The organism is Caproicibacter sp., from assembly GCF_046707225.1.
Lineage (GTDB): Bacteria > Bacillota > Clostridia > Oscillospirales > Acutalibacteraceae > Caproicibacter.
Map to the genome: position 1 here is coordinate 1 of NZ_JBJKOP010000047.1, position 57,671 is coordinate 57,671.

Here is a 57,671-nt window from a genome sequence, read left to right on the forward strand (position 1 = left end):
GAGCGAATCTATACCGCCAATCCGGGCGGCCTCGCTCCCGCTATGTACCCTCAGGCCGCCAGAGGTCTGGCTGCTTAACCAACAGTTTTTGGGTGTTTAGGTTCTGCACCATTCTTGACTTTTCCAGAAATAGAAATCTCCTTAATCGACAAATGCGTTTTATTTTATGTAAATAATACTAAAATTAGGGCAATATGTTTAAAAACGATTGACAAATCCAAATTGATGAGGTAGGATGAATTTGCGTTCGAGGTAGGATAAATTTTAGCTAACAAAATGAAGAATAAAACCTGAATAAATCAGGCTTTTTTTTCAGGCTTTTTATTTACCGGTTTCGTATAACGGTTAACAAGTAAAATCACTATTATTTTATTGTTATATTGGTACATCATTACAAGTTCCTTGCCCATCGCTTGCAGGATGTTTGCTCAAACCAATATTGTTGCCAACATGCTTTTCGGTTCCATTTCAGGTTCCGGTGTTTGCCGCCGTAGCGGCTATGGGCGGCATTTTAGGACCGCTCGAAGAAAAAGAAGGTTATTCCAAGTAGTTTTTGCGGATGTAAATATCGCTTCCAGCCCGACCGGCATGGATGATTCCCCCCAACAACCGGATGATGTTTATTCAGCTGTCGTCGCCGGTTCCGTGTCAATTGCCGCCGTGTTCATGGCAGGCTATATTCCCGGTATTTTATGGGGCATTGGCTGCATGATCCTGTTTGCCTTTATGGCAAAGAAACGCGCCTATGCTAGTTATGAACGTCATTAGGCAGAATTCCGCGTTGTCATTCCGATTGACGTCGGTTACCTTGCAAAATAAAGCTTGAAAGGAAGCTGAAAAATGGATAAAATTGATGGGAAGGGTTTTGGCTTCGAAGTTGATCACATCGGCATTAACCAGGACAACGAAGAGGAGGCAAAGAAAATCGCACAGTTGCTCTGCGATCTTTTCGGATTTGAGAGTCGGAATACCCCGGGTTCCATTTTTGTTAACGAGCAATTTGAAATCATGAAAACGAAATTTCTGGGTCGATATGGGCATATTGCAATCCGTACAACCGATATTAACCGTGCGAAGGAGTATCTGGAATCCAAGGGAATCGCATTCAATGAAGAGTCTGCAAATTGCGATGAAAAAGGCAATCTGGGCGCTATTTACTTTCGGGATGAAATCGCGGGGTTTGCCTTTCATCTGTTGCAGAAAAAATAAACAGGTTCGAAATTTCGAATCGGAAAAGGAGTTACTATGGATATTCGGTATTCTGCCAATCAGCGTGATTTTAAACGCTATACCACCGAGGAGATCCGTCGGGAATTCCTGATAGAAAACCTCTATTGTGCGGATGAAGTGGTTGCTGTTTACTCCCATGTGGACAGAATGGTCACATTGGGCTGCATGCCTGTAAACGAAACGGTTTCTATTGACAAAGGCATTGATTGCTGGAAAGATTTTGGAACGCATTATTTTCTTGAACGCCGTGAAATCGGGATCTTCAATATCGGTGGCCCTGGTGAAATCACTGCGGATGAAGCCAGCTACCCTATGGAATTTGAGGATTGCCTCTATGTGACCATGGGAACCAAAAAAGTAACCTTTAAAAGCAAAGACCCTCAGAAACCTGCAAAATTCTATATGGTATCCGCACCGGCTCATAAGTCCTGTAAAACTACTTTTATCTCTATTGCGGATGCAAATAAGCGTCCGGTCGGTTCTTCTGAAACCAGCAATAAGCGGGTCATCAACCAGTTTATTCATCCTGATGTCCTTGAGACCTGTCAACTTTCCATGGGGCTTACTTGCTTGGACTCGGGGAGTGTTTGGAATACCATGCCAGCGCATACCCACGAACGCCGCATGGAGGTTTACACTTACTTCAATATTCCGAAAGGTAACGTCGTATTTCATATGATGGGTGAAGGCAAAGAAACAAGGCACATCGTAATGCAGAATGAACAGGCTGTTATCAGCCCTTCCTGGAGCATCCACGCAGGCTGCGGAACGACTAATTATCATTTTATCTGGGCCATGGGCGGAGAAAACAAGGCTTTTGACGACATGGATGAAATCCCGATTCAGGAAATGCGCTGAGGCTGCAATTCGGTTGAAAAGAAAGAAGGTATTACCATGGTTGATAACAACAGTTTTCGTTTGGATGGAAAAGTTGCCCTTATCACCGGTGCCTCTTATGGAATTGGCTTCGCCATTGCCTGCGCATATGCCAACATGGGAGCTACAATTGTTTTTAACGATATTAAGCAGGAACTGGTAGAGAAAGGCCTTGATTCCTATCAAAAGCTGGGAATTAAGGCTCACGGTTATGTGTGCGATGTTACAAATGAAGCTCAGGTTCAAGAACTGATCAAGAGAATCACGGATGAGATTGGCGTGATCGACATCTTAGTGAATAACGCCGGGATTATTAAACGAATCCCGATGCTTGACATGACTGCCGATGAGTTCCGACAGGTTGTGGATGTTGATCTGAACGCACCTTTCATTGTTTCCAAAGCGGTAATCCCAGGAATGATCAAAAAAGGTCATGGAAAGATTATTAATATATGCTCCATGATGAGTGAATTGGGCCGTGAGACGGTTTCCGCATATGCGGCTGCCAAAGGCGGCCTGAAAATGCTGACAAGAAACATCTGCTCGGAATACGGCGAACACAATATCCAGTGCAACGGCATTGGACCCGGTTATATTGCAACGCCGCAGACCGCTCCCCTGCGTGAGCGCCAGCCCGATGGCTCTCGCCATCCTTTCGATCAGTTTATCGTTGCCAAAACTCCAGCTGCAAGATGGGGCACAACCGATGACCTGATGGGACCGGCTGTATTTCTTGCCAGCGAAGCTTCCAATTTTGTCAACGGCCATGTGCTTTACGTTGACGGTGGTATTCTGGCTTATATTGGAAAACAGCCATAATATGATATGTTAAGGAGAATTCTTCCATGAAGAATAAAATCATGCTGGTCGGGGAACCGATGGGTCTGTTCATCGCTGAAGAAGAGGCCCTCCTTGAAGATGTTCGCCACTACTCCACCTCCGTGGCCGGCGCCGAATTTAATGTAGCCGTCGGATTGGCCCGCCTGGGTCATCCGGTTGGCTACCTGACCAAACTTGGCAGCGATCCGTTTGGTCGCCAGATCGTCAAAGTAATGAATCGTAATTCCATTAACACTTCCATGGTGATGAAAAGCGAGGACCATGCAACCGGATTTATGCTGAAAAGCAAAACAAGCCACGGTGATCCGGATATTTATTACTATCGGAAAAATTCCGCTGCTTCCACGATTTGTCCAGAGGATCTGAATGGGCTTGACCTTTCAGAATATTGTGCATTGCATATGACCGGCATCCTTCCCGCGCTTTCATCTTCCGCACGGGAAAGTGCCTTTGAATTAATCCGGAAGGCGAAGAATGAGGGCCTTAAGGTCTTCTTTGACCCAAATTTAAGGCCTCAGCTCTGGCCAAGCCGTGAGGTTATGATTCAAACGATTAATGAACTTGCGTCGATGGCAGATTATGTATTGCCGGGTGAAAACGAGGGCGAAATCCTTTGCGGAACCAGAGACCCGAAGAAAATCGCAGAATTTTACTTATCGCGTGGTGCAAGGGCCGTGATTGTAAAGATCGGTCCCAAGGGCGCTTATGCTGCAACTGAAAAGAACAGTTTCTACTCCCCTACTTATCCTGCTGAAAAAATCGTAGATACGGTTGGTGCCGGAGACGGATTTGCGGCGGGTGTTATCAGTGCGTTGACAGAGGGACTGTCTCTCGATGAAGCTGTGCGGCGCGCGAACGCGATTGGGACCATTCAGATTATGAATATTAGCGATAATGAAGGCCTTCCCACTCGCGACGAGTTGAATCGGTTCATGACGAATTATCAGCAGCAAGCTGAGTAAGGAGAAATTCTGGATGATTGATATGACTCAGATGTTATATAAAATCGGAATTATTCCGGTTATCAAGATGGATTGTATTGAGCATGCTGTTCCGTTAGCGAAAGCCCTGAAGAACGGCGGTCTGCCTGCCGCGGAGGTCACGTTTCGAAGTGATTCGGCCGCGGATTCTATCCGTGCAATCACAGAGGAAGTCCCGGAGCTTTTTGTATGCGCCGGAACAGTTTTGACGGTACAAAATGCAGAACTAGCGGTTGAAGCCGGCGCCAAGGCAATTATAAGCCCCGGTACCAATCTCAGCGTTGTTCGCTGGTGTATTGAAAACAAAATTCCTGTTTTTCCAGGCTGTGCCACACCTACGGAAGTGGAAGCATGTATGCGTGAAGGGCTTTCGGTGGTTAAATTGTTTCCGGCGGAAGTTGTCGGCGGCATTGCTATGTTGAAGGCCCTTTCAGGGCCTTATTCCGGAATGAAATTCATGCCGACAGGTGGAGTAAAGCCGGGGAATGTAAAAGAATATTTATCGCAGAAAAACGTACTTGCATGCGGCGGAACATGGATGGTACCGGAAAATCTGCTTACTGACGGAAAATTCGATGAGATCGAAGCTCTAACAAAAGAGGCTGCCAAACTTCGCGATGAAATTCGCTGAAATAAGGCATTGAGTAAAAAGCGAGGCACATAATCGGAGAAATACCGGTTATGTGCCTCGTTTTAATTTGCTTATTCAGCAATGAAACAACTGACGAATTTTACACTAGTTTACCTGTGAGAGTGATCCGATTATTCCCACTCAATCGTTGCCGGTGGCTTTGAAGTAATATCATAAACAATTCTGTTCACGTTTTTAACTTCATTAATGATGCGGCTGGAGGCCTGTTCAAGCACATCATAGGGAATTCTGGCCCAGTCCGCAGTCATGAAGTCTGAAGTGGTAACGCCTCTGAGAGCGATCGTATTGTCATAGGTGCGTCCGTCCCCCATGACGCCGACACTTTTGATTCCGGTTAATACCGCAAAGTACTGATTGATTTTCCGGTCAAGCCCTGCCTTTGCAATTTCATCGCGAAAAACGGCATCCGCATCTGTCAGTATAGAAAGTTTGTCCGCGGTCACCTCACCCATGATCCGGATGGCAAGTCCGGGGCCGGGGAACGGCTGACGCCACACGAGTGAATCAGGCAGTCCCAGTTCGGTGCCGACTCTTCTTACCTCATCTTTAAAAAGATAACGCAGCGGCTCCACAAGGCCCGTAAAGCCAATATCTTTCGGCAGTCCGCCGACATTGTGGTGACTTTTGATGACCGCCGCGTTCCCGGTTCCGCTTTCGACAACGTCAGGATAGATTGTTCCCTGGCAAAGAAATTCGACCTGTCCGATCTTTTTGGCCTCTTCTTCAAACACCCGAATGAATTCTTCCCCAATGATTTTACGTTTTTGCTCCGGCTCCGTAACACCGGAAAGACGAGCTAAAAAGCGGGCCTGTGCGTCGACACGAACCAGATTCATATCAAACTGGCTGCGGAATACTCGCTCAACTTCTTCTGCTTCCCCCTTGCGCAAAAGGCCATGGTCGACGAAAATACAGGTAAGCTGTTTGCCAACCGCACGATGCACCAGTGCGGCAGCCACGGAGGAATCTACGCCGCCGGAAAGTGCGCAAATAACCCTTTTCTCCCCGATCGTTTTCTTCATCTGTTCCACCGAAGTCTGGATAAAAGAATCCATTTTCCAATCGCCGGTGCATCCGCAGATTTCATACAGAAAATTATGAAGAATCTCCTGACCGTGAAGCGTATGTTCTACTTCAGGATGAAATTGTGTGGCGTAAAGCTTTTTCTCCGTATTCTGCATAGAGACAACCGGGCAGGTAGAGCTGACCGCCGTAATCTGGAAGCCGACCGGTGGAGTTTTAATATATACGGTGTGGCTCATCCAGCAAACCGAGTTCCGGTCGATTCCCTGAAAAATAGGAGATTCCGCAGTGATTTGAAATTCTGTTTTGCCGTATTCCCGAATAGCAGCGCTGTCAACTTCCCCTCCGAGTGAAAACGCCATCAGTTGAGCGCCGTAGCAAATGCCTAGAATCGGAATCCCAAGGTCAAAAATCTTCTTATCACATTTGGGAGCTTGATCATCATAAACAGTATCCGGTCCACCGGAAAATATAATTCCATGATAGCCGGAAGAAGCGATTTCATCCGCGGAAGTTTGATAGGACTTAATTTCACAGTATACATTCAGATCGCGCACCCTGCGTGCAATCAACTGACTGTACTGCCCCCCGAAATCCAGAATTAAGACTGCCTCGTTTTGTTTCATACTGTTTTTCTCCTTATATAACGGTGACTGATTTGAACAATTACACGGTCTATCAGTATTGCAGATTTTCGAAAAGCAATATCATAAGCTAACAACTGCAGCGGAAAGAACGCAAGACGGTGGCAAGGTTTCAGGAAATAGGATAGGTTTCTTTACGAATTGCATTACCGTCCAGATCATAGAATTTAATTTCTCCCTTTGCAACAACGGCAATCTCATTTTCATTCAAATAATAAACATCTCGCGTTCTGGATAAAACAGCCGGAATATCGGAAGTGACAAAGTTCTCATTTTTGCCGATTCCCACAATCATTGGACTGTTTTTGCAAACCGCAATGATATGATCGGGTAAGTTTCTGCAAAGAATAGCAAGCGCGTAAGAGCCCTCAATTTTCTGTATCGTTTTAGAGACTGCTTCCAAAACACTCTCTTCATAATAAAATTCAAGTAGCTGGGCTACTACTTCCGTATCCGTATCGGAAATAAAATGGAATCCCATATAGATCAAAGAATCCTTCAGGGTTCGGTAATTTTCTATAATACCATTATGAACAACGGCAAACATCTCGGAACCACTGAACTGAGGATGAGCGTTGACATCCAGCGGTTCGCCATGTGTCGCACAACGAGTGTGGCCGATTCCAACAGTCCCCTTGAGATCACCGAATTTATGAATCTTATCCTTCAGATCCCTCAGCTTGCCCTTTGTTTTTACTACTTTGAGAGAAGCGCCGTCAACCACGGCCATGCCGGAGGAATCGTAACCCCGATCCTCCAATTTTTCCAGCCCCTGGAGAAGAATTGGGGCGGCCTGTTCTCTGCCGGTATATCCGAAGATACCGCACATTGGGTTTCCCCTCTTTCAGACGCTGAAATCAGGTAAATCCAAAACGCCGGCAGGCGCGCTGCTTTACAGCAGGAAGCCGAACCGGCCGTTTCAGATTTCTGTTTAAGCTGTACTTTGAAACTTTACCGATAAAGAATATCCTCTCTGGAAGGACCGTTTGAGACCATGTGAATCGGAATCCCGATTTCCTTTTCCGCAAATTCAACATATTTGCGTGCGTTTTCGGGAAGAGCCTCGTATTTTTTAATTCCGCGGATATCGCATTTCCAACCGGGAAGTTTTTTCAGAACCGGTTTGCAGCGTTTCAGCTCCGCTGTTGTGGGGAAATAATCTATTGTTTTTCCGTCAAGTTCATAAGCGACGCAAACAGGAATTTCATCCAGATATCCCAATGCGTCCAAAACGGTGAACGCGACAGAAGTGGCACCTTGTACGCGGCACCCGTAGCGGGATGCGACCAGATCCAGCCAACCCATTCTGCGGGGACGCCCTGTGGTCGCACCGAATTCTCCGCCGTCTCCCCCTCTGCGGCGCAGCTCGTCGGCTTCGTCGCCGAATATCTCACTGACAAATTCTCCCGCGCCAACCGCGCTGGAATACGCCTTGACGACCGTGATAATATTTTTAATCTCGTAGGGGGGAAGCCCCGCGCCGACCGCGCCGTAGGCGGCAAGCGTATGAGAGGAGGTAACCATCGGGTAAATTCCAAAATCCGGGTCTTTCAATGCCCCAAGCTGGCCTTCCAGAAGAATATTCTTTCCCTCTCGGACTGCGTTGTAAAGAAAATCAAAAGTATCGGCCACATAGGGGGCCAGCATCTCTTTATATTTCAGAAGCTGCTGTAGAATCGCGTCCACCGTAAGTTTGGGCTGATGATATAAATATTCGTAATAGACATTTTTCAGGGTCGCAATCCGCTCTGCTTTTTCTTCCAAATACGCCTGATCGCCGAACAGTTCACTGATCTGAAAGCCGATTTTAGCGAATTTATCGGAATAGAACGGTGCGATTCCGGATCTTGTGGAACCAAATGAACGGGAGGAGAGCCTCGCCTCCTCAAAAGAATCCAACTGAATGTGATAAGGCATGACAAGCTGCGCACGGTTTGAAACCATAATCTTTGGTTTGGGTACCCCGCGTTCCTCTAGGGATTGCAGTTCGGCGATAAACTTCTCTGCGCTCAGGGCTACGCCGTTCCCAATGATGTTTGTCGTGTGGTTATAAAAAACGCCGGACGGAAGCTGATGGAGGGCAAATTTGCCATAGTGGTTAATGATGGTGTGGCCGGCATTGCTACCGCCCTGAAAACGGATCACAATATCGGATTTGGCGGCTTCCACATCCGTGATTTTTCCTTTTCCCTCGTCGCCCCAGTTGGCACCAACAATAGCTGTAATCATTTTGAATCACTCCGCCGCGCCGCTACGGAAAGTACATACTGCCCTGCGGCAGGATTTAGGCAGCATTGCAACAACCTATTAATCATATCATAAAATGATGGGAAAAACAATTTAAACGTTAATATCCGGTTTCGTTTCTTTCACCAGAAGATATTGTTTCAGAATCGGCTGTACAATATTACAGATAAAGTCTTCCGTCTGTTCGGGAGCTCTGCCGACAAAACGCTCCGGACTGACGACGCGGTCCAGTTCTTCCCTGGTAACACCGAAAACCGGGTCGTTTGCGATCCGGTCCAGCAGATCGTTTTCTCCGCCCTCTTCTTTTATTAGCCGTGAAGCGGCCATGGAATGCACACGAATTCTTTCGTGAAGCTGCTGACGGTCCGCTCCGCGTTTCACTGCGTCCATCATAATATTCTCCGTGGCCATAAACGGAAGTTCTCTGCTCAAATGCTGAAGAATCACCTTGGGATAAACAACCAGACCGTCTGAAACATTTTCATAGAGGTTCAGAATTCCATCAACCGCCAGAAATGCCTCCGGAACACTGATCCTTTTGTTCGCTGAATCGTCCAGTGTGCGTTCAAACCACTGCGTCGCCTCGGTAATGCAGGGATTCAGGCTGTCGACAATCACATAGCGGGCCAGCGACGCAATTCTCTCACTTCGCATCGGATTGCGCTTATAGGCCATGGCGGAGGAACCAATCTGATTTTTCTCGAACGGTTCTTCAACTTCCTTCAGATGCTGCAACAGACGAATATCGTTGGAAAACTTTGCGGCACTCTGGGCAATTCCGCTTAACACGGAAAGGGTGCGGCTGTCAAGTTTTCTGGTGTAGGTCTGTCCGGAAACAGCGAAACACGACGGATAACCCATTTTTTCGGCAATCAGGTCGTCGAGACGTTTTACCTTTTCATGGTTGCCGTCGAACAGCTCCAGAAAGCTGGCCTGCGTTCCGGTCGTTCCTTTGGAACCAAGCAGCTTTGCCTGCGAAAGCAGATATTCTACATCGTCCAGGTCTATGAGCAGATCCTGAATCCAGAGGGTTGCGCGTTTCCCGACCGTTGTGGGCTGGGCCGGCTGAAAATGGGTAAACGCCAGAGTCGGCAGATCTTTATATTCCATAGCGAATCTGGAGAGAATACGGACTGTACCGACCAGCTTGTCCCTGATTAAACGGAGCGCCTCCGTCATGACGATGAGATCCGTGTTATCGCCTACATAGCAGGAAGTGGCACCCAGATGGATAATCGGTTTTGCTTTCGGGCACTGTTCCCCATAAGCATAGACGTGGGACATAACGTCGTGACGAACGATTTTTTCACGTTCCCGTGCCACTTCGTAATTAATATCGTCCTGATGGGTGATCATTTCGTCGATTTGTTCCTGAGTAATATTCAAGCCGAGCTCACGTTCCGCCTGAGCAAGGGCGATCCAGAGCTTTCGCCAGGTACGGAATTTTTTATCCGGAGAAAACAGGTAGCTCATTTCGCTGCTTGCATACCGGGTAGAAAGCGGCGTTTCATAGGTGTTTTTCAATCTTTGGGCCTCCAAGCAGATTACAGCCGTTTGATCGGCATGCAGTAATCATAATTTTTCTGGGCAACCAGGTAGTCCGGAATTTCAGCCGGATATTTTCCGGAGAAGCAGGCGTCGCAGGTACCGCTGCATCCGGCCCCTGAGACATCCAGCATTTTTGGCAGATTTTCAAGTTTCAGAAAATCGATTGAGTCGGCAAAACTCATTTTGCCGATTTCTTCAATGCTGTGCTGACAAGCAATTAAATCATCTTTTGAAGGAATATCGGTTCCATAGTAGCAGGGCCATAAAAACGGAGGGGAACTGATTCTGAGATGGACCTCCTTCGCTCCGGCTTCTTTCAGCATGGAAACGATTCGCGCGCTTGTCGTGCCGCGTACAATCGAATCATCAAGCATGACGACTCGCTTTCCCTTTACTGCGGTATGAAGAGAATTCAGCTTGATTCTCACGCTGGTTTCGCGTTCCGATTGACTTGGTTTGATAAATGTCCGCCCGATATAACTGTTCTTCACAATTCCCTTCTGATAGGGAATTCCTGATTCTTCGCTGTAACCGATTGCGGCGTCGATTCCGGACTCCGGAACGCCGATAACAATATCCGCGTCAACCGGATTTTGACGGGCCAACAGGCGTCCTGCTTTTTTCCGTGCCTCATAAACGCTGATTCCGTCGATGACGCTGTCTGTTCTGGCAAAATAAATGTATTCAAAAACGCAGAGCGATTTCTTTTCTGTTACTTCATCGCGAATGGAACGCAGACCGTTTTCATCCGCCACAACAATCTCGCCGGGCAGCACGTCCCGGACAAATTCCGCACCGCAGGCGTCAAGCGCGCAGGTTTCAGACGCAAAGACATAGGAGTTGTTGATTTTGCCAATGCAAAGCGGCCGGAATCCGTGAACATCCCGCACGCCAATCAGCTTCTGCGGGCTCATCATCACCATGGAATAAGAGCCGTGTACCTTTTTCACGGCGCGGCGAACAGCTTCCTCAATGGAAGGAGCCTCGACCCGTTCGCGTGCGATCATGTAGGCGAATACTTCCGTATCGATTGTAGTCTGAAAGATACTGCCCTGTTTTGCGAGCAGCTGGTGCAGCTCGAATGCGTTCGTCAAATTTCCGTTGTGTGCAATCGCAAGAGTTCCCTTGATATAACGCATCACAAGCGGCTGAGCGTTTTCCCTTACGCTTGCGCCCGCGGTGGAATACCGGACGTGCCCCACGGACATCTGTCCCCTGAGTCTGTCTAGAATTTCGTGGCTAAACACTTCCGTGACCAGTCCCATGTCCTTATAATAGGAAATAACTCCCCTGTCGTTCACCGCGATGCCGCAGCTTTCCTGCCCCCTGTGCTGCAGAGCGAGAAGCCCGTTATATGCAGCATAGGAGGGGTCCAGCGTGCCGTCGGAATAAACGCCGAACACACCGCATTCCTCATGCGGATGTCCGTAATCAGGTTCCGAGACAGAACAATTCAAAAGATCACCATCCATTCCTTTATAAACCGATTCTTCCCATGACCTCTTGGTATGCTTCTTCTACTCCGCCCATGTCGCGGCGGAAACGGTCTTTATCCAGCTTTTCATGCGTGTTTACGTCCCAGAAACGGCAGGTGTCCGGAGAGATCTCATCCGCCAGCAGAATTTCTCCGTGATAGCGTCCGAATTCAAGTTTGAAATCAATCAGTTCAATATTAACAGAACGGAAAAAGTCGCAGAGAATCTCGTTGACTTTCAGCGCCATGGACGAAATTTTATCAATCTCCTTCTTTGTCGCGTAACCGACGGCCAGAGCATGGCTTTCGTTAATCATAGGATCGTCGAGTTCATCACATTTGTAGCTGAATTCCAGGACGGGGCAAAGAAGCTCGGTCCCTTCTTTTAAGCCAAGGCGTTTTGCCATGCTTCCGGCAGCCTTGTTTCGAACAATCACTTCCAGAGGAACAATCTCCACTTTTTTGACCAGTGTTTCGCGATCGCTGAGCTGTTCCATGAGATGTGTTGGAATTCCCTTTGATTCCAACAGTTTGAATAGGTAATTTGACATTTTATTGTTTACAACGCCCTTGCCGATAATTGTTCCCTTTTTCTGACCATTGAACGCGGTCGCGTCGTCCTTGTAATCGACAATGCAAAGATCTGCGTCGTCGGTTGCGAAAACCTTTTTGGCTTTTCCTTCGTAGAGCTGTTCCATTTTTTTCATTTTTATTATCCTCCAGACGTTATATGAAATTCAAAAAAGTTGAAACTTTTGTGATATCGATGACCGAAAGATTCATACTGTCCGCATGAAGAGCACAGTTTAAAAACGCGTTGGCCGTATCAAGGGAGGTCAAGCACGGGATGCCGGCTTCCACGGCGTTCCGGCGGATAATATATCCGTCGCGTTTATGCTCATCCACTTTTGACGGAGTATTGATGACCAGGTCGATTTCCCCGGAAATGATATGGTCCAGAATATCCGGCTTTCCCGCTCCGATTTTTTTGGTTCGAATCGTTGGGATTCCATGGTCGTTCAAAAAGTCGGACGTTCCCTTTGTAGAGTATATTTTCCAGCCGAGATCATACAGCCCGCCGGCGATTGGAAGCATTTCTTCCTTGTCGCCGTCCTTGACGGTGAGGATGACATGTCCCTTTTGAATCATATGCACTCCGGCGCCGTAGAAAGCCTTAATCAGCGCTTCATCATAGGTGCGCGCAATGCCGAGGACCTCGCCGGTCGACTTCATTTCAGGTCCGAGGTTGACATCCTGCCCATACAGCTTTTCAAATGAGAACACCGGCATTTTAATGGCCACCAGATCCCGTTCGTGCTGAAGTCCGTAATGATACCCCATATCGGGGAGCTTCTTTCCAAAGAAAGTTCCGACTGCCAGCGGTACGATCGGAATTCCAGTAACCTTGCTGATATAAGGAACCGTCCGGGAGGAACGAGGATTGGCCTCGATCACATAAACCTCATGGTCCTTGACAATATACTGAACATTCAAAAGGCCAATCACGTTCAGGGACTTTGCCAGGCGGCGGGTATATTCCACAATTTTATTCTGCATCTCTTTTTCAACACCGATGGCCGGATAAACCGAGATGCTGTCGCCGGAATGGATACCGGCGCGTTCAATATGCTGCATGATTCCGGGAATGACGGAATCGGTGCCGTCGCAAACAGCGTCAACCTCAACTTCAATTCCCATAATATATTTGTCGACCAGAATCGGATGTTCCTGCGCCACACGGTTAATGATGCCGATCTGCTGAATCACGTCCTCGTCGGAGTAAGCAATCTGCATTCCCTGCCCGCCTAAAACATAGGAGGGCCGAACCAATACCGGGTACCCCAGTTCCCGCGCGGCCGCGATCGCTTCGTCACAGGTGAATACCGTTCTGCCTTCCGCGCGCGGAATGCTGCACTGATTCAGAATGGCGTCGAACCGTTCGCGATCCTCCGCGGCGTCGATGCTGTCATAATTGGTGCCCAGCAGAGGAATGCCCATACTTTCAATCGCCTGCGCCAGTTTAATCGCGGTCTGGCCACCGAATTGAACGACCGCACCGTCCGGTTTTTCCAGCATGACGATATGAAGAACGTCTTCCTCCGTCAGCGGCTCGAAATAAAGCTTATCGGCAACATCAAAGTCCGTGCTGACGGTTTCCGGATTGTTGTTTACGATAATCGTCTCATAGCCCAGTTCCTTCAGTGCCCAAACGCTGTGTACGGAGCAGAAATCGAATTCGATCCCCTGCCCGATTCGAATCGGACCGGAACCGATTACCAGTATCTTTTTCCGTTCCTTCTGCGGAACGGATTCGTTCCCGGTTCCATAGCTGGAATAGTAATAGGGGGTTTCCGCGTCAAACTCGGCGGCACAGGTATCGACCATTTTATAAACGGGGCGGATCTTCCATTCTTTTTCAAACGAACGAATTTCTTCAACGCTTTTGCCGCACAGTTCAGAAATAGTTTTATCCATAAACTCATATTTTTTGGCTTTTAAAAGCAGGCTGTAATCCAGTTCCTTCTGAGTGAGTTCTTTTTCTACCTGGATGATGTTATAAAACTTCTGTAAAAACCAACGGTCAATTTTTGTAATATCAAAGATATGGTCAAAGGAAACACCGCGCCGCAGCGCTTCCGCGACCGCCCACATACGGCGATCGTCAACGACATGCAGCCTCTTTTCCAGTTCCGGGTCCGAGAGCGCGGCGAAGGAAGAATCCATCAGGCTGTAAACATTTTGTTCCAAACAGCGGATCGCCTTCATCAGCGCGGCTTCAAAGTCCGGCGCAATGCCCATAACTTCACCGGTGGCTTTCATCTGTGTCCCAAGAATCCGTTTGGCAAAAACGAACTTGTCGAAAGGCCAGCGTGGAATTTTCACAACACAGTAATCCAGTGTCGGTTCAAAGCAGGCAAACGTTTTTTTCGTAATCGCGTTCGGTATTTCATCCAACGTATAGCCGAGCGCGATTTTTGAAGCCACCTTCGCGATGGGATAGCCGGTCGCCTTGGATGCCAGAGCGGAAGAGCGGCTGACGCGGGGGTTTACCTCAATGACCACATATTCAAAGCTGTCTGGATTTAATGCGAACTGGACGTTACAGCCGCCTTCCACTTTCAGCTCTCGGATAATGGAGAGCGCTGCGCTGCGAAGCATCTGAAGCTCCTTGTCCGCAAGCGTCTGGCAGGGAGCGACAACGATGGAATCACCGGTATGCACGCCGACCGGGTCGATGTTTTCCATGTTGCAGACCGTGATGCAGTTGTCGTTTTTATCCCGCATCACTTCATATTCGATTTCTTTCCAGCCTGCGATGCAGCGTTCAATCAAAACCTGATGGACGCGGCTTCTGTGCAGACCGACCGTTGCGATATTGATCAGCTCTTCTTCGTTCGCCGCAATGCCGCCGCCGGTTCCTCCCAGAGTGTATGCGGGGCGCACGACAACCGGGTACCCGATCTTCTGTGCGGCATTCAGGCATTCTTCCATATTTTCCGCGATAGAGCTTTCCGCCATCGGCTGGCGGATGCGTTCCATGGCCTCTTTAAACAGTTCGCGGTCTTCCGCCATACGAATCGTGTTGGCATCCGTGCCGATCATTTCCACGTGATTCTGTTTCAGAAAACCGGATTCTTCCAGCTCAACCGCCAGATTCAGCGCATTTTGTCCTCCCAGAGTCGGAAGAATGCTGTCGGGATTCTCTTTCAGAATCACTTTTTTGATGGTTTCAATCGTCAGCGGTTCAATATAAACCTTGTCCGCGATCTGCCTGTCCGTCATAATTGTCGCGGGATTCGAGTTAATCAGGACAACTTCTATCCCCTCTTCGCGAAGCGCGCGGCAGGCCTGCGTGCCTGCATAGTCAAATTCCGCGGCCTGACCGATAATGATTGGCCCGGAACCGATAATCACGACCCTTTTAATATTTTGTCTCTTGCTCAAAGACGGCTCCCTCCCATCAGGGTGATAAACTTATCAAAAAGAAAACCGGTGTCGAGAGGACCCGGTGAGGCCTCCGGATGAAACTGCACGGAAAACACTTTACCGCTTTTATAAGTTAATCCCTCAATGCTGCCATCGTTCATACTGATGAAACGAATGTCCGCAACTGAAGGATCAATTGTGTCGCCATTCACCACATAGCCGTGGTTCTGGGAAGTGATAAAGACCCTGTTTTCCGAAAGATCCTTGACAGGGTGATTAATTCCTCTATGGCCGTATTTTAATTTATAAGTATCGAATCCCATGGCAAGCGCCATCAGCTGATGTCCGAGACAGATTGCGAAAGTGGGAATCCCGTATGAGTATACTTTTTTGAGTTCAGAAATAGATTTTTTGCAGTCCTTCGGATCTCCCGGACCGTTCGTCAGCATAATTCCATCAGGATTAAATTCCATCATTTCTTCGAAAGAAGTATCGTATGAAAAACGCTTTACCGTACATCCGCGTTTTACAAGGGAACGAATAATGTTATTCTTCACTCCATAATCGGGCAACGCAACGCGAATCGGCCCATCGCCGTAAACAGAGCTCTCTTTACAGCTGACAATCGGAACAGTCGGATTCAGAGTAAAGGACTGAATTTCATTTTTCATCCGGTCTGTGTCAATAGGATCCCCGTAAGCAATCATCCCCCGCATTGTTCCGCTTTCACGCAGTACCTTTGTCAGAGTTCTTGTGTCAATGTTCTGCAAGCCGGGAATATGGTTGTTCTTTAGAAATGTGTTCAGGTCAACGTCACAGCGGAAGTTGCTCGGTGCTTCGGAAAGAGTGTGAACAATATAAGCGGAGACCCAAGGCCTTACGGATTCCATGTCGTCGTAGCAGACCCCGTAATTTCCAATCAGGGGGTATGCCATCACAACGCCCTGCCCGGCATAGGACGGATCTGTCAAGAGTTCTGGATAACCGCACATTGCGCTGTTGAAAACGACTTCACAGAGGGTATCGTGTTCGTCGCCAAAACCCAATCCCTCAAAAGTCATGCCATTTTCAAGCATCAGCAGTGCTTTCATTCTATCACCAACCATTTCTTAATATCTGTTTTCAATGTTCCGATTCTTTAGGTGGCGGAAAAGGACTTGATAATTCGCTTAACGGCTTCCTTCGTGTTTTCTGTCGTGTTAAAGCTGGTCAGTCGGAAATACCCCTCGCCTGCCTGTCCAAAACCGGAGCCTGGCGTTCCTACGACATTTGCTTTTTCCAGAAGCAGATCGAAGAACTCCCAGGAAGAAAGGCCTTCCGGTGTTTTCAGCCAGATATACGGCGAATTGACTCCGCCGTACACTTCAAATCCAGCCTGAGCCAGACCGTTCAGGATAATTTTTGCGTTACTTTGATAGTAGGCGATATTTTCGCGGACTTCGCACTTTCCCTTTTCGGAATAGATCGCTTCCGCTCCGCGCTGTACTATATAGGAAACACCGTTCATTTTCGTTGATTGGCGGCGTCCCCAGAGGCGATTTAAAGAAATTCCGTTAAAGGCAAGCTCTTTCGGTATCACCGTGAACGCGCAGCGAACCCCGGTAAATCCGGCCGTTTTGGAAAAGCTGCGGAATTCGATCGCACATTTTTTGGCGCCTTCAATTTCATAAATACTGTGGGGCATTTCCGGGTCCGTGATAAATGCTTCGTAAGCAGCGTCATACAGGATGACGGAATGATGTTCCAAAGCATAGTCGACCCATCTTTTCAGTTCATCCTTGTGAATTCCAATCCCGGTTGGGTTGTTTGGAAAGCAAAGGTATATCATATCCGCGTTTTCTTCCGGCAGCTCCGGCAGAAATCCGTTTTCTTTTTTACAAGGCATATAAATGATTTTGCTCCAACCGGCATCGGCCGAATAATCCCCCGCTCGTCCCGCCATGACATTCGTGTCAACATAAACGGGATAAACCGGATCACAGACCGCTACGGTATTCTCACGGTCGAAGATATCACCGATATTTCCCGTATCAGATTTTGCACCGTCACTGACAAAAATTTCGTCGGGGTCTATCTTGATCCCTTTGCCTTGGTAATCATTCTTGCAGATTGCATCTCTTAAGAATAAATATCCAGCCTCGGGGCCATATCCGCGAAAGGTGGACGAGCTCCCCATTTCCTCTGCGGCGTCTTTCATTGCCTGTATGACAGAATTTGGCAGAGGTCTGGTTACATCGCCGATTCCAAGGCGGAGGACTTCCTTTTCAGGATGTTGCTGCGAAAAAAGTTGCACTTTTTTCGCAATATCAACAAAGAGATAGCTTGCGGGCAGCTTTACAAAATTCTCATTAATTTTTAGCAAAATCAGCCATTCCTTTCACAAGCGATTCATAATATACATTCCAAATGAATATTATATCATATTTCTACCGTTCCGTCAAAGACAAATTTCGCTGGTCCCTTCATGAAAATTACATCGGTATTGCTGTCCCAGCGGATGGATAAATCCCCGCCTTTCAAATGAATTTTTACCTTGCGTTCAGCAAACTGATTCCATGCGGCGGCACATGCGACTGCACAGGCGCCGGTTCCGCAGGCAAGGGTTTCGCCGGAACCGCGCTCCCAGACCCGCATTCTCAATTCATTCTTTCCCAAAACCTGTACGAACTCCGTATTGACCCGGTCTGGAAACATTGGGTCGTTCTCGAATAAAGGCCCGATTTCTTCTAATTGAAAGGAATCAACGTCGTCGACAAAAACAACACAGTGGGGATTCCCCATGGAAACGCATGTGATTCGGTACTTTTTCCCGCCAACGATAACCGGTTCGTTCAAAACATGGTCTTTTGAAAAAAGCACGGGCACATCGGAAGCTTTCCTGACCGGTTTTCCCATATTGACTTCAACCGCTGCCACCTTCTCACCGTCGAGATCCAAATGCAATGTTTTAACGCCGCTAAGCGTCTCCACTGTGAGTATATCCTTTTTTGAAATGCCGCGTTCATAAACATATTTTCCGACACAGCGAATGCCGTTTCCGCACATTTTTCCACGGGAACCGTCGGCGTTGTACATATCCATCTTGCAGTCGGCGGCCAAAGAGGGCTGAATTAAAATAATGCCGTCGGAGCCAACGCCAAAATGGCGGTCGCTCAATTTGACGGCAATTTCCGAAGGATTCTCAATTTTCTCTTCAAAACAGTTTATATAGATATAATCGTTGCCGATCCCCTGCATTTTTGTAAAATTCATCTGCAGTCCTCCTTATGAATTCAAGATAATCAAGGCTGTCTCGACCATCTTTTTCCCGGTATCCATACTTTTCTTCTGCATAAAACGATGTGCCTGCGGCTCGGTAAAGTTATTTCGTTCGATCAACAGATCCTTTGCGTTTTTAATCAGTTGCTTTTCGTCGAAATTTCCTGCCGCCAGTTTCTTTTTGATATTGAGTGAAGTATAGTCCGAAAGATTTAAAAACATATTCACGGTGGAAATCAGATTTACCCTGTTGATTGGAAGCATCAAAGTAGCCTGTTCCAATGATTCGCTCATGGAAGCGAGCTGCGAACTGACCAGAAAAAGAAAATCATACGAGGTACCCGCTACGCGAGGAAGATTTACGGCAGGCATATCTCTCAGTTTTACACTGCATACCACAACGCCGCCGTGATAATGCTTACTGGTAAATTCCATCACTTGAGCACCGGTTGTACAGACGCCGCCCACATATAAGCCGCTTGATCGAAGGACCGACGCTATTTTTTTCGCATAATCCGGATTCGAATTCGCTACGACAATGCTGCTCATAGTTAACAACTCCGTAGGGGTAGGATGTGGTGCTTGAATCTAGAGGCGGTTTAAGTAACGGCGCAGTTCCCATTCTGTTACCGAAGTAGAATATTGGCGCCATTCTTCTTCTTTTGCTTCCACATATTTATGAAACACAAGATCGCCAAGAACCTCTTTTACAAAAGGATCGCTTTTCATATACTGAACTGCTTCTCCAAGATCTGCCGGCAAAACATCCGTGTTTTTCTGAATATCCTCAAAAGATTCCCCAGAAGCGATGGATGGAGGCGGAAGCAGGTCGCGGTTTATTCCATCCATACCGGCGGAAAGAAGCAATGCAAAAGACAGATATGGATTGCATGTTGGGTCGGGACTTCTCAAATCGATCCGGGTACTCTTTCCACGTGAAGCGGGAAGCCGAATCAAGGTGCCCCTGCGATTTGAGGACCACCCGACCAAACTGGGAGCTTCTTCCCCACCCGGAATCATTCTTTTATAAGAATTAACCAATGGGTTTGTTACAGCGCAGATGCTTTTGATATGCAGCAGCAGGCCGGCGATAAAATTCAAAGCAATATGACTGAGCCCGTTCTGTGAGGACTCGTCATAAAAAGCATTTTGACCATCCCGAAACAGCGAAAGATTAATATGCATTCCTGAACCGGCACGCCCGAAAACAGGTTTGGGCATGAAAGTGGCGTAAAGTCCATTCTCATTTGCACAGGATTTAACCACCATTTTAAATGTGACAAAGCGGTCCGCGGCAGTCAGGGCCTCCGCATATTTAAAGTCAATCTCGTGCTGCCCGAACGCGGCCTCGTGATGAGACGCTTCAATTTCATATCCCATTTGCTCAAGGTTCAGGCAGATATCGCGCCTTGCGTTTTCGCCCTGATCCGAAGGACCAAGATCGAAATATCCGGCGGTATCATTTGTTTCGGTTGTCGGGTGACCTAATTCATCCGTCTGGAACAGATAGAATTCACACTCCGTTCCAACATAAAAAGTAAAGCCCTGACCGGCGGCCTTTTTCAACGCGCGTTTCAGTACGTGCCTGGGATCACCCGCATATGGAGTCCCGTCCGGCAGGGTAATTTCACAAATCAGCCGTGCGGCTTGACCGCTTTGCGTATTCCATGGGTAAATCAGAAAAGTGTCCGGATCAGGATGCAAATACATGTCCGATTCCTGAATTCGAACAAAACCCTCCATGGAAGAACCGTCAAACATGCATTTATTATGGAAAGCCTTTTCAATTTGATCGGCAGAAACGGTTACATTTTTAAAAGATCCCGGAATATCGGTAAACTGAAGGCTCAAAAAATCGGTATGATTTTCGTTCAAAACGCGGATTATATCATTTTTTTCCATGTGTGCCGTCATCACCCCTTCCAAAGACCCAAAGTATAGGACTTGTTTTTTGTCGGGTATCTCTTTTCAGACTTATGTCTATAATTTTATGCTTTTTCAAAAGCCGTGTCAATCTTTTTCGAATTGAAAGAGCGATTTCATTTTAATGCACAAAATCTGACACGTTTCCAGAGGTTTTCCCTGTTTTTGCAGCTTCTTTTCAAATCAAATGCAAAAGAGTAGCTCTTTTACAAACCATGTGAAGATGAAAAAGCCTGTTTGGAAACAATCCAAACAGGCTCGGCGTAGTTTACATCAAAACAATTTTATGGTAAACTTTTTTGCCTTTTTTAAGAATCAGACAGGGTTTTTCATTTTTCTGAAAATCTTTTTTTGAATATACGGACGCTGGGTCCGACACCTTTTCGCCATCAACGGAGATACCTCCCTGAACGACCAGCCTTCTTGCTTCGCCGCGTGACGGAGCAAGTTTTGCCTTGATCAGCAGATCAAGGATCCCAATGGTTCCGTCTGAAAGGTCGGAAGATGAGATTTCCGTGGTCGGCATATGCTCCGTATCGGTACTGTTTCCAAACAGAGCCTGTGCCCCGTCTCTGGCTTTAATCGCTTCCTCCTCGCCGTGAATCTGCTTTGTTACCTCAAAAGCCAGAAGCTCCTTTGCAGGGTTTAGCTTTTCCCCTGAAAGCGAGGCAAATTCATTGATCCGCTCCATCGGGACAAAGGTCAGTATTTTCAGGCATTTCAGCACATCGGCGTCCCCGACGTTTCTCCAGTACTGATAGAATTCAAACGGAGAAGTCTTCTGAGGATCCAGCCACACGGCGCCTCTTTCCGTTTTCCCCATCTTTTTCCCTTCGCTGTTTGTCAGCAGGGTAACGGTAATGCCGTAAGCTTCCCGGTTTTCCTTCCGGCGGATCAGCTCTACGCCGCCGATAATATTGCTCCACTGGTCGTCCCCACCCAACTGAAGCCTGCAGCCGTAACGGCGGTTCAGCTCCAGAAAATCATAACTCTGCATAATCATATAGTTCATTTCAAAAAAGGACAGTCCGCGTTCCAGTCTTTGCTTATAGCATTCCGCGTTCAGCATACGGTTGACGGAAAAGCATACGCCGATATCCCGAAGGAAATTGATATAATTCAGGTTTGTCAGCCAGTCGGCGTTGTTTGCCATAATTGCCTTGTCATCGGAAAAATCAATCAGCCTGGACATCTGCTTCTGAAAGCATGAGATATTGTGCGCGATCTCTTCTTCCGTCAGCATTTTACGCATATCCGTTTTTCCGGACGGGTCGCCCACCATGCCGGTTCCCCCGCCAAACAACGCGATTGGAGTATGCCCGGCGCGCTGCAAATGCGCCATGACCATGATCGGAATAAAATGGCCTACGTGCAGACTGTCTGCGGTCGGATCGAACCCGACATAGAACGCGGTTTTCTCTTCATTGAGCAGATGGCGGACTTTTTCCTTGTCCGTTGTCTGCGCAATCAGCCCTCGTTCTTCCAAAGTTTCAAAAACACCCATTTTGAGTTCCTCCATTTTGTCAGGGGACAATCAAAAAGCCCCCTGCAAATTTTTTGCAGAGGGCGGAAAATTCCGCGGTACCACCTCAGTTTACCGTCTTCCTCACGGAAGCGGCCTTATGGGTACGATTTCATACCCACGCGCTGTAACGTGCGTTTTCACGGCCGAACCTACTAGGGGGGTTCAATTCGGCGGCTCCGGGATGTATTTCATCCGGCAATCGTACCTGCTCGCACCCAACGCAGGCTCTCTGAACTCTTGCTTCGGATTACTTCTTCCCTTCTCAGCTGTTAAAAAAATTATAAGATGTTTTCTGGTGCCTGTCAAGCCCCGGAAGAATCGTTTTGCGCCATACGCAGCATTTCTTCGGCATTCTGCAGCATCAGCGGGGTGATTTTTTCTCCGCCCATAATACGCGCAAGTTCCTGCCGTCTGCCTTCCCGGTCCAAACGGTCAACCTGAGTAAATGTACGCTGATCGCGAATCTGTTTGTGGATCAAGAAATGGGTATCCGCAAGCGCGGCGATTTGAGCCAGGTGCGTCACGCAAATAACCTGGCGGTTTCCCGAAACCTCCCGGAGTTTCAACCCGACCTTTTGTGCCGCGCTGCCGCTGACGCCCGTGTCCACTTCATCAAAGATCAGGGTGCCGATATCGTCCCTGCCGGCAAGGACCGTTTTGATGGCAAGCATGATTCGCGAAAGTTCGCCGCCCGACGCAACCTTTGCAATCGGTTTCGCCGGTTCTCCCGCGTTCGTTGAGAGATAGAATTCAATCCGATCGCAGCCCGTTTCATTCATTGGGACTTGTTCCCGCCGGATTTCGAACAGTACATTCGGCATGTTCAGAAAACAAAGTTCCTCTTTTACCTTTTGGGTAAAAAGATCTGCCGCGCCGGCGCGCCATTCGGACAGTTCCGCTGCCAGGGATTCCGCCTGTAACCGGTACTTCTGATATTCTTTCCTGAATCTTTCCGCGGTTTCATCCGAAAGCTGGATTGCGTTCAGCTCCTGCCTGCATTTTTTGAGATATCCCAGCATTTCATCCACGGAACCGCCGTATTTTAAGCCTAAACGGTAAATTAAATCCAGCCGGGCCTCAATTTCGTCCAGCTCCGAGGGATCATACTCCAACAGAGACGAAAAATTCCGCATTTCATCGCTGCAGTCTTCCAGATCATAGGAAATCGCCTGCAGCCGTTCCGCCAGACCGTGCAGTTCGGGAAGATAATTTTCCGCGGTGTTCAGCGCATCGGCAGCATCTGATACGGCAGAAACCGCCCCGGGGGTTTCCTCATCCCCGCTCAATGCGGTCTTTGCCTGTGAAATTGCCTGCGCAACGCGCTCTGAATTCCGATACAGATTCTTTTGACGGTTCAGGTCTTCCTGCTCGCCCGGATGAAGGTCCGCCGATTCAAGCTCATTAATCTGATAAGTCAGAAGGTCGATTTGCCGTGCTTTTTGTGATTGGTCCATTTTACTGGATTCCAGGCTTGCCTTCATGTTCTGCATGGAATGGAAAGCTTCCCGGTACCGTTTCAAAAGCGTCTCAGGCAAACCCATGCTGTCCAGATAAGCGATATGTAATTCAGGCGACAGCAGGCCATAGCTTTCGTGCTGACCATGGATGTTGATCAGCATACTGCCGATCCCCTTGAGGACGGAAACCGTGGCGGGACGCGCGTTAATTCGGCAGGAAGACTTACCGTCAGAGGAGATTTCACGCTGGAGTATCAAAGTTCCGTCTTCTTCCACAGAATAGCCCGATTCCTCCAGCTTTTTCACCGCAGATCCGTCTTTCAGTTGGAAAACGGCGGAAACCAGGGCGTGGTTTGCGCCCGTGCGAATCAATTCCCGGGAAGTTCTTTCTCCCAGGACCGCATTGATGGAATCAATGACAATGGATTTACCTGCTCCGGTTTCACCGGTCAAAACATTAAAGCCGGCGCTGAATTCGATTCGCGCCTTTTCGATTACGGCAATGTTTTCAATATAAAGCTGTGTCAGCATGGCAATCACCTGATAAATTTTTTCAGATCCGCAGACAGCCCTTCCGCAGCGTTCTCATCGCTCATTAGAATAAAAATGGTATCGTCCCCTGCCAGGGTGCCAACAATATGCTCCCAATGAAGGGTGTCCATTGCAGCACAGACAGCGTTGGCCATACCGGTCAGGCACTTTACGGCAATCATATTCTGTGCAAAGTTCACCGATAAAGCAGCGTCGGAAAAAAGTGAATAGAATTTTGTGGTGTAATCTTTCGCTTCCTCCTGTCCAACCGTATATCTGTATTTACCGCTTGCCGTCAGCGTTTTGATCAGACGAAGCTCCTTGATATCGCGGGAGACCGTAGCCTGTGTCACCTCATAACCTTCATCCCGTAAACGGCGAAGTAATTCCTCCTGCGTATCAATGGAATATTTCCCGATTAATTCCAGTATTTTCGCATGCCGTCGTTCTTTCATGCTCATTTCTCCTCTCTCCAAGTTTATCGGTTACGATCTCGTAAAAATTACTGCTTTTCAGTTTTATTATTTTAACGGTGCCGGGCGATTTCGAAAATTCGATCTTGGTACCGTCCGGGATTTTGATAAAAATCTCACCGTCGATCGTAAGGATTATTTCACTCTCATAGTCGGAATGAGCCTGCACACACAGTTTTGCGCCCGGCCCAAAAACAACCGGTCTGCTCAGCAAGGAGTGCGGGCAGATAGGAGAAAGAAGAATGCAGTTCATCTCCGGGTCGATAATTGGTCCCCCTGCGGCTAAAGAGTACGCCGTGGAACCGGTCGGCGTCGCGATGATCAAACCGTCGGAGCGATAATCGCATACTTTGGTATCGTCCAGCCTGACCTTTAAATCCAGAATCCGCGAAAGTGCTCCCCGTGCGACAACGGCATCGTTTAGTGCTGTAAAAACCTTTGGCGTACCATTGTCATTCACCCGGATTTCCAGCATCATTCGTTCCTCAACGGAGTAATTTCCATTTTTGAGTTTCATCAGACTGTCCAACTCATCGGTCTCTAAACCGGCGATAAACCCAAGCCTTCCGGTATTCATTCCGAGAATCGGTTTTCCGGCGGCAGCGGCGTTTCTGGCACAGTGAATGATGGTGCCGTCCCCGCCGACGGCAATGATGAGATCACAGGAGCAAACCAACTCAGCCATGTTGTTAAAAAAAACAGCATCCGCATTCTGAAAGGACGGTTGGAATTCCGCTTTCATCAATACATTCATGCCAAGCTCCCGAAGCTTTTGAATGAGTTTCTGCGTATAGCGCCCGGCATGATCCTTACTCAGGTTTGGAATCACCGCGACATTCATTTTGTTTCACCGCCATTCAGCTCCCGGTGGGATTCTTCGACCAATGAAGCGATATCCGGCGCGAAGTCCGTGGGCAGATCGGATTTTTGAAGATATAAAAGGTATTCTATATTTCCTTCTGGTCCCTTAACAGGCGAAAAAGTCAGACCAAGGACAGAAAATCCGATTTCCTTCACAAAGCCGATCACTCGTTCGATTACCTGAACATGTACCCTTTTATCCCGGACAACCCCTTTTTTCCCTACATTTTCCCGACCGGCCTCAAACTGAGGCTTAATCAGGCAAACAGCCTGGCCGTTTGCCGCCAGAAACCGATGAGCTACCGGTAAAACCAAGCGCAGAGAAATAAAAGATACATCCACACTGAAAAAATCGATTGGTTCCGGAATCTGCTCTTCCGTCAGATAACGTACATTGGTTCTTTCAAGATTGACCACGCGGGGATCGGTACGCAGCTTCCATGCCAGCTGACCGTACCCGACATCGATGGAATATACCTTTTTGGCTTCGTTCTGAAGCATGCAGTCCGTGAAGCCGCCGGTTGAAGCGCCGATATCCATTACCACTTTATCTTTCAGATCAATCGGAAAAGATGCAAGGGCTTTTTCCAGCTTCAGACCACCCCGGCTTACGTAGGGCAGCCGGTCGCCGCGAACCTCAATTTGAACGTCTTGCGGTAACATCGTCCCGGCCTTATCCTGTTTCTGCCCGTTTACATACACTTTTCCGGCCATAATGATCGCTTTGGCCTTTTCTCTGCTTTCCGTATAGCCCTGGTCAAAAATCAGGCAATCAAGCCTTTTTTTCTCAATCAATCCGAGCACTCCGATACAATCAATTCTGCCATTTCTCCGGCGCTGAGTCCAAGCTGTTCCAAAGCCTGCATCATCGTTTCATGCGGCACAAAACCGTTGATCGCACGGAGATAAAACCTGCCTTGATAAGCGGCCTGGTTCAACAGAAAAGAAAAATGTTCGCCAATGCCGCCCTGTGCAATTCCTTCTTCAAAGAAAAAAACAGCCTTTGCTTTCAGTGCTTCCCGGACGGCTTCCCGGTCGATTGGGAAGATCCGGTTCAGCTTTATAATTCTGGCCTCAATCCCTCTTTCTTTCAAAAGGGAAAGCGCCTGACATGCGTTTGAAAAAAGTCTGCCGTAGGTAATGAGTGCAATGTCAGCGGATTCGTTACCGTAAAGGCAATAGGCTTTACGGCTCCCATGAAAATCAAACGGTCGAAAAAGCTGTTCTCCGCGGGGATAACGAACCGCAGCCAATCCGTCGCAATCATAAAGGGCTTGCCTCATACTACTTTGAAGCTCATCATAATAGGAAGGAGAGTAAATTGTGATGCCGGGAATCGTTTTCAGAAAAGCAGCGTCAAAAATACCCTGATGTGTTTCACCGTCTTCCCCGACAATTCCGGCACGGTCAACCGCAAGAACAATTTTTGTCCTTTGCAGGGAAACATCATGAATCAGCTGATCGTACCCTCTTTGCAGAAACGAGGAGTAAACCGCAAAAACAGGAAGCATTCCTCCGCAGGCGAGCCCGCCCGCGAATGTAACGGCGTGTTCTTCCGCGATACCGGTGTCGAAAAAACGCTCCGGGTACTTTTGTGAAAAGACCGATAAACCCGTGCCTTCCTGCATTGCGGCCGTTATGGCACAGATTCTTTCGTCCTCAGAGGCAAGAGAACAGAGTTTGCTGCCAAAAACCGAGGAAAAACTGCCCGTAGCCGTTACCGATTTCCCGGTTTCGACATTAAAGCAGGAAACCCCATGAAAGGCTTTGGGATTTTCCTCCGCATAGGAATACCCCTTTCCCTTCCGTGTTAAAACGTGAATCAGAACGGGGTGCGGAATACTTTTGACATTTTGAAAGACTTCCGTCAGCTTCTCCGTGTCGTGTCCGTCAAACGGACCATAATAGTAAAACCCCATATCTTCAAAGATCGTGCTGTTATACAGAAGTTGTTTCAGAATGGATTTCGATTTCGTCAGGGCATGCCGAAACGGTCTTCCTACTCCCGGAATATGATCCAGAGTATTTTCAATATTACCTTTGATCCTAAAATAGGAGGGCTTTGTGCGAATTCGCGCAAGATAGCGCGCCATGGATCCGACATTGCGGGATATTGACATTTTATTATCGTTTAAAATAACAATAAAATTCTTATGAAGCCGGCCCGCGTTATTCATCCCTTCATAAGCAAGTCCGCCGGTCAGCGCGCCGTCACCAATCACGGCGACAACGTGACCCGCGTCACCCCTTAGTTCCTTTGCTTTGAAGATGCCCAGTGCCGCCGATATGGAAGTGCTGCTGTGCCCGGAAGTCAACGGATCATGAGGGCTTTCCTGCCGATTGGGAAACCCGGAAAGTCCTCCGCGTGTCCGTATCGTCCCGATCCGGTCCAGTCTTCCGGTCAGCATTTTATGTGTGTAAGCCTGATGTCCGACATCCCAGACAATTTTGTCCTCCGGTGAATGAAAAACCCGGTGCAGCGCAACCGTGAGTTCCACGACTCCGAGATTTGATGCCAAATGCCCTCCGTTTGTGGAAACGGTCTGAATTATTTTTTCACGGATCTCTGCGCATAATTGAGGCAGCTGCTCCGGCGTCAGCTGTTGCAGATCCTTAGGAGAACGGACCGAGTTTAAGAGGCTGCCCATACAGTCAGCAGACTTTCTGGCGGTCCGGAATCGCGTTTTGGATTTTTGCGGCCGTAACCGTATTCCGAAGAAGCATCGCGATTGTCATGGGACCGACTCCGCCCGGAACCGGCGTGATGTAGGATGCAAGTTTGCTGACGGGTTCAAAATCAACGTCTCCGCAAAGCTTGCCGTTTTCATCACGATCCATTCCCACATCGATCACACATGCGCCCGGCTTTACCATATCGGCGGTAATAAATTTCGGCTTGCCGACGGCGGCAACCAGAAGATCGGCGCCGCGGCAGATTTCCTCGAGGTCTTTTGTCTTGCTGTGGCAAATGGTAACGGTTCCGTTGTCGTGCAGCAAAAGCATTGCCATTGGCTTGCCGACAATATTGCTCCGTCCCACAACCACGCATTTTTTACCGGCAACAGGAATTTTCTCACGATGCAGCATCTCCATGATTCCCGCAGGTGTGCACGGCAGAAAACGATAATTTCCAATCATAATTCTTCCGACGTTGGAAGGATGAAATGCGTCGACATCCTTCCAGGGATCAATCGTCTCAATGACGGATTCTTCATCCAAGTCATCGGGAAGAGGCAGCTGAACCAAAATGCCATGAATCTCTTTTTTGTGATTCAGCCGGTTCACCAAATCAAAAAGATCGTCCTGATGAGTATTTGCGGGCAATGCGTATTTCTCCGAATAAATTCCGGCCGCAGCGCAGGCCTTTTCTTTCAGATTCACATAAGTTTGAGAGGCCGGATCATTGCCGACCAGGACCACCGCTAGACCGGGAATAATTCCCTTGTCCTTCAATTCCTGAACTTCCAACGCTGTTTCCGCTTTGATTTGCGCTGAAATTGCCTTACCGTCAATCAGCTTCGCCATCTTTTGTTTCCTCCCCTCCGTCTTTTTCGTCCTTGAAAGAAGCGTCCGCCGCCGGGGCATCCTGCGGCTTATCTTCAGAGTTGCTTTCAGATTGGTCGGCTGTTTCAGATTCTTCGTTCATATAAGTTCTGGCTTCCTCCGCGGAATCAAAAATTGTACTTGTCCCGTCGTCCGTGTATGTTTCTTCAATTTCTTCCGGTTTTACTTCATCGACAATGGAATTCAGTTCCATAATTTTGCGTGAACCGCAGCCGGTCAGAACCGTTCTGTTTCTGAATACAATCAGAAGTACGATGGCTGCAAGTACGGCGGCAGCCGCAACAACCTGAGACACTCTCAGCGGGATGACCGGAGTAATCAAGCTGTCGGTTCGCAGACCCTCGATAAAGAAACGCCCAACCCCGTACCAGAGAATGTAAAGTAAAAAGACTTGCCCATCGTATCTTCTGTATTTTCTGCTGAAAATATGTAGCAGAATAAAACCAAGCAGGCACCAGAGCGACTCATAAAGAAAGCACGGATGCACTCCGGTTGCCGAAACGAGGTCCGTGTTCTCACTAATCATCCTCCAAGGCAGATTGGTTCCTGTTCCAAAAGCTTCCTGATTGACAAAATTGCCCCAGCGCCCGATGCATTGTCCGATTAAAAAACCTAGTGAAGCCAAATCAAGGACGGCAGGAATACTAAGCTTGCGGAACTTTGCCATCAAGGAACCGAACAGCAAGCCGCCGATGATTCCGCCGTAGATTCCGAGTCCGCCGTTCCAGATATAAAAAATGCTGATAGGATTTTCAACATACTGGCTGCTTGAATCAAACAAGACGTAATAAATCCTGGCTCCTATTACGCCGAAAATGATTCCGACCATGACAACGTCGACAAAACGGTCCGGGTCAACCCGGAATTTTTTACAGCTTTGCAATGCATAAAGAAAAGCCAGGAGGAATCCGGTTGCGATAATGATTCCGTACCAGGCAATCGGATGATTTCCAATTTTGAAAGCGATGGGATTCAGGGTAACATTAATACCAAGTCCCGGGAATTGAACATGATACATCTTATACCACCATTTCTCCACGCAGCGCAGGTTTTTAATAGATGATACCCGCCGGGCTTCAGCGTGGAAAGCTCCGGCGGTATTAGTTCATTATTGGTTGGGAAAGATGACGGAAAGCGATGAAAATTCCGTATGCATCTGGTTTTCAAGTCTGGCCATCACGGAATTCATATCCGTCTGCGCGACGGCATCAATATACTGAAATAATTCTCGGCCGGAAAAGGCTAGAGACACAAGTGAATTTGCTATGCTGCCCACGTGATTGAGCGAAGCGATATTTCTGCCGTACACCGCCCTTTTCGCACATTCAAAGATTTTTCGGTCAAAGCCGTTTTTCCGAATGTTTTCAATTTCCCGCTTGATTTCCTGAGCAACCTGTTCCGGGTCTTTTGATTCACCTGAAAAAATCACGGATGCGTAACCGGGACCTTCAAAATACTCATTGCCGAACGAAGCTTCATTAATCAGGCCCGCATCCAGCAGGCGGCGGAATAAGGGACTTGCGTTGGAAGAAATGGCCTCAAGCAGTATTTCGGTTTCCGCTATCTCTTTTACGGATGGACGCTGTGATGTGACTTTTTCTTTAAAACCAAGTTCAAAAAGCGGCACCGCAACAGAGAGCTTTTGTTCCACTCTAGCTTTAACGATATGGTCGGGCTCCTTTTCAAAAATCCGATCAATCTGAACGGGCTGCGCGGGCTTTAGCATTTCGTCGCACATTTCCGCAACCCGATCCGGCTGAACATTGCCGGCGATGCAAAGCACCATATTATTGAGGTTATAAAAAGTATGGTAGCATTGGTACAATAATTCCGGCGTGATCTGAGCGATCGTTTCTACTGTCCCGGCGATATCAGTTCTGACCGGATGTTTTTGGTAGAGAGCGTCAAGGAGATTGAAAAGGACCCTCCACTGCGGGTCATCGTCGTACATTTTAATTTCCTGACCAATGATGCCCTGCTCTTTTTGCACGGTTTGCTCCGTAAAATACGGAGACTGAACAAAATCAAGAAGAATCTTCAGGGATTCATAGACGTTTTCCGTGCAGGAAAATAAATAACAGGTCATGTCAAACGACGTGTAGGCATTTGCCGACGCGCCGGTTTTCGCGAAACGTTCAAAAGCATCCCCGTCTTCGCTTTCAAACATTTTATGCTCCAGATAATGAGCAATCCCGGCCGGAACCCGATGGGGCTCGCTTTTCTGAGCAGTTTTAAAACAGTTGTCAATCGACCCGTATTTCGTACCGAAAACCGCGTAGGTCGAATTGTTTTTTTCTTTTGGATAAACCGTAACTGTAAGTCCGGAGGAATGCTTTCCGGTATAGTAGAAATCCCCGGTACGTTCGCTTGTTATCTTTTTCAACCAATCCATCAGGCTTCCACCCCGCTTCCTTCCAGACGATATACCGTGTCAAGGGTTAACTTTCGCGCGGCTTCAATCACCTGTTCTCTTGTGACGGCGTTTACCAGCTCCGCCTCTTCCTCAGGCCTTTTAACCTTCGGACGGAACGTCTGGGATAAATACCAGGCTTCCAGTCCATCAAGAGAATCCGACAAGGTGCGGTAGCTGTTGCAAAGGCTCAATTTGGCTGCCGCCAGCTCATTTTCGTCAAAGTTGCCCTTTTGAACCTCTTCCAGCTGATTGAGAATTTCCTGCTTTGCCCGGTCGATGTTCTTTGTTTCCACTCCGCTTTGAACCAGCAGAATGCCTTTCATGGGGTTAAACTGGGAACTGCAGTAATAGCATAGGCTCAGTTTTTCCCGAACATTCAAGAACAGCTTTGAGCTTGGAGTACCGCCGAAGAGCGCGTTAAAAAGTTTCATGGCAGGAACGCCGGCATCAGGTTCCGCGCACGCGGTGCGAAATCCCATGACCAGCTTCGACTGCACAACATCCATTTTTTCAGTGGTTTCGGAGGCGCTTGCTGCCGACGGCACTGACTGATTCGGGCAATCAACAGAATCAGTTCTGGCAAGATTTTGAAACGCGGCGTAAAAATCCTGATAAACGGGTTCCGGGTCGCAATCACCCAAAACCATAATCTCAGCTTTTGCGCGGTGAATCAGGTTTTCCCATACCTGAGTCAAGTCCTCGCGTTTCAGCTCCTGAATTTGCTGCCGTGTTCCGCAACGGCCGATTCCGTAAGGTTCCTTTGCACACATCAACTCTTCGCACTTCAGCTTGGCATACATGCGCTTATCGTTAAATTCAGAGTCCACCATTTCGATCAGTTGGCGTTTTTCCTGTTCAAAGCCCTGAACGGGGAACAGGCCGTTCTCCAACGGCGGGTCAAATATAATGCTGCACAGCAGCTTGGCCAATTCTGCGGAAACGCTCTCCCCGTTCAAGGAATAACGGTCCGCAATTCCGGATGCCGAAACGGAAAGAACCTGGACGTCCCCAAGCTTTTGCACATTCGCATCCAGTACCGCTCCGTAAAGTTCAGCCAGATGTGCGTTTAATTTTGAAAAATCGGGATATTTTCTGCTTGCACGGCTGAGCAGAAAAGGAAGAATGGAATTTTCAGAAACGGTCTCTTTTGCAAGAGGCCATAAAAAATGAACGGACATGCGGATTGTTTTAAAACGATCGTCCCGTATGCTGCGGAAATTCACGCCGCTGCAAACAGCCCGCTGTTCAATTCCTGTCATTATTGATTTCATCTCCAAAACAGATTCGGTGAAACAAAAATAATTATACCACAGTTCCACAAGTTAGAAAAGAATGATTCGATAGGATTCCATTAAAATTTACAAATTAGAAACAGTGTATTTTTCCGTATTGCCGATTTTTGAAAGGAATGCTATAATATTGCATTGTCGTTTTTTAGGATTGAGGTGTTGAGTTGAGGATTTTACGAAATCGATCCGTTGCTGCGGAGCTGGGCATTGTTCTTGTCACAATGATTTGGGGCAGCAGCTTTGTTGTTGTAAAAAACACAACGGGCACGGTGCCGGCCGCAACCATGATTGTGCTGCGATTCAGTATCGCGGCTGTGTTTCTCTGCCTTTTCTTTTTTAAAAAGCTAAAACAGATCAACCCCTTTTACATCAAATGGGGTTTTGTAATCGGCCTTCAAAATTTTGCCGGATATGAACTGCAGACAGTTGGGGTCGAATATACTACGGCCGGAAAAAATGCGTTTCTCACCGCGGTCTACTGTGTCATTGTTCCGTTTTTATATTGGGCGGTACGAAAACAGCAACCTCGACTTTTTCATCTTGTTTCAGCCTGTATGTGTCTTACGGGAGTCGGTCTGCTTTCCATTCAGAATGGTTTTTCCATGAATCCCGGCGACCTGCTTTCTCTCGCCTGCGGGCTATTTTTCGCAATGCAGATAGTAACCATCAGTATTCTTACCGAAAAACACGACCCTATTCTGATCTGCATTACGCAGGCGTTTGCCACAGTAATTTTTGCGTTACCGTTTGCTTTATGGACGGAAAAGATTCCGACTTCTCTGCCGACTCAATCCGTTTTCTCTCTTCTGTATCTTGGCGTCATCGGCACCATGCTGACGACCGTTCTTCAGACGATTTGTCAAAAATATACGCCGCCGGCAAAAGCGTCGCTGATCATGTCGCTGGAATCTGTTTTCGGAACTATCTGCGGTATCGTTTTTCTGCATGAGTCCCTCACACAACGAACCTTTGGCGGATTTCTGCTGATTTTTATTGCAATGATGCTTTCGGAGCACGGAGACCGCATATTTATCAAAAGAAAATTAAAAACGGTGAAATAAAAAACTAACATTGCCTCCCGGTTATTTTCCGGGAGGCAATGTTGATATAAGATTCTATTCAGAGCTTAGCAAGGGCCTGTTTGATATCGCCGAGGATGTCTTCGATGTTTTCAATCCCGACGGACAAACGGATCATATTGGGGCTGATACCGGCGTCTTTCAGCTGTGAATCATTCAACTGCCGATGCGTGGTGCTCGCAGGGTGAAGGACACAGGTGCGCAGGTCGGCAACATGGATGACAATGGAAGCAAGTTTGAGGTTTTCCATGAACTTTGCCGCCGCGTCCCTGCCACCCTTTACTCCAAAGGAAATCACGCCGCAGGTTCCGTGCGGCATATACTTTTTTGCAAGCTCATAATATTTGCTGCTTTTCAGGCCGGGGTAATTGACCCATTCGATTTTGTCGTTGCTTTCCAGAAATTCCGCAACCGCCATCGCGTTGGAGCAATGCCGCTGCATACGCAGCGCCAGCGTTTCAAGACCAAGATTGAGAAGGAATGCGTTCATAGGGGACGATTGTGCCCCAAGGTCCCGCATCAGATGAACGCGCGCCTTGACAATGTAGGCGCTTTTTCCAAAGTCCTTCGTATAAACCGTTCCGTGATAGGACTCGTCCGGTTCGGTCAGCATAGGAAATTTTCCGTTGTCCCAGTTGAAATTGCCGCTGTCCACAATCGCGCCGCCGATCTGAACCGCGTGCCCATCCATGTATTTTGTAGTTGAATGAACGACAATATCGGCTCCGAATTCAAACGGACGGCAGTTTATGGGGGTTGGAAAAGTATTATCGACAATCAGCGGGACACCGTGCTCGTGAGCCGCTTTTGCGAATAATTCAAGATCAGTTACGATAAGGGACGGATTGGAAAGTGTTTCCGTAAACACGCAGCGCGTATTCTCCTGAAAAGCCGCGTCCAGTTCATCTTTTGTGCTGTCAGCGGAGACAAATGTGCATTCAATCCCCATTTCCCGTATGGTTTTATAAAAAAGATTGAAGGTTCCGCCATAGATTGCGCTGCAGGCGATCATATGGTCGCCTGCATGACAAATATTTAAAACTGAGATCAGAGAAGCGGCCTGCCCGGCAGATGTTAAAAGCGCGCCGACTCCTCCTTCCAGCGCGGCGATTTTTTTCTCCACGGCATCAACCGTCGGGTTTCCGATTCTGGTATAAAAAAATCCGTCGGCTTTTAAATCAAAAAGCTCGCCGAGCGCCTGCGCGCTGTCGTATTTAAATGTTGTGCTCTGAACAATCGGGAGAACCCTGGACTCTCCGTTTTTCGGTTCGTATCCCGCATGAATGCAGTCTGTATCAATATGGTATCCCATGAAAATACTCCTTTTATTAAATATGCTTTAAGTAAGTGCGGATTTTATAAAATTGATGAATTCATCCGCAATCGATACAACGCCCCAGACAAGAGCCAGAAACATGACAGCCGATAGGATACGTACCAAAATACGCTTTCCTCGGCTCATCGCTGCTGACGAATCATCATCTGAATTCTGAGGGCCGTTTCTTTCGAATTTGTTTTCGCCCAGTGCCCCGATTCCGTGCAAAATCTCTTCGCAACGTTCCACTTCCCCATACGGAACGAAAATATGATAAAGCGAATTCGGCATTTTTCCGTACAAAATAGAAGGCGGCGCACCGGGCCCGCACATTCGTTCTTCATGAGGAGTGCCGTTGCTGTCAAACGCAGCGCGGATCATGCCGCACTGCGTTTCATCTGCCGTAAAAAGCAAAACGGGGTCGTTTGCCCGAACCTCCCGAAGCTTTTTGCTTCCGCAGGATGGGCATACGGCCTCCGATTTGACAAGAACCTGGCATCTTGCGCAGTAAAGCATCCGTTTCACTTCCAATCTGTTTCCAATCATAGCAATTTTTACTTTGAATTTCAAGCTGTGTTTTGATTTTTCCTAACGCCAGACCGGCTGAAGCTGATTTCCCTGCAAAGCCGCGAGAGCGGTTGGAAGAATCAGGCTGAAATCCGCCACGGCGGAATTCGGTTTCTTCTCCGGATTATCCTGGCGCATGGGTACGAAATAAATATGTTTTACATTCATCAGTCTGCCCAAATTCTGCGCGGAGGCGGCCAGAGCATCGTTTGTGGCCGGAGCCAGCACAACCGGAATCCCGATTCTCAGACAGGATTTGACGGCCATTGTGACGGCTGTGTCCGTAATCCCGTTCGCAAGTTTTGCAAGCGTGTTGCCCGTACACGGCGCGACGATCATCAGATCGACAAGCTTTTTGGGGCCGATCGGTTCGGAACCAACAATACTTGTTATCACATCTCTTCCGCAGATATCGCTGACCTGCCAGAGAAAATCTTTCGCCCTGCCAAAACGTGTATCGGTGGAAGAAGCGTTTTCCGACATGATCGGCAAGAGCCTGTAACCCTGCCCGGCAATTTTTCTCATTTCGTCCAGCACGCTGTCAAACGTACAAAACGAGCCGCACATTGCGAATCCGAATGTAATTTCATTCAAAACGCCGTCACTCCTTCAGAATATGATAAATCGTTTCCTTGATGATTTCTCCGGCGGCCTTCGGCGCGACTTTTCCCGGAAGCGCAAGCGCTTGAATCAGATGAAGATCCAACTCCTTCGCAGCCTGCCGGTCCACCCCGCCCGGAAGAGACGCAAGATCGATGATGAGAGGATCACATTGCATTTTTTTTAAAACGGAACGATCAAAAACAGAATACGGAATGGTATTAAAGATAATATCGTAGTTCCCCGCTCCAACCTGCTCCGTCAAAATGGGTGAGTATCCGCAGGAGCGAATCCACGCGAGATCCGCTTGTTTTCTCGCGCTGACGGTGACGCGGGCTCCGATTCCGTAAAGCATCCGGGAAAGCACTTTGCCGATTCGACCGTACCCGGCGACAAGGCACCGGCTTCCGTTCAATGTACCGGGGTATTCCCTCATCGCGATTTCAATGGCGCCTTCCGCCGTAGGAACCGCATTGCGAACGGCAAATTCCTCCCGTAAACTGTAATCGTGCGTATTGATGCGGTCCCACTGCCTGCTCGTTTGAAAAAGCAGCCCCATTTTACCGCCGAATACTTGTTTTTCTAGCAGAAGCTCTGCAAAATTATCGTCCAATACAATCTGCTTTTTACTGTAATCCGTTTTTAAGTGAATTCCGTCGGAGGTTACCGGCAAAGGAAGAATGATGGATTCACAGTTTTTTACCACTTCCTCTAATTCCGACTTGCGAATCATTTCGTGAAACTCCACGTCGTCAAAGCCAAAGGCGTATACGGAAAAGCCATCCGCGGCGATGGATTCCGCCATTGCAATCTGCCGCCCGTCCCCGCCCAAAACACCGAAGGTGCGGTTTTCTTTCATAAAGAGAAGCCCCCCGCTATTTTCTTCTAACATAGTATGGAGGTGGTTCCCGCAATGTGATTCTGTAGAAGAAATGCAAAAATATATTTTCTGTTGCATATATTCCAAAATGTGATTATTATAAATATGTTTGGCAATATATTTATTTGAGCGCTTTCTGGACAAAAACAATGGTAAGGAGTAAACTTATGGAATTATACGACATCCTGTCAAAGGTTAAAAAAATACATTTTGTTGGAATCGGAGGATCGGGAATGTGCCCGATTGCCGAAATCCTGTTCCATCAGGGCTATCAGCTGACCGGGTCGGATATCAGCGAATCGGATACTCTGGAGCGGGTCCGTTCTTACGGGATCCCGGTTTTCATGGGGCAAAAAGCGGAAAACATCGATGGAGCCGAACTGGTGGTTTACACCGCCGCTGTGAAACCGGATAACCCGGAGCTGGTGGCCGCGCGGGAGAAAAATATTCCGACGGTCGAGCGGTCCGTTATGCTCGGGATGGTGGCTCGCCGGTATGAAAACGCAGTGGCTGTTTCCGGAACGCACGGAAAAACGACGACGACGGCCATGATCACTCAGATTCTGATCGGCGCCGGAAAAGACCCCTCCGCTGTAATTGGGGGAAAACTGCCGCTGATCGGCGGAAACGGGCGCGTGGGGCATTCCGACACCATTGTCTGCGAAGCGTGTGAGTATGTCGATACTTTTCTGCAATTACACCCCGCAATTTCCGTAATTCTGAATATTGATAACGATCACCTTGATTATTTCGGCACAGTGGAAAACACCATTCGCTCTTTTCATCAGTTCGCCAAACAGACATCCCGCCTTCTTGTCGTAAACGGGGATAATAAAAACGCAATGAAAGCGGTTGAGGGCCTTGAGGGAAAGGAAATCCTCACCTATGGGTTTGACAAGGAAAACGATTATTACGCGGACGAAATTTGCAATACACTGCGGGCCCGTGAAAAATTCGTCGTTTATCGCAAGGGCGAAAAACTGGTCGAAGTCACCCTGAGTGTTCCGGGCAAGCACAACATTTATAACGCCCTGGCCGCTTTTGCGGTCGCGGATCATCTGGGTATAGAGTCCAAAGTGATTGCGGAAAACCTGCATCAGTTTACGGGAGTCCACCGCAGATTTGAACTGCTGGGCGAATATGGCGGGGTTACGGTGGCCGATGATTTTGCGCACCACCCAACCGAAATCGCGGCGACGCTGACCGCCGCAAAACAGATGGGATTTTCACAGGTCTGGGCTGTTTTTCAGCCGCATACGTATTCCAGGACCTATATGCTGCTGGACGACTTTGCAAAGGTTTTACAAATTGCAGACCGGGTTGTGCTTTCTGAAATTCTTGCCGTTCGCGAAACGAATACGTATCATATCTATGCAAAAGACCTGGCCGACAAAATTCCGGGATGTGTCTGGTTTAAAACATTTGAGGAGATTTCAGACTATATGCTGGAACATGCGAAAGACGGCGATCTGATTTTGACCCTCGGCGGCGGCGACGTCTATAAATGCGCTAATCTGATTGTTAAAAAATATCAGCAAAAAAACTAGCAGCGGCGGGAATTCCCAACTGCTGCATAAAAAATCGGAGCCTGCTATGAAATGCCTCAAAAGCCGGACTAAGTATTATACTGTCCGGCTTTTAGAGGTATTTCATTCATGCGGGCTCTTTTTATTTCGTACCTGTTCTTAATATTCCTTGATGAATCAGGTACTCTTCCAATTCTGAACAGCCTTTAAAACAATGTCCCCCAAAGCCACGATATTACTGATCATACCAGCTTTCTCTTTTCCTCTGTTTTACTTCAATGCGTGAATGAACTGAGCTATTTACTCCGCCGACTCAGTTAAAACAGTTTCGTCCAGCATTTTTTTCAGATATTGTCCTGTATAGGATTCGGGAACCATTGCAATTTCTTCCGGGGTACCGGTGGCAACAACCTGCCCTCCGGCGTTTCCTCCCTCCGGCCCCAGGTCAACAATATAATCCGCCGTCTTAATCAAATCCAGATTATGCTCAATGACAAGAACCGTGTTTCCGCCGTCGACCAGTTTCTGAAGAACTTCGATCAGTTTATGAACGTCCGCAATATGAAGGCCCGTGGTCGGCTCATCCAAAATGTAGATGGTTCTTCCGGTCGGGCGTTTGCTCAGCTCCGCCGCCAGTTTAACCCGCTGCGCTTCTCCGCCCGACAGAGTGGTCGCAGGCTGGCCGATTTTTACATAGCCGAGTCCTACATCATAAATCGTCTGCAGTTTCCGCGCGATGCGAGGAATGCCGGCAAAGAACTGAAGCCCTTCTTCCACGGTCATTTCCAGCACGTCATAAATGCTTTTTCCCTTATATTTAATTTCGAGTGTTTCACGGTTATAGCGCTTTCCCTTGCAGACGTCGCAGGGAACGTAAACGTCCGGAAGAAAATTCATCTCAATCTTAATGATTCCGTCGCCCTCGCAGGCTTCACAGCGCCCTCCTTTAATGTTAAAGGAAAACCGACCGGAAGTATAGCCGCGAAGTTTGGCGTCCTGTGTGGACGCAAACAAATCCCGGATATCGGTAAAGACGCCGGTGTAGGTCGCCGGATTGGAACGGGGCGTGCGCCCGATCGGCGACTGGTCGATCTGGATGACCTTATCCAGCGCGTCCAGCCCGGTAATCTTTTGAAACGAACCCGGGCGGGTTTTGGCGCCGTTCAATTCCGCGGCAAGGTATTTGTAGAGGATTTCATTAATCAGCGAAGACTTTCCGGAACCTGAAACACCGGTGACACAGATAAACTCGCCGAGAGGAAAATTAACGCTGACATTTTTCAGATTGTTCTGCGACGCGCCGACGATGGAAAGCTTTTTCCCGTTTCCTTCCCGCCTTTTCTCGGGAATATCAACCTTTCTGCGCCCGCTTAGATAATCGCCGGTAATGGAGCCTTTGCATTTCAGAATATCCCGGACCTTGCCGTTGAAAACGACCTCTCCGCCATGGACGCCGGCGCCGGGGCCGATGTCGACGATATGATCGGCGGCCAACATAGTCTCTTCGTCGTGTTCGACGACAATGACGGTATTGCCGATGTCCCGCAGGTGCTTCAGCGTATCAAGCAGCTTCGTGTTATCCCTTTGGTGAAGGCCGATGCTGGGTTCGTCCAGAATGTATAAAACACCGGTCAGGGAGGAACCGATCTGTGTTGCAAGGCGGATTCTCTGGCTTTCTCCGCCGGAAAGAGTGCCCGCCGATCTGGAAAGCGTCAGATATTCCAGGCCGACGTTCTTTAAAAAGCCGAGACGGCTACGAATTTCTCTCAGAATGAGCCGGGCAATCATGTTTTCCCGTTCCGAGAGCTTCAGACGGTCAAAAAACTCAAGAGCTTCGGAGATGGATTTGTCGCACAGGTCGGCGATATTGATGCCGCCCACCGTCACGGCAAGGCTGACGGGAGACAGCCGTTTTCCATGGCAGGCATCGCAGGGGATCGCGCTCATATAGGACTGGATTTCTTCTTTGATCCAGTTGCTTTGCGTGTCCCGGTAACGGCGTTCAAGATTGTTGACAACGCCTTCAAATTCGGTTTGGTAGACGCTGTGCGCGAAATCGGTGCTTCGCTCCACCCGTATTTTTTCACCTTTGGTGCCGTACAGCAGAATGTCGACAATCTGTTTCGGGAGCTTGCCGACCGGAGTGTCAAGGGAAAAATGATAGTGCTTTGCAAGCGCTTTAAAATACATCGTAGCGATGGTATTGCCCTCCATCGCCCATCCCCCGGCTTTGATGCCTCCCTGATTGATTGAGAGACTCTTATCGGGAAGAATCAGATTCGGGTCGATTTTCATAAAGAGTCCAAGGCCGGAACATTTCGGGCACGCACCGAAGGGGTTGTTAAAGGAAAACATTCGGGGGGCCAGTTCTTCCACACTGACACCGTGCTCCGGACAGGCATAGTTTTGTGAAAACACGTGATCTTCTCCGTCAACAACACTGATGACGGTTAAACCGCCCGACAGCCCGGAAGCTGTTTCAATGGAATCAGCCAGGCGGGACCGCACGGATGGTTGTATCACAAGTCTGTCCACAACAATCTCGATCGTATGTTTTTTGTTTTTTTCCAGTTTAATGGTTTCTGAAAGATCGTAGATAAGACCGTCGGCACGGACACGGACATATCCGCTTTTCCTCGCGGCCTCGAATTCTTTCTGATGCTCCCCTTTCCTTTCACGGACAACGGGAGCCAGCACAAGAATTTTTGAGCCTTCCGGAAGACTCATGACCTGGTCGACAATCTGGTCGATCGTCTGTTGACGGATTTCCCTGCCGCAGACCGGGCAATGCGGAATCCCGATTCTGGCGTACAGCAGACGCAGATAATCGTAAATTTCCGTGACGGTTCCGACGGTTGAACGCGGGTTTTTTGATGTTGTTTTCTGGTCGATGGAGATGGCCGGAGAAAGACCGTCGATGGAATCGACATCCGGCTTGTCCACCTGCCCGAGAAACTGCCGCGCATACGAGGATAAGGATTCCACGTACCTGCGCTGCCCTTCCGCGTAGATCGTATCAAACGCAAGCGAGGACTTCCCGGAACCGGAAAGCCCTGTAAAGACGATCAGCTTGTCACGCGGTATTTCCAAATCGATATTTTTCAAATTATGTTCTCTGGCGCCTTTGACCAGAATGGTTTTTGCTGACATACTTCCTCCGTAATCCTGCTACTTTCCGCTGCTGAGCTCCTTAATCTGGTCGCGCAGCCATGCGGCGTGCTCAAATTCCAGCAGCTTTGCGGCCGCCTTCATCTCCTTGGTCAATTCTTCTATCATTCGTTTCCGTTCGGAAGACGTAAGACGTTTGTGTTTCTTGCCGGAATCCGAATCTTCTCTTTTAGAACTGATTTCAAGAATGTCGGAAACATTCTTGACGATCGTTTTCGGCGTTATGCAGTGTTCCTGATTGTACCGCATCTGAATATCACGTCTGCGCTGGGTTTCCCGGATTGCCGCCTCCATGGAGGGCGTAACGGAATCTGCGTACATGATCACCTGTCCGTTCGCGTTTCGGGCCGCGCGGCCGATGGTCTGAATCAGGGAACGCTCGCTGCGAAGGAAGCCTTCCTTATCCGCGTCGAGGATGGAGACCAGAGAAACCTCCGGGATGTCCAGCCCCTCGCGCAAAAGGTTAATCCCGACCAGAACATCAAACTCGCCCAACCGCAAGTCGCGAATGATTTCCATTCGTTCAATTGTATCGATATCATGGTGCATATAGCGTACGCGAATTCCCATGGAATCCAGATAAGACGTAAGATCCTCCGACATTTTTTTGGTCAGCGTTGTGACCAGCACGCGTTCTTTCTTTGCAGTTCTCAGGTTGATTTCCGAAATCAGATCGTCGATCTGTCCCTCGGTCGGCTTTACAATGATTTCCGGGTCGATCAGTCCGGTCGGACGAATGACCTGTTCGACAATCTGCGCAGATTTTTCTTTTTCCAGGTCGCCCGGCGTCGCGCTGACAAAGACCGCCTGATTGATATGCCGATAAAATTCATCGAAATTCAGCGGGCGGTTATCATAAGCGGAAGGAAGGCGAAAGCCGAAGTTAATCAGCGTTTCCTTCCTAGCCCGGTCCCCCGCATACATGGAGCGAACCTGGGGCAGAGTGACATGGGACTCATCCACAAAAAGAAGAAAATCCTCTGGAAAATAGTCGAGCAGCGTAAACGGTGAACTGCCGGGTTCTCGCCCGGAAAGGACGCGGGAGTAGTTCTCAATTCCTTTACAAAACCCGATCTCCCCCAGCATTTCCATATCGTAACGCGTCCGCTCCTGTATGCGCTGCGCTTCGATCAGCTTATTCTGGCTTTGAAACAGCGCTACGCGTTCCTCCATCTCCCGGTTAATCTCGGAAATTGCGCGCATCATTTTTTCTCTCGGAACAATATAATGAGATGCGGGATAAATCGCGATATGCTTTAAGTCCGATTTAATATCGCCTGTAAGAGGATTGATTTCGCGGATTCTGTCGATCTCATCCCCAAAAAACTCCACGCGTACCGCCGTGTCGTTGGACTGGACGGGAAAAATCTCGACCACGTCGCCATGGACGCGAAACTTATTTCGGATAAAATTGACGTCGTTTCGTTCATACTGGATTTCGACCAGCTTTTTTAACAGCTCGTCGCGGTTTTTCTTCATTCCGGGGCGTAGAGAAATGACCATGGTCCGGTAATCGATTGGGTCGCCCAGACTGTAAATGCAGGAAACACTGGCGACAATAATCACGTCCCGGCGTTCAGAAAGCGCGGAAGTGGCGGAGTGCCTAAGTTTATCGATTTCGTCGTTAATTGCGGAGTCCTTCTCAATATAGGTATCCGTCGTGGGAATATATGCCTCTGGCTGGTAATAATCATAATAACTGACAAAATACTCCACGGCGTTTTCCGGAAAAAACTCACGAAATTCTGAACAAAGCTGTGCCGCAAGCGTTTTGTTATGGGCCAGCACCAAGGTCGGCCGGTTCATTTGGGCAATGACGTTTGCCATGGTAAACGTTTTTCCGGAGCCGGTTACTCCAAGCAGGGTTTGCTCCCGCTCCCCCTTGCCAAGCCCGTCCACCAATTGCCGAATCGCTTTCGGCTGGTCCCCGGTCGGTTGATATTGCGAAACCAGTTTAAAATCCATTTTTTACTCCAGTTCAGGGTTAAACAAATCCGGCATCAGTTTGCTTTTTGCAATCGAAAGATAATCGTTGCCGCTGACGATGATGTGGTCGATCAGCCTGACCTCCACCGTGTCCAGCGCCTCATAGACCCACCGCGTCGTACTCAGATCCTGCTTCGACGGCAGGCAATTTCCGCTTGGGTGATTATGGGATAAAATAGCGTAAACGGCGTCATACTGCACGGAGAGCCGGACAATCTTTTTAATGTAAATACTGGCGGAATTCACAGCTCCTTCATCCACAACGTCGCAGTACAGAACGCGGGTCTTGCTGTCCAGAAGCATCAAAACCACAACTTCGTTCTGGCGGCCGATAAATTTGTTCAACAGGCGCTTACCGGCTTCGTCGTAGCTGTAAATATAAGTTTTATCGCGGTCGAGATCCTCCTGATACCTTCGGCAAAGCTGAGGAATCAATTTAATCAGTGTTGCCGCCGACATTCCGATCCCGTTGACTTTCAGGAGTTCCTCAAACGGGGCGTCGAAAGTCCCGGACAGAGAACCGAATTTCTGCAGAAGCTGGTGCGCAATCGGATTTGTATCCTTAAGCGGAATCGCATAAAAAAGGAGAAGTTCCAAAACTGAGTGTGCCTGAAAAGAATCCAGCCCGGCGGCTAAAAATTGGCTTTTTACCCGTTCCCTGTGCCCTGCGTGCAGAGATTCCGTTTCGGGCTGCTTCTGATTTCCTGCAGAGGTGTTTTTCTCCAACAGCAGCCGCTCCCTTTTATTAAGAATCAGCTCTTTCTGCTGCCCGGTTTGACCGGAGCGGGGGCCCCCGCTTTGCAAAGAGGGCAGTCCTGAGGTTCCCATGACTCTACTTCCAGCGAAACAACCGCCTGATACGGAACGCCAAAATCAATTTTTCCCCCTGTGCGGTCCACAATAGAACCAACCCCGGCAACTACGCCTCCGCTTTTTCGAATAAGCTCTATTACTTCGCGCACAGAGCCTCCGGTTGTTACGACATCTTCCACCACAAGTATTCTTTGCCCAGGGGTCACGGCGAAGCCGCGGCGCAGAGTCATTTTGCCGTCCTCCCCGCGTTCGGTAAAGAAGTTTTCACATCCCAGCGCCCTGCTGACTTCATAAGCCATTTGCACAGCGCCCATTGCCGGCCCGATTACAATTTCAACACCTTCACTCTTATATTTCTCGGCAAGGGCAGCGCAAAGCTCCTCACTGTATTTGGTGTTTTGAAAAATTTTGGCACACTGAAGGTAGCGGTTGCTGTGCCGGCCGGAGGTCAGTTTGAAATGTCCTTCCAGCAAAACTCCCGCTTCGTTGAATAGTTCCAGAGCGCGTTCCTGAGTCATGCGTGAATCCCCTTTGTTTTTTCTTCTATTTTTTCTATTATATACTAAAATATATTATTTGAAAAGCCTTTTCGGGTTTTCGTTCCATTCAAATCATGATATAATCAATTTTATAGCCATTTTTATTCAGGAGATTATATAAATTATGAAAACAGTTGTAATCGGCGCGAATGACGCCGGACAAAGACTGGACAAATTCCTTACCAAATCGTTTCCAAACCTTCCTCAGTCCATGTTGTACAAGAGCATTCGCAAAAAAGATATTAAACTGAACGGCAAACGGTGCGGCATATCCGATCGGTTAGCGGAAAACGATGTGCTGTCGATGTATTTAAAGGATGAATTTTTCCAGACTCAGCCGAAACAATATGATTTTTTGAAGGCACCGGCCCGGTTGAATCTTGCATATGAAGACGATAATCTGCTTGTTTTGGACAAACAGCCCGGCCTGATTGTCCATCCCGATGAGACCTATCATTTTGATTCATTGATCGCGAGGGTTCAGCATTATCTTTTTGACAAGGGAGAATACAAACCCGATGAGGAAAGTTCATTTGCTCCCGCACTGATCAACCGAATTGACCGAAACACGGGCGGGCTCGTCATGGCGGCAAAAAATGCGGAAACTCTTCGCATTATGAATGAAAAAGTGAAACAGCGCGAACTGCAAAAGCTGTATCTTTGCGTTGTATGCGGCGTCCCGCAAAAAAAAGAAGCCACGCTGGAAGGATACCTGCAAAAAAACGAAACGCAAAACCGTGTTTACATTTCCGAAAGACCGGCAGCGGATTCCAGAACGATCAGAACCCGGTATCGGGTTCTGTCGGAGCGGAAAGAATTCAGCCTGCTGGAGGTGGAATTGCTGACCGGACGCACGCACCAGATCAGGGCTCATCTTGCTTCCATCGGTCATCCGCTGGCCGGGGACGGAAAATACGGAACCAACGCCCGCAATAAGGCATCGGGATTTCCTTATCAGGCCCTATATTCCTATAAGTTGAGATTTCGGTTTGTGTCCGATTCGGGGATTCTGGAATACTTGAACGGCAGGGAGATTGAAGCAAAGAACATCTGGTTTTTAAAGGAATTTTACCGCTTTCCCTGATGGGATGAGTTTTCACAAAATGATTGAAGGAGCGAAAATTGGATGCTTACTAAGGAAGGCTTCGACCGTTGGGCACCGGATTATGACAAAACAGTTTCACGGAACGAGAAAGAAAATTCTTACCCTTTCGCGGGCTATCAAAACGTTTTAACGGAGATTTATCATCGGGTTCGGTCAGGCAGCGGCTCAGCCGTGTTGGATCTTGGGTTTGGAACAGCTTCCCTTACCTCCCGCCTTTATTTGGATGGTTATGAGATTTTCGGTATGGATTTTTCAAAAGACATGCTTTGCTTGGCAAAGGAAAAAATGCCGAAGGCGGTACTGGCGCAGGGAGACTTTGCGGAAGGACTTCCGCAGGAGCTTGATCAAAGGAAATACGACTGTATCCTTGGTACCTACTCATTCCATCACGTTCCGGTGAACCGCAGAGCCAGCTTTTTTACCGGTCTTGCGGACCATTTGACAGAGAAAGGGCAGATTCTTATCGGGGACGTAGCTTTCCGGACCGCTGAGGAATATGAAACCTGCCACAGGAAATTCGCCGATATTTGGGACGAGGACGAATCTTATTTTACGGCACAGGAATTCATACGACAAATGAGTGATTTGCATCTTACCTGCGCGTTTCAGCCGATTTCGTTCTGTGCCGGGGTATTGACGCTTTGCCGCGAATCAACCAAATAAGACGGCGCCGGTGCGGCTTGCATCGGCGTCTTTGTCGCTTATGTGTTTTTATCAACCTGATGGAATTTTTTCAAGTTCCCGGTTTTTTCGCTCCGCTTCTCTAACTCCGACTCCACATCGCTTAACAAAATTCCTTCGTTTGCCATTAGCACGGTTAAATGATAAAGCAGGTCGGATATTTCAGCTACCGTATCGCTTTTTTTACCGTTTTTTGCAGCGATGATGACTTCGCTGCACTCTTCCCCGCATTTTTTCAGGATCTTATCAAGTCCCTGCTCAAATAAGTAGCAGGTGTAAGACCCCTCCTGATGTTCGTCCTTTCGGCTGATCACGGTATCATATAAATTCTGCAAAGCGTTACTCATCGGTATTCCTCCAGATTTCATTGAAAAAACAGCTGTGTGAACCGGTATGGCAAGCTGCGCCGGTCTGGCGGACAACAACCAGCAGGGTATCGTTGTCGCAGTCCCCAAGAATGCGGGTCACTTTCTGCACATGACCGGAAGTGGCTCCTTTGTTCCAGAGTTCCCTGCGGGAACGGCTGTAAAACCATGTATAGCCCGTTTCCAATGTTTTGCGCATGGATTCACGGTTCATATAGGCCAGCATCAAAACATCGCCTGTCCCCTCTTCCTGTACGACAGCGGGGAGCAGATCCGCTTTCTGAAAGAAGGGTTCGATCGTATCCTCCCGGATTTCCGTTCGATACAGATTCATACGGCCGAGCCCTCCCTTTCCATTTGCCTGCACAGCGTGACGGCGTCTTTCAAATCAAGCGTTCCTGCATAAAGCGATTTTCCGCAGATCGCGCCATACAGGTTTAAACCGGCAAGATCGGAGATATCTTTCAGGCTGCTGACGCCGCCGCTTGCGATAATACGACAGGAAACACTGTTTTGAAGCTGTTTTAGCATGGAAAGATTTGGCCCGGAAAGAGTTCCGTCACGGGATATGTCTGTAAAGATCAAACACTTTACACCAACCTGCTCCATCCGGCGAGCAAAACCGAGGGAGTCGATCGAGGAGGTTTCCGTCCAGCCGTTTTGAGCGACCATGCCGTCTCGCGCGTCAATCCCTACCGCAATCCGTTCCCCATACCGTTCCACCGCGGAAACAACGAGCTCCGGGTGATTGACTGCTGCCGTGCCGAGAATCACCCGGGAAATGCCGTTCTCAAGGTAGGCCTGGATCGTTTCCATGTCGCGGATTCCGCCTCCCACTTCAAGCCGAAGACCGGTTTCTTTCAAAATCCGCATCATTAATTCGGTGTTAATGGGTTTGGCTGCTTTGGCTCCGTTTAAATCCACAACGTGAAGCCACTGAGCCCCGGCCTCGCGAAATGAGCGTGCAGTTTCAACCGCATCTTCCGCCACGCGTCGCGCGGTGTTGTAATCGCCCTGGATCAGGCGGACGCATTCTCCGTCAATCAAGTCTATCGCCGGCAAAAGTATCACAGCAGTTCCTCCGATTCTTCCCTATAAGATTCCTTTCGTGGACAAAGGGCCGTTCCCCGCCGGGGCAACGGCAATCCGCATGGCGTGTCCCACCGCCTTAAACAGTGCTTCCGTCTGATGATGCGCGTTGTTTCCGTATTTTACCGAACCGTGAAGGGTGATTCCCGCATGAACGGCAAAGGCTCTGAAAAATTCCTCGGTCAGGCAGGAATCGTAATCGCCGATCCGCTCCTGCCGGAACTCTGCGTGAAATACAAGAAACGGGCGGCCGCTGATATCGACGGCCGCGAATGCAAGGGCTTCGTCCATCGGCACATAAAAACTTCCAAACCGCGCAATTCCGGAACGGTCACCAAGGGCCTCGGCAAACGCTTTTCCCAAAACAATGCCTGTGTCCTCCACCGTATGATGACCGTCGACGTTCAAATCACCGGAAGTTTTAATCTTTAATCCAAAACCACCGTGAACGGCGAATGAATTCAGCATGTGGTCAAAAAAACCGACACCCGTCACAATTTCTGTTTTCCCTCCGTCCAGGACCAACCGAGCGGAGCAGTTTGTTTCTTTTGTTACGCGATTCTGTTCGGAAACTCTCATACCGCGCACCCTCCCGTTTTATAAAATCTTTTTCAAGCATCGGATTAATTCCATGTTTTCTTCCGCGGTGCCAGCGGTGATCCGGATGTAATCCCCCATATACCGGACAACAATACCGGCTTTTTTAAGCCCCTCAAAAACACGCCTGCTTTCCAAGACACGAACCAGTATGAAATTTGTGACGCTGTCGTATACATGAATCTGATTGCAGTAAATTTGTTCCAGAGACTTCAACATGGAAGAAAGTTCTTTTCGGGATGCTTTGATTTCGGAAAGTCCGGCATCGAGCCAGCTTTTTTCTTTTAAAACGACGGCTCCTATTTTTTGGGAGCACGCGTTTACGTTATAAGGGGACTTTACCGCTCGAATCGCGTTTGCAATGGAAGGGTTGGCTACCGCGAATCCCAGCCGAAGCGCGGCCATTCCGATCATCTTGGAACAGGTGCGCAAAACAATTAAATTATCGTAGTTTCCCGCTTCCCGAAGGAATGATTGATCCCAGAAATCCATGTAAGCTTCATCCAAAACGATAAGGGCGTTGACGGAAGCGACCAGTTTCCGAACTTCTTCCCTCGAAAGGCCTCTGCCCGTCGGATTGCAGGGATTCGAAAAAACCAGCGCTTTGATGTCATATTCCTTGACAAGAGAAATCAACTCATCAAGGTCAATGGAAAAATCAGCTTTCTTTTGGTATTCAAGGCACTTCACTTCATTCAAATACCCATAAAACCGATACATGGAAAAATCGGGCGAGAGCGTCATAATCGCTTCGTCCTTCATGACAAAAGCACCGAGTATGACCGAAATCAACTCGTCGGAGCCGTTCCCTGCCGTGACGGATGCTTCATCCACGCCATAGAAGTCGGCAAAACTTTGGCAGAGCTCCTTGGCAAACGGATCCGGATAACGGTTAAAAACAACGCTTGCGGCCGCGTCCCTGATTTTAGTAAGTATTTCATCAGTCGGCTGAAGGAAAGATTCATTCGCATCCAGACGAATCGGAAAATCACCCAGAATCGGGTCGTATGGTTTCAGGTCCCTAATTTTTGAGTTTAGATTATAAGCCATTTGAATACCTCACTCGGATCGAATTGGCGTGCGCGGTCAATCCTTCCGCCTGAGCAAGCGTCATAATATCTTCTTTCACCGGCTCCAGCGCCTGCTTCGTATAATAGAGAAAGCTAGATTTTTTGACGAAACTGTCGACAGACAACGGCGAGAAAAAGCGGGCGGTTCCGCTTGTGGGAAGGACATGGTTTGGTCCGGCGAAATAATCGCCGAGCGGTTCGGGGGAATATTCACCAAGGAAGACCGAGCCGGCGTTGTCAATTCTGCCCAGATATTCCATCGGCTTTGAAACGCAAAGCTCCAGATGCTCCGGAGCGAGCTCATTCGCAAAAGCAACGGCATCATTCAGATTCTCGCAGACGATTACAGCCCCGTAATTTTCGAGCGACTTTTCAATCATTTCCCGGCGGAACAGGCTTTGAACTTGACGCGATATTTCTTTCACCGTTTCTTCCGCGACAGCACGCGAGGTTGTCAGAAGAATGGCGGAGGCAAGAACGTCGTGCTCCGCCTGAGACATCAGATCGGCTGCCAAAAAGGCGGGATTTGCCGTTTCATCCGCAAGAATCAGGATTTCGCTGGGTCCCGCGACCATATCGATGCCAACCGTACCGTAAAGCTGCTTTTTTGCCGTTGCGACGAATATGTTTCCGGGTCCGACTATTTTGTCGACCATCGGGATGGTTTCGGTTCCGTACGCCAGCGCGGCAATCGCCTGCGCTCCGCCGACCTGAAAAATTCTGTCAACGCCCGCAACGGAAGCGGCGGCAAGAATATTCGGGTTTGGCCTGCCGCCTTTCCCCGGCGGCGTCGTCATCACAATTTCACCGACGCCGGCAATTTTAGCCGGAATCGTGTTCATCAGAACGGAGGATGGATAAGCCGCAGTGCCGCCGGGAACATAAATACCCACACGCGACAACGCGTGAATACGCTGTCCCATCATCACGCCGTCCTGACGCGTCACAAACCAGCTTTGCTGCTTTTGCCGCTCGTGAAAGTCCCTGATATTCCGGGATGCTCGATCCAGCGCCGTTAGAAACGCAGGATCGCAGGATTGTACCGCCCGATGAATTTCCTCCTTGTCCAGTTCCATCTGTTCGGGAAGAGCGCCGTCAAATTTTAAAGTATAATCCCGAACCGCCGTGTCTCCGTGTGCTTGAACATCCTCGACAATTTTTGCAACCGTCCGTTCAATTTCCGGGCTTGATTTACTGCCTCGCCGTTTTAACTGCAAAATCAAATTTTTGCCTGCAGCGCCGTCTCCCTCGAGAATTTTCAGCACACTCTCTCCTCCTTAACGCTAGTCAGTTTTACAGACCGCTCCATTCGGTCTGTCAGAGCTTCTATTTCCGTTTTCCTGAGCTTCATGCTTGCCGCGTTGACAATCAGCCTTGCTGAAACGTCACAGATGGTTTCAATCACCGCTAAACCGTTTTCTTTCAGGGTTGTGCCCGTTTCAACAATATCTACAATCGCGTCGGAAAGCCCCAGAAGAGGGGCCAGCTCCACGGACCCTTCAATTTTAATCACCCGAATGTCCATTGCCTTGCTTTCAAAATAGCTGCGGGCAACGTGCGGATATTTTGACGCGATGGTTCTGGCGGAGTAGCCGCTGAAAAAGTCCGACCCGACAGGACCGGCAAGGGCAAATCTGCATTTTCCGAACCCAAGGTCAAGGATCTCGTAAAAGCTCCCGCCTTTTTCCATAATGGTATCTTTCCCAACGACTCCCAAATCGCAGACGCCGTGCTCTACATAAGTGATTACGTCCGCTGCCTTTGCGAGTACGACTTCCAGCCCATCCCCAACCGGAAGAATCAATTTTCTCCCCTTGCTGCGTACCGCGGAGCAATCGATGCCGATCTGTTCGAACAGGTTTACCGTGCTTTCTTCCAGCCTGCCCTTTGTCAGGGCGATTCTGAGTGGTTTCATTTTTACCAGCCTTATATCAGATTGATCGTTTTGATTGTTTCACCGACATAGTCGATTCGTTTGATTCCGCTTATTTGGGCGTAGGTGATCGCGTCGTCCTGCGTTTCAAAGACGCTGTTTTCACATCGCAGCCCCTTTGAGATCAGGTCGGAAGTATATTCAAGCGCCTTGACCTCATATCCGGCGTCTCCGTGAACCAAAATGTCCATTGGAAGTACCGGACATACGTTTCCGCGGTCAAGAAGGGTTTTCGCAATCGCATCCACATTGACCGCGAAACCGATTGCGGGCATCGGCTGTCCGAAATGTTCGAGCAGGTTGTCGTAGCGTCCACCAAGCAAAACCGCGTCGCCGAATTCTTCCACATATGCGCTGAACACGATCCCCGTATAATAATCATTTCGCTGGACAAGGCCAAGGTCGATCATGATCCGCCCGCTCTGTTCCAATTCGGAAAGGGAACGGTAAATTTTACGCAGATAGTCCAACGTTTGAACCAATCCCGAATCTTTGCAAAACGCCGAAGCCCGGTCAAAGACCTCTTCTCCGCCGAATAAGCGGGGAAGCTCCCTGAGCGCCTGCACATTCTCCCCCTGCGGGAGAGCATCCAGAATTCCGTTCAGCCGCGCATAGTTCTTCGTTTCGATCGCGGAGCGCACATCTTCCAGAAGATTTTCCCCGACGGAAATCTGCTGCGCAAGAGTGCGGAAAAAACCGGCGTGCCCGATTTCCAGGCGGTACCCCGGAACGCATTTGCCCAATGCTTCAACCGCCGCGGATAATACGTCCAGATCGGCCCGAATTCCTTCGGCACCCAAAAGCTCGATTCCGGTCTGTACGGATTCGTCGCTTTGTCCGGTTAATCCCGGATGGTTCCGGTAAATCGGCTGGGTATAATACAGCCGAATCGGCTTTGGCAAATTTTGAAGCCGCGTCGCGGTCAGCCGCGCGATCGGAAGCGTGGAATCCGGACGCATTACGATCAAACGTCCGTGCTGATCCGTCATTTTATACATGATATCCTGCGAGACGCCGGAAAAATCAGGATCGAACACATCGTAAAATTCCAATCCCGGCGTTACTACCTCATGAAAACCGCGGGAAGAAAACACATCGCTGATGGTTCTTTCGATATATCGTCTGGTAAGACACTCCTCAAACAGAAAATCCTTAGTGCCCTCCGGCGTAATTTTATTGTTTTTCTTCATGAATGCCGCTCCTTGTTTTCATGCGCGGTTCGCTTTACCGTGCTAATAGAATACCATACTAAAATCGCGCTGTCAACCGAATAATGACATTTGGCTGCTTTTCGGCAGATCTTTCAGAACCCCCGCGGCCTCAAATGTTTCAATCACGGATTTGGAAACTTTGGATCGGGTCTGAAGATCGTCCACGGAAATATAGGGGCCTCTCTTTCCCGCTTCCGCCAGACTGTTTGCCGCCGCTTCGCCTACCCCGGAGAGCGACAGAAACGGTAGCCGGATTTTCCCGTCTTCGACCAGATATTTTTTGGCTTCCGATTTGAACAGGTCAACCGGAAGGACCTCAATTCCCCTTGCCAGCATTTCGTTGACAATCTGAAAGGTTGAGTAGGCCGACTCTTCTTTGGCAGACGCTTCTTTTCCCTTCATGGCGATCTCGTTCATTCTGCGCCGAACCGCTTCCCGTCCCTGCATTACAAGCGCGCCGTCAAAGTCCTCTCCGCGCACGGTAAAGTATGCGGCGTAATATTCCACCGGGCGGTGGACTTTGTACCAGCCAAGGCGCAAAGTCGAAATCATATATGCCGCGGCATGGGCTTTCGGGAACATATATTTGATTTTCATGCAGGAGTCGATATACCATTGCGGAACATCATGATCCTTCATCGCCTGGATGTAATCTTCGGTCAGCAGCTTCGGCGCCTTGCCCTTTCGGGTGATTTCCATGATTTTAAACGCCATTTTCGGTTCCAGGCCTTTGTGCAGCAGATAAGTCATAATGCTGTCGCGCGTTCCGATGACCTCTGAAATGGTGCAGGTCCCGTTTTTAATCAATTCCTGCGCGTTGCCCAGCCACACGTCGGTACCGTGGGACAGCCCGGAAATCTGGAGCAGATCCGAAAAGGTTTTTGGGTTGGAATCCATCAGCATCTGCCGTACGAAGCTGGTGCCTACTTCCGGAAGTGAAAAGGTGCCGGTCTGAGAGTCGATATCCTCCGGCTTGACCCCAAGCGCTTCCGTGGAGGTAAACAGCGACATGACCTGCGGGTCGCTCATGGAAACGTCCATGACGGGAATTCCGGTGTAATCCTCCAGATAGCGGTAAATCGTCGGAACATCATGGCCCAGCTCGTCCAGCTTGCAAATCGTGTCATGAATGGAGTGAAAATCGAAATGAGTCGTAATGTTGTCGGAATTCTGGTCGTTGGCCGGATGCTGAACCGGGCAGAAATCAAAAACTTCTTTTCCCTTCGGCACGACCACCATTCCTCCGGGATGCTGCCCTGTCGTTCGCTTGACCCCCGTGCAGCCGGTGGCCAGGCGGAGCTCTTCCGCCCTGTGGAGGACAAGCCCCTTTTCTTCCTCATATTTCTTCACAAAGCCCAGCGCCGTCTTATCCGCAACCGTAGCGATTGTCCCGGCCTTGAACACGTGATCTTTGCCGAACAGCGTTTCCGTGTAGCGGTGGGCGCTCGACTGATATTCGCCGGAAAAGTTCAGGTCGATATCGGGGGTCTTGTCCCCGTCGAAGCCAAGAAAGGTTTCAAACGGAATCGTATGCCCGTCCCGGTTGTATTCCGCACCGCAGACCGGGCATTTTTTCGGCGGAAGATCAAACCCGCTGCCGATGCTGCCGTCGGTTACAAATTCGCTGTGCTTGCAGTTTGGACAAACATAATGCGGTTCCAGCGGGTTTACCTCTGAAATGCCCGCCAGATTGGCAACGAAAGACGAACCGACCGACCCACGGGAACCGACCAGGTAACCGTGCGCCACGGAATCCGCGACCAGCTTCTGAGCAATCATGTAAAGAATCGAGAAACCGTGTTTCGTAATAGAACCCAGCTCGCGTTCCAGTCTTTTCTGAACCAGCTCCGGCAGAGGGTCGCCGTACAGTTCCTTCGCGCGCGTCCATGTGATGCTCGTAAGCTGTTCCTCCGCTCCTTCGATGAACGGCGGAAACGTCCCCTCGGGAATCGGCCGGATTTCCTCAACCATATTTGCAATTTTGTTGGTGTTCGTCACGACGACTTCATAGGCTTTTTCTTTTCCCAAATAGGCAAATTCCCGGAGCATTTCCTTCGTTGTCCGAAAATATAGCGGCGCCTGTTCGTCCGTATCTTTAAAGCCGAGGCCCTGCATCAGGATTTTCCTGTAATCCCCGTCCTTCGGGTCCATAAAGTGAACATCGCAGGTTGCGACAACCGGCAGATTCAGCTTTTCACCTAATTTTACGATGGTGCGGTTAAACCCTTTGATTTTTTCCTCATCGGGAACAAGCCCCTCCCGCACCATAAAACGATTGTTCCCGACCGGCTGAATTTCCAGGTAGTCGTAAAACGACGCAATTTCGCACAGAGTGGACCAAGGCTGCGCCCCGGTGATTGCCCGGTAAAGTTCTCCGGCTTCACAGGCGCTGCCGACCAAAAGACCTTCCCGGTATTTGATCAGTTCCGATTTCGGGATTCTCGGATTCCGGTAGAAGTACTCCAGATGAGACTTTGATATCAGTTTGTACAGGTTTTTCAGACCGATCTGGTTTTTCGCCAGCAGGATCATATGGTATGACTTCATCTTTTTAATATCGCCGCCGGCAAGGCAGCTATTGATATCCTGCACCGTTTTTGCGCTGGTATCCTCCTGTAAACGCTGAATCAGCCTTAAAAAGATCTGACCGAGTACCATGGCGTCGTCGCAGGCCCTGTGGTGGTTGAAGGGATCGAGTTTCAGATATTTTGCGACCGTGTCGAGCTTAGCGTTTTTAATTCCTTTTAGAAGCGAACGGCACATCGGAACGGTGTCTATGTATGTATTTGTGAATTCAAAGCCGTTTCGCCCGGCGGCTACCCGGATGAAAGAGGTATCGAAATCGGCGTTATGGGCGATCAGCACCGCATCTTTTCCGCAAAATTGAAAGAACTGTTCCAACGCCTGACGTTCCGAAGGCGCATCCTTTACCATTTCGTCCGTGATTCCAGTCAGCTCGGTTATCTTCGCAGGTATTCCGCGTTCCGGGTAGACGAATGAGTCGAAGGAATCGGTTATTTCGCCGTTTACAATGCGAACCGCGCCGATTTCCGTAATCCGGTCCGCGGATGGGCTCAGACCTGTCGTTTCAATATCAAACGAGATAAATTCGCCGGAAAGCTCCCTGACGGAATCGCCTTTGACAGCGGGAACCAGATCATTGACGAAATAGGCTTCGGAACCATAAAGGATTTTAATCGGTTGGCCTTTCTTTTTCAGTTCCTCCGCCGCGTTCATCGCGTCCGGATAGGCCTGCGCAACTCCATGGTCCGTGATTGCTACAGCAGTATGCCCCCATTTGGCCGCTCTGTGAATCAGGTCTGATGCGGAGTTGACTCCGTCCATGGCGGACATTGTGGTGTGCATGTGCAGTTCCACACGCTTGTCCTGAGCATCGTCTGTAACCTCTACCTGCTTTACAGTCGCAATGCTTTTGGGACGCAAGACGATTTCATGGTCATATTTGTCGTATTCCACATCGCCGCGCACCAGAACAGACATTCCTTTTGCCAGTGTGTCCAGCATCTTGCACTGGGTTGCCATCTCTATAATCTTGAGCGTAATGGAACTGGTGTAATCCGTAATATTGACGGAATAAATCTTTCGCTGCCTGTCGCGCGTCGCCTTCTGGTCCACAGAAAATATTTCTCCCCATATGGTTGCACTGCCGATATCCGGAGTGATCTTTGAAATTGGGATCGGTTTGGCCCGCGGCAGATGTCCGTAAATTTCTCTTGCGCTGTCAAGAATAACCGTGGGGTACAGCGTATCCCCTTCGCGGACGCTGATGGTTTTGGCGGTGGTTTTCTGCCTCAGGGAGGCTTCTTCCGATTCGATCTGTTCAGAAGTTTCCTGTCTGCGGCGAGCCTCTTCTTTCACAAGCTTTCTGTTAATAAACGCCGCCGCACCCTCCTCCGCAGCCAGAACGCCGCCGAATTCAACGACCAGACTGATTCCGAATTCCTCACGGATCAGTTCGGTAAGCATTCTATCCACATGGCGGGCCAAGAGCATGTCTCCGCCGCCATGTTTAAGCTCGATCAGCAGCTTTCCGTTTTCCAGCTTTGCCTCGGAATCCGTCAGAGTTCCGTTCAGGCTTGCTTCACGGCGCTTCAGCTCCATAATCAGGCTCGGAAAATATTCCGTTGAAAAAGAAGCCTGCGGAAATGTTGGTTTCACGCAGGCTTTTGAGAGACGAAGCGGCTTGCAGGAGACAATGCTGCGTTCCACATGATCCAGGATGTTCCGTTCCACAAGGTCGGGAAAAAGGACATTTGCCGTAAGCATTCTAACGGCCGAATCGATCTGAATAGAAGCGATCGTGCCTTCCCGAACCGGTTCCGGAAACCGGGATATATCTATGTATTCGTGAAAAAAATCTCCAAACTTCTTCAAGCGACATTCATCCTTTA

Annotated in this window: 50 protein-coding genes and 1 other annotated feature (1 of these 51 running past the window's edge); of the genes, 10 read left to right on the forward strand and 40 right to left on the reverse strand. The window is 48.8% G+C overall.

Annotated elements, in window-relative coordinates; translation table 11 throughout:
• The first annotated feature begins 420 nt into the window (after positions 1 to 420).
• From ACLQ3M_RS13145 to eda, 6 genes are all read left to right on the forward strand, one after another.
• A complete protein-coding gene (locus ACLQ3M_RS13145) occupies positions 421 to 768 on the forward strand; it encodes a TRAP transporter large permease subunit (RefSeq protein WP_411678144.1) in 348 nt (115 codons plus the stop codon).
• Positions 769 to 840: 72 nt separating this feature from the next.
• A complete protein-coding gene (locus tag ACLQ3M_RS13150) occupies positions 841 to 1,209 on the forward strand; it encodes a hypothetical protein (RefSeq protein WP_411678145.1) in 369 nt (122 codons plus the stop codon).
• A 36-nt stretch (positions 1,210 to 1,245) separates the two neighbouring features.
• Positions 1,246 to 2,088 carry a 5-dehydro-4-deoxy-D-glucuronate isomerase gene (kduI, locus tag ACLQ3M_RS13155; protein WP_411678146.1) on the forward strand — a complete coding sequence of 281 codons (843 nt, stop codon included), beginning with the start codon at positions 1,246 to 1,248 and terminating at the stop codon, positions 2,086 to 2,088.
• A 36-nt stretch (positions 2,089 to 2,124) separates the two neighbouring features.
• Positions 2,125 to 2,925, forward strand: coding sequence for a gluconate 5-dehydrogenase (locus ACLQ3M_RS13160; RefSeq protein WP_411678147.1), 801 nt, complete (start codon positions 2,125 to 2,127; stop codon positions 2,923 to 2,925).
• Positions 2,926 to 2,951: 26 nt separating this feature from the next.
• Positions 2,952 to 3,908: a sugar kinase gene (locus tag ACLQ3M_RS13165; protein WP_411678148.1), complete on the forward strand. Its 957-nt coding sequence runs from the start codon at positions 2,952 to 2,954 to the stop codon at positions 3,906 to 3,908.
• Between the two features lie 22 nt (positions 3,909 to 3,930).
• Positions 3,931 to 4,557 (forward strand): bifunctional 4-hydroxy-2-oxoglutarate aldolase/2-dehydro-3-deoxy-phosphogluconate aldolase, encoded by a 627-nt coding sequence (gene eda, locus ACLQ3M_RS13170; protein ID WP_411678208.1) that lies wholly within the window; start codon positions 3,931 to 3,933, stop codon positions 4,555 to 4,557.
• A 131-nt stretch (positions 4,558 to 4,688) separates the two neighbouring features.
• Here eda and guaA read toward each other — a convergent pair whose 3' ends face one another.
• The 22 genes from guaA to yfmF form a co-directional block, all read right to left on the reverse strand.
• Positions 4,689 to 6,227 carry a glutamine-hydrolyzing GMP synthase gene (guaA, locus tag ACLQ3M_RS13175; protein WP_411678149.1) on the reverse strand — a complete coding sequence of 513 codons (1,539 nt, stop codon included), beginning with the start codon at positions 6,225 to 6,227 and terminating at the stop codon, positions 4,689 to 4,691.
• Between the two features lie 130 nt (positions 6,228 to 6,357).
• The gene (locus tag ACLQ3M_RS13180; protein ID WP_411678150.1) at positions 6,358 to 6,975 is read right to left on the reverse strand and encodes a hypothetical protein; all 618 of its coding nucleotides are present in this window, start codon (positions 6,973 to 6,975) and stop codon (positions 6,358 to 6,360) included.
• Positions 6,976 to 7,196: 221 nt separating this feature from the next.
• Positions 7,197 to 8,474, reverse strand: a complete 1,278-nt coding sequence (locus tag ACLQ3M_RS13185; RefSeq protein ID WP_411678151.1) for an adenylosuccinate synthase — start codon at positions 8,472 to 8,474, stop codon at positions 7,197 to 7,199.
• A 111-nt stretch (positions 8,475 to 8,585) separates the two neighbouring features.
• Entirely contained in the window at positions 8,586 to 10,016 is a 1,431-nt protein-coding gene (purB, locus tag ACLQ3M_RS13190; RefSeq protein ID WP_411678152.1) for an adenylosuccinate lyase, read from the reverse strand.
• 20 nt (positions 10,017 to 10,036) lie between these two features.
• Positions 10,037 to 11,512 carry an amidophosphoribosyltransferase gene (gene purF / locus ACLQ3M_RS13195; RefSeq protein ID WP_411678153.1) on the reverse strand — a complete coding sequence of 492 codons (1,476 nt, stop codon included), beginning with the start codon at positions 11,510 to 11,512 and terminating at the stop codon, positions 10,037 to 10,039.
• 4 nt (positions 11,513 to 11,516) lie between these two features.
• Positions 11,517 to 12,221, reverse strand: coding sequence for a phosphoribosylaminoimidazolesuccinocarboxamide synthase (gene purC, locus ACLQ3M_RS13200; protein ID WP_411678154.1), 705 nt, complete (start codon positions 12,219 to 12,221; stop codon positions 11,517 to 11,519).
• A gap of 19 nt (positions 12,222 to 12,240) precedes the next feature.
• A complete protein-coding gene (carB, locus tag ACLQ3M_RS13205) occupies positions 12,241 to 15,459 on the reverse strand; it encodes a carbamoyl-phosphate synthase large subunit (protein ID WP_411678155.1) in 3,219 nt (1,072 codons plus the stop codon).
• On the reverse strand, positions 15,456 to 16,532 hold the full coding sequence (locus tag ACLQ3M_RS13210) for a carbamoyl phosphate synthase small subunit (protein WP_411678156.1): 1,077 nt from the start codon (positions 16,530 to 16,532) through the stop codon (positions 15,456 to 15,458). Before ACLQ3M_RS13210 ends, carB begins: the two co-directional genes overlap by 4 nt.
• A 47-nt stretch (positions 16,533 to 16,579) precedes the next feature.
• Positions 16,580 to 17,803, reverse strand: a complete 1,224-nt coding sequence (locus ACLQ3M_RS13215) for an LL-diaminopimelate aminotransferase (protein ID WP_411678157.1) — start codon at positions 17,801 to 17,803, stop codon at positions 16,580 to 16,582.
• A gap of 56 nt (positions 17,804 to 17,859) precedes the next feature.
• Positions 17,860 to 18,693 carry a diaminopimelate epimerase gene (dapF, locus tag ACLQ3M_RS13220; protein ID WP_411678158.1) on the reverse strand — a complete coding sequence of 278 codons (834 nt, stop codon included), beginning with the start codon at positions 18,691 to 18,693 and terminating at the stop codon, positions 17,860 to 17,862.
• A 12-nt stretch (positions 18,694 to 18,705) separates the two neighbouring features.
• Entirely contained in the window at positions 18,706 to 19,248 is a 543-nt protein-coding gene (locus ACLQ3M_RS13225; RefSeq protein ID WP_411678159.1) for an ANTAR domain-containing response regulator, read from the reverse strand.
• Positions 19,249 to 19,287: 39 nt separating this feature from the next.
• Positions 19,288 to 20,601, reverse strand: coding sequence for a type I glutamate--ammonia ligase (gene glnA, locus ACLQ3M_RS13230; protein WP_411678160.1), 1,314 nt, complete (start codon positions 20,599 to 20,601; stop codon positions 19,288 to 19,290).
• A gap of 289 nt (positions 20,602 to 20,890) precedes the next feature.
• Positions 20,891 to 22,126, reverse strand: coding sequence for a tyrosine--tRNA ligase (gene tyrS, locus ACLQ3M_RS13235; protein ID WP_411678161.1), 1,236 nt, complete (start codon positions 22,124 to 22,126; stop codon positions 20,891 to 20,893).
• Between the two features lie 55 nt (positions 22,127 to 22,181).
• Positions 22,182 to 22,420: a binding site (T-box leader), on the reverse strand.
• 29 nt (positions 22,421 to 22,449) lie between these two features.
• Positions 22,450 to 24,135 carry a DNA repair protein RecN gene (gene recN, locus ACLQ3M_RS13240; protein ID WP_411678162.1) on the reverse strand — a complete coding sequence of 562 codons (1,686 nt, stop codon included), beginning with the start codon at positions 24,133 to 24,135 and terminating at the stop codon, positions 22,450 to 22,452.
• Between the two features lie 5 nt (positions 24,136 to 24,140).
• Positions 24,141 to 24,590: an arginine repressor gene (argR, locus tag ACLQ3M_RS13245; RefSeq protein ID WP_411678163.1), complete on the reverse strand. Its 450-nt coding sequence runs from the start codon at positions 24,588 to 24,590 to the stop codon at positions 24,141 to 24,143.
• Positions 24,535 to 25,449, reverse strand: a complete 915-nt coding sequence (locus ACLQ3M_RS13250; protein ID WP_411678164.1) for an NAD(+)/NADH kinase — start codon at positions 25,447 to 25,449, stop codon at positions 24,535 to 24,537. The genes argR and ACLQ3M_RS13250 overlap by 56 nt, the downstream gene beginning before the upstream one ends.
• Positions 25,446 to 26,264, reverse strand: a complete 819-nt coding sequence (locus ACLQ3M_RS13255) for a TlyA family RNA methyltransferase (protein ID WP_411678165.1) — start codon at positions 26,262 to 26,264, stop codon at positions 25,446 to 25,448. Before ACLQ3M_RS13255 ends, ACLQ3M_RS13250 begins: the two co-directional genes overlap by 4 nt.
• Complete coding sequence (gene dxs / locus ACLQ3M_RS13260; protein ID WP_411678166.1) at positions 26,261 to 28,117, reverse strand: 1-deoxy-D-xylulose-5-phosphate synthase; 1,857 nt, start codon at positions 28,115 to 28,117, stop codon at positions 26,261 to 26,263. Before dxs ends, ACLQ3M_RS13255 begins: the two co-directional genes overlap by 4 nt.
• Before the next feature lie 4 nt (positions 28,118 to 28,121).
• On the reverse strand, positions 28,122 to 28,994 hold the full coding sequence (gene folD / locus ACLQ3M_RS13265) for a bifunctional methylenetetrahydrofolate dehydrogenase/methenyltetrahydrofolate cyclohydrolase FolD (protein ID WP_411678167.1): 873 nt from the start codon (positions 28,992 to 28,994) through the stop codon (positions 28,122 to 28,124).
• Positions 28,978 to 30,051, reverse strand: coding sequence for a prolipoprotein diacylglyceryl transferase (lgt, locus tag ACLQ3M_RS13270; protein WP_411678168.1), 1,074 nt, complete (start codon positions 30,049 to 30,051; stop codon positions 28,978 to 28,980). The genes folD and lgt overlap by 17 nt, the downstream gene beginning before the upstream one ends.
• A gap of 90 nt (positions 30,052 to 30,141) precedes the next feature.
• The gene (gene yfmH / locus ACLQ3M_RS13275) at positions 30,142 to 31,425 is read right to left on the reverse strand and encodes an EF-P 5-aminopentanol modification-associated protein YfmH (RefSeq protein ID WP_411678170.1); all 1,284 of its coding nucleotides are present in this window, start codon (positions 31,423 to 31,425) and stop codon (positions 30,142 to 30,144) included.
• Entirely contained in the window at positions 31,425 to 32,705 is a 1,281-nt protein-coding gene (yfmF, locus tag ACLQ3M_RS13280) for an EF-P 5-aminopentanol modification-associated protein YfmF (RefSeq protein ID WP_411678171.1), read from the reverse strand. Before yfmF ends, yfmH begins: the two co-directional genes overlap by 1 nt.
• 194 nt (positions 32,706 to 32,899) lie before the next feature.
• On the opposite strand from yfmF, the gene ACLQ3M_RS13285 reads away from it, so the two are divergent.
• Positions 32,900 to 33,796: a DMT family transporter gene (locus tag ACLQ3M_RS13285; protein ID WP_411678172.1), complete on the forward strand. Its 897-nt coding sequence runs from the start codon at positions 32,900 to 32,902 to the stop codon at positions 33,794 to 33,796.
• Positions 33,797 to 33,854: 58 nt separating this feature from the next.
• Here ACLQ3M_RS13285 and ACLQ3M_RS13290 read toward each other — a convergent pair whose 3' ends face one another.
• From ACLQ3M_RS13290 to dpsA, 4 genes are read right to left on the reverse strand one after another with little or no spacing between them, the layout of a single operon-like run.
• On the reverse strand, positions 33,855 to 35,126 hold the full coding sequence (locus ACLQ3M_RS13290; protein WP_411678173.1) for an O-acetylhomoserine aminocarboxypropyltransferase/cysteine synthase family protein: 1,272 nt from the start codon (positions 35,124 to 35,126) through the stop codon (positions 33,855 to 33,857).
• Positions 35,127 to 35,153: 27 nt separating this feature from the next.
• A complete protein-coding gene (locus tag ACLQ3M_RS13295) occupies positions 35,154 to 35,675 on the reverse strand; it encodes a hypothetical protein (protein WP_411678174.1) in 522 nt (173 codons plus the stop codon).
• 42 nt (positions 35,676 to 35,717) lie between these two features.
• Entirely contained in the window at positions 35,718 to 36,290 is a 573-nt protein-coding gene (locus ACLQ3M_RS13300; RefSeq protein ID WP_411678175.1) for a dipicolinate synthase subunit B, read from the reverse strand.
• A 7-nt stretch (positions 36,291 to 36,297) separates the two neighbouring features.
• Complete coding sequence (gene dpsA / locus ACLQ3M_RS13305; protein ID WP_411678176.1) at positions 36,298 to 37,155, reverse strand: dipicolinate synthase subunit DpsA; 858 nt, start codon at positions 37,153 to 37,155, stop codon at positions 36,298 to 36,300.
• 188 nt (positions 37,156 to 37,343) lie between these two features.
• Between dpsA and murC the strand changes: the two genes are divergently transcribed.
• On the forward strand, positions 37,344 to 38,723 hold the full coding sequence (murC, locus tag ACLQ3M_RS13310) for a UDP-N-acetylmuramate--L-alanine ligase (protein ID WP_411678177.1): 1,380 nt from the start codon (positions 37,344 to 37,346) through the stop codon (positions 38,721 to 38,723).
• A 279-nt stretch (positions 38,724 to 39,002) separates the two neighbouring features.
• Here murC and uvrA read toward each other — a convergent pair whose 3' ends face one another.
• The 4 genes from uvrA to pyrE are packed head-to-tail and all read right to left on the reverse strand — an operon-like array spanning position 39,003 to position 45,187.
• Positions 39,003 to 41,852: an excinuclease ABC subunit UvrA gene (gene uvrA / locus ACLQ3M_RS13315; RefSeq protein WP_411678178.1), complete on the reverse strand. Its 2,850-nt coding sequence runs from the start codon at positions 41,850 to 41,852 to the stop codon at positions 39,003 to 39,005.
• An 18-nt stretch (positions 41,853 to 41,870) separates the two neighbouring features.
• Positions 41,871 to 43,835: an excinuclease ABC subunit UvrB gene (gene uvrB / locus ACLQ3M_RS13320; RefSeq protein WP_411678179.1), complete on the reverse strand. Its 1,965-nt coding sequence runs from the start codon at positions 43,833 to 43,835 to the stop codon at positions 41,871 to 41,873.
• Between the two features lie 3 nt (positions 43,836 to 43,838).
• The gene (locus ACLQ3M_RS13325) at positions 43,839 to 44,684 is read right to left on the reverse strand and encodes a JAB domain-containing protein (RefSeq protein ID WP_411678180.1); all 846 of its coding nucleotides are present in this window, start codon (positions 44,682 to 44,684) and stop codon (positions 43,839 to 43,841) included.
• Positions 44,609 to 45,187: an orotate phosphoribosyltransferase gene (gene pyrE / locus ACLQ3M_RS13330; RefSeq protein ID WP_411678181.1), complete on the reverse strand. Its 579-nt coding sequence runs from the start codon at positions 45,185 to 45,187 to the stop codon at positions 44,609 to 44,611. The genes ACLQ3M_RS13325 and pyrE overlap by 76 nt, the downstream gene beginning before the upstream one ends.
• Before the next feature lie 145 nt (positions 45,188 to 45,332).
• Here pyrE and ACLQ3M_RS13335 point away from each other — a divergent pair, with 145 nt between their 5' ends.
• A complete protein-coding gene (locus tag ACLQ3M_RS13335; protein WP_411678182.1) occupies positions 45,333 to 46,292 on the forward strand; it encodes an RluA family pseudouridine synthase in 960 nt (319 codons plus the stop codon).
• 42 nt (positions 46,293 to 46,334) lie between these two features.
• Positions 46,335 to 46,976, forward strand: a complete 642-nt coding sequence (locus tag ACLQ3M_RS13340; RefSeq protein ID WP_411678183.1) for a class I SAM-dependent DNA methyltransferase — start codon at positions 46,335 to 46,337, stop codon at positions 46,974 to 46,976.
• A 38-nt stretch (positions 46,977 to 47,014) separates the two neighbouring features.
• Here ACLQ3M_RS13340 and hisE read toward each other — a convergent pair whose 3' ends face one another.
• The 10 genes from hisE to ispG all read right to left on the reverse strand — a co-directional run.
• Positions 47,015 to 47,341 (reverse strand): phosphoribosyl-ATP diphosphatase, encoded by a 327-nt coding sequence (gene hisE / locus ACLQ3M_RS13345; RefSeq protein ID WP_411678184.1) that lies wholly within the window; start codon positions 47,339 to 47,341, stop codon positions 47,015 to 47,017.
• Entirely contained in the window at positions 47,334 to 47,693 is a 360-nt protein-coding gene (hisI, locus tag ACLQ3M_RS13350) for a phosphoribosyl-AMP cyclohydrolase (RefSeq protein WP_411678185.1), read from the reverse strand. The genes hisE and hisI overlap by 8 nt, the downstream gene beginning before the upstream one ends.
• Entirely contained in the window at positions 47,690 to 48,430 is a 741-nt protein-coding gene (gene hisA, locus ACLQ3M_RS13355) for a 1-(5-phosphoribosyl)-5-[(5-phosphoribosylamino)methylideneamino]imidazole-4-carboxamide isomerase (protein ID WP_411678186.1), read from the reverse strand. The genes hisI and hisA overlap by 4 nt, the downstream gene beginning before the upstream one ends.
• A gap of 21 nt (positions 48,431 to 48,451) precedes the next feature.
• Complete coding sequence (gene hisB, locus ACLQ3M_RS13360) at positions 48,452 to 49,027, reverse strand: imidazoleglycerol-phosphate dehydratase HisB (protein ID WP_411678187.1); 576 nt, start codon at positions 49,025 to 49,027, stop codon at positions 48,452 to 48,454.
• 18 nt (positions 49,028 to 49,045) lie between these two features.
• Positions 49,046 to 50,095: a histidinol-phosphate transaminase gene (gene hisC / locus ACLQ3M_RS13365; protein ID WP_411678188.1), complete on the reverse strand. Its 1,050-nt coding sequence runs from the start codon at positions 50,093 to 50,095 to the stop codon at positions 49,046 to 49,048.
• Positions 50,085 to 51,380 carry a histidinol dehydrogenase gene (gene hisD, locus ACLQ3M_RS13370; RefSeq protein ID WP_411678189.1) on the reverse strand — a complete coding sequence of 432 codons (1,296 nt, stop codon included), beginning with the start codon at positions 51,378 to 51,380 and terminating at the stop codon, positions 50,085 to 50,087. The genes hisC and hisD overlap by 11 nt, the downstream gene beginning before the upstream one ends.
• Positions 51,374 to 52,030, reverse strand: a complete 657-nt coding sequence (gene hisG, locus ACLQ3M_RS13375; protein ID WP_411678190.1) for an ATP phosphoribosyltransferase — start codon at positions 52,028 to 52,030, stop codon at positions 51,374 to 51,376. The genes hisD and hisG overlap by 7 nt, the downstream gene beginning before the upstream one ends.
• Before the next feature lie 11 nt (positions 52,031 to 52,041).
• On the reverse strand, positions 52,042 to 53,238 hold the full coding sequence (gene hisZ, locus ACLQ3M_RS13380; protein WP_411678191.1) for an ATP phosphoribosyltransferase regulatory subunit: 1,197 nt from the start codon (positions 53,236 to 53,238) through the stop codon (positions 52,042 to 52,044).
• A gap of 72 nt (positions 53,239 to 53,310) precedes the next feature.
• The gene (locus ACLQ3M_RS13385) at positions 53,311 to 57,654 is read right to left on the reverse strand and encodes a PolC-type DNA polymerase III (RefSeq protein ID WP_411678192.1); all 4,344 of its coding nucleotides are present in this window, start codon (positions 57,652 to 57,654) and stop codon (positions 53,311 to 53,313) included.
• Between the two features lie 14 nt (positions 57,655 to 57,668).
• A protein-coding gene (gene ispG / locus ACLQ3M_RS13390; protein WP_411678193.1) for a flavodoxin-dependent (E)-4-hydroxy-3-methylbut-2-enyl-diphosphate synthase crosses the window boundary here: on the reverse strand, positions 57,669 to 57,671 show its end. 1,038 nt of this gene lie beyond the right edge of the window; only the last 3 of its 1,041 coding nucleotides appear in the window; its start codon lies beyond the right edge, outside the window — the gene reads right to left on this strand; its stop codon occupies positions 57,669 to 57,671.

Coding starts and splice junctions, on each gene's coding strand:
- ACLQ3M_RS13145 (WP_411678144.1), top strand. CDS start 421: ATGTTTGCTCAAACCAATATTGTTGCCAACATGCTTTTCGGTTCCATT.
- ACLQ3M_RS13150 (WP_411678145.1), top strand. CDS start 841: ATGGATAAAATTGATGGGAAGGGTTTTGGCTTCGAAGTTGATCACATC.
- kduI (WP_411678146.1), top strand. CDS start 1,246: ATGGATATTCGGTATTCTGCCAATCAGCGTGATTTTAAACGCTATACC.
- ACLQ3M_RS13160 (WP_411678147.1), top strand. CDS start 2,125: ATGGTTGATAACAACAGTTTTCGTTTGGATGGAAAAGTTGCCCTTATC.
- ACLQ3M_RS13165 (WP_411678148.1), top strand. CDS start 2,952: ATGAAGAATAAAATCATGCTGGTCGGGGAACCGATGGGTCTGTTCATC.
- eda (WP_411678208.1), top strand. CDS start 3,931: ATGACTCAGATGTTATATAAAATCGGAATTATTCCGGTTATCAAGATG.
- guaA (WP_411678149.1), bottom strand. CDS start 6,227: ATGAAACAAAACGAGGCAGTCTTAATTCTGGATTTCGGGGGGCAGTAC.
- ACLQ3M_RS13180 (WP_411678150.1), bottom strand. CDS start 6,975: ATGGCCGTGGTTGACGGCGCTTCTCTCAAAGTAGTAAAAACAAAGGGC.
- ACLQ3M_RS13185 (WP_411678151.1), bottom strand. CDS start 8,474: ATGATTACAGCTATTGTTGGTGCCAACTGGGGCGACGAGGGAAAAGGA.
- purF (WP_411678153.1), bottom strand. CDS start 11,512: ATGGATGGTGATCTTTTGAATTGTTCTGTCTCGGAACCTGATTACGGA.
- purC (WP_411678154.1), bottom strand. CDS start 12,221: ATGAAAAAAATGGAACAGCTCTACGAAGGAAAAGCCAAAAAGGTTTTC.
- ACLQ3M_RS13210 (WP_411678156.1), bottom strand. CDS start 16,532: ATGAAAGCACTGCTGATGCTTGAAAATGGCATGACTTTTGAGGGATTG.
- dapF (WP_411678158.1), bottom strand. CDS start 18,693: ATGAATTTTACAAAAATGCAGGGGATCGGCAACGATTATATCTATATA.
- ACLQ3M_RS13225 (WP_411678159.1), bottom strand. CDS start 19,248: ATGAGCAGCATTGTCGTAGCGAATTCGAATCCGGATTATGCGAAAAAA.
- glnA (WP_411678160.1), bottom strand. CDS start 20,601: ATGGAAAAAAATGATATAATCCGCGTTTTGAACGAAAATCATACCGAT.
- tyrS (WP_411678161.1), bottom strand. CDS start 22,126: ATGGGTGTTTTTGAAACTTTGGAAGAACGAGGGCTGATTGCGCAGACA.
- recN (WP_411678162.1), bottom strand. CDS start 24,135: ATGCTGACACAGCTTTATATTGAAAACATTGCCGTAATCGAAAAGGCG.
- argR (WP_411678163.1), bottom strand. CDS start 24,590: ATGAAAGAACGACGGCATGCGAAAATACTGGAATTAATCGGGAAATAT.
- ACLQ3M_RS13250 (WP_411678164.1), bottom strand. CDS start 25,449: ATGAATGTCGCGGTGATTCCAAACCTGAGTAAGGATCATGCCGGGCGC.
- dxs (WP_411678166.1), bottom strand. CDS start 28,117: ATGGGCAGCCTCTTAAACTCGGTCCGTTCTCCTAAGGATCTGCAACAG.
- folD (WP_411678167.1), bottom strand. CDS start 28,994: ATGGCGAAGCTGATTGACGGTAAGGCAATTTCAGCGCAAATCAAAGCG.
- lgt (WP_411678168.1), bottom strand. CDS start 30,051: ATGTATCATGTTCAATTCCCGGGACTTGGTATTAATGTTACCCTGAAT.
- yfmH (WP_411678170.1), bottom strand. CDS start 31,425: ATGGATTGGTTGAAAAAGATAACAAGCGAACGTACCGGGGATTTCTAC.
- yfmF (WP_411678171.1), bottom strand. CDS start 32,705: ATGACAGGAATTGAACAGCGGGCTGTTTGCAGCGGCGTGAATTTCCGC.
- ACLQ3M_RS13290 (WP_411678173.1), bottom strand. CDS start 35,126: ATGGGATACCATATTGATACAGACTGCATTCATGCGGGATACGAACCG.
- ACLQ3M_RS13295 (WP_411678174.1), bottom strand. CDS start 35,675: ATGATTGGAAACAGATTGGAAGTGAAACGGATGCTTTACTGCGCAAGA.
- dpsA (WP_411678176.1), bottom strand. CDS start 37,155: ATGAAAGAAAACCGCACCTTCGGTGTTTTGGGCGGGGACGGGCGGCAG.
- murC (WP_411678177.1), top strand. CDS start 37,344: ATGGAATTATACGACATCCTGTCAAAGGTTAAAAAAATACATTTTGTT.
- uvrA (WP_411678178.1), bottom strand. CDS start 41,852: ATGTCAGCAAAAACCATTCTGGTCAAAGGCGCCAGAGAACATAATTTG.
- uvrB (WP_411678179.1), bottom strand. CDS start 43,835: ATGGATTTTAAACTGGTTTCGCAATATCAACCGACCGGGGACCAGCCG.
- ACLQ3M_RS13325 (WP_411678180.1), bottom strand. CDS start 44,684: ATGGGAACCTCAGGACTGCCCTCTTTGCAAAGCGGGGGCCCCCGCTCC.
- pyrE (WP_411678181.1), bottom strand. CDS start 45,187: ATGACTCAGGAACGCGCTCTGGAACTATTCAACGAAGCGGGAGTTTTG.
- ACLQ3M_RS13335 (WP_411678182.1), top strand. CDS start 45,333: ATGAAAACAGTTGTAATCGGCGCGAATGACGCCGGACAAAGACTGGAC.
- ACLQ3M_RS13340 (WP_411678183.1), top strand. CDS start 46,335: ATGCTTACTAAGGAAGGCTTCGACCGTTGGGCACCGGATTATGACAAA.
- hisE (WP_411678184.1), bottom strand. CDS start 47,341: ATGAGTAACGCTTTGCAGAATTTATATGATACCGTGATCAGCCGAAAG.
- hisI (WP_411678185.1), bottom strand. CDS start 47,693: ATGAATCTGTATCGAACGGAAATCCGGGAGGATACGATCGAACCCTTC.
- hisB (WP_411678187.1), bottom strand. CDS start 49,027: ATGAGAGTTTCCGAACAGAATCGCGTAACAAAAGAAACAAACTGCTCC.
- hisC (WP_411678188.1), bottom strand. CDS start 50,095: ATGGCTTATAATCTAAACTCAAAAATTAGGGACCTGAAACCATACGAC.
- hisG (WP_411678190.1), bottom strand. CDS start 52,030: ATGAAACCACTCAGAATCGCCCTGACAAAGGGCAGGCTGGAAGAAAGC.
- hisZ (WP_411678191.1), bottom strand. CDS start 53,238: ATGAAGAAAAACAATAAAATTACGCCGGAGGGCACTAAGGATTTTCTG.